We start from the raw sequence: 57,216 nt of genomic DNA, 5'->3' as shown, positions 1-57,216 counted from the left end.
GCTCCTGAGGGGGATGAGGGCCCGGACGGTGAACCCGCCCCCGGGCCGGGCGCCGGCGGTCAGCTCACCGTTCAGCATCTGGACGCGGCGGCGCAGCCCGTCCAGCCCTCGCCCCCCGGACGGCACGGCGGGACCTTCCACCAGAGCGGACCCGTCGGTGGTCACCTCGATGTCGATGTGGCCGGCGCGGTGGTGGACCGTGACCCTGGTGGGCCGGCCGGTCGCGTGCTTGATGGCGTTCGTGAGGGCTTCCTGAACCACCCGATACGCGGCCAGCTCGACGTCGACGGGCTGAGCCAGGCGCTCGCCGTGCTCGGTCAGTTCGACGGGCTGGCCGGAGACGCGGGCCTGTTCGACCAGGTCGGCGATACCGCCGAGGCCCGGCGTACGCGCCGTGAGCGCGTCGTCGCCGGTCGCCTCCAGCACATCGAGCAGATGCCGAAGCTCCGTCAGCGCCCGCCGGCCGGTGTCGCTGATGGCGGCCAGCCCTTGCCCTGCGCGTTCCGGTGCGGCGCCGACCAGGAACTGCGCGGCGTCGGCCTGCACCACGATGGCGGTCACGTGATGGGTGACCACGTCGTGCAGCTCACGGGCGATGCGGGCGCGTTCGTCGGCGCCGGCCGCCAGCGCGCCGAGCCGCCGCCGTTCGGCCTCCTCGGCCCGCCACCGGCGCATCCCGGCTCCGGCCATCCAGATCACGACCAGAACCAGGTAGAAGGCGACGAAGTCCGGGATCCGGTTGGGGGATCCCAGCCGGCTCAGGACGATCGCGAGTGCGGCGTAGCCGGCGCTCACCGCCGCCGCGAGCGTGCGACGGTGCCGGGACTGTTGGGCTCCGGCCGTATACAGGGCCAGGTAGAAGCCGACGCTGGCGAACGTCGGCGGACAGCAGAGCGCCTGATGAACGGCGAAGGCGGCGCCGATGACGGCCAGGCATGCCGCCGGGTGACGGCTGCGGAACGCCAGCGGCGCCGATTGCGCCACGGTCAGCACCACCGCCAAGGCGTCGGCCGGTCGCTTCGGCAGGTCACTGAGCTGGGCTCCGATGACGGACAGCGTCGGTACGAAGGCCAGCGCAGTGAGCGTCGCCGCGAGCGCGCCGTCCTTGACCAAGGACGGCTGGGCTCTCCACCAGGCCGGCCATGAGCGGACGGCCAGGGGAACGCGCGCGAACACCGGGGTAGTCTAACGGCCCGCTGCCCGTACCCGCGGTACTCAGGACCTGGCCGACGGCGATGCCGATGACGGACGGGCGCACCTGCAAGGCGGTCACCGGGATCCTGTTGGCCCCTCTTTTGGAATCATCGACACCGACCGGCGATGATCTCGACGAGGAATGAGTCACCATGACCGACCCCCTACGCGACGGCGACCCGGCTCGCATCGGCTCCTACCGGCTGCACGCAAGGCTCGGTGGGGGCGGGATGGGAGAGGTGTTCCTGGGCCGCTCCCCGGGCGGGCGCCTGGTCGCCGTCAAAGTGGTGCGCCCGGAGCTGGCCGGCAACGGCGACTTCCGGCGCCGCTTCACCTCCGAGGTGGACGCCGCCCGCAAGGTCGGCGGGTTCTACACCGCCCAGGTCGTGGACGCCGACACCGACGCCGTCCGGCCGTGGCTGGCCACCGCCTACATCCCCGGCCCCTCCCTGCACCAAGCCGTCGACGAGCACGGGCCGCTCCCGGTGGAGTCGGCCGCGGTGCTCGGCGCCGGGCTGGCCGAAGGACTCGCCGCCGTGCACGCCTGCGGGATGGTGCACCGCGACCTCAAACCCGGCAACGTCATCCTTGCTGAGGACGGGCCCCGCCTGATCGACTTCGGCATCGCCCGCGCCCTGGACGCCACCAGCCACACCCAGACCTCCACCGTGCTGGGCACCGCCGCGTTCATGTCCCCCGAACAGGCCATGGGCCGGGAGGTCGGGCCGCCCTCGGACGTGTTCTCGCTCGGCTGCGTGCTCGCCTTCACCGTGACCGGCCGCAGCCCCTTCGGGACGGGGCCCGTCCACGCGGTCGTCTTCCGCGTGGTGCACGCCGAGCCCGATCTTCAGGGAGTGCCAGCCCCTCTGGCCGCTCTGGTGGCGGCCTGCCTGGCCAAGGACCCCGCCGCCCGGCCCGGCCTGGAGCAGGTGCTGACCCGGCTCACCGCGCTCGCTTCGCCCGACCAGGGGCGGTGGCTGCCTGAGGCGCTCACCCAGGTCATCGCCGACCGCCGGACCCTGGCGCTGACGGCCCTTCACGACCCGGCCACCGCGACCGACGGTGGCGGCCCCCGAGCGATGGCGCCACCACCGTTCGGCCACGCGAATCCGCCGGGGGCGCCCCAGCCCTTGCTGGTCAACGAACGCCGCCATATGCGCGGCCGTGACCCCCTGCACTCCGCCACCGGCTACCAGATCGCCGCCTATGTGCTGCTTGCCCTCTTCACCCTGATCTCCGTGAGCACAGCGGTGTACCAGCTCGATTTCGCCGACGACGCGAGACGGTGGCACCCGGTGGAGAGCTACGACGAAACTGAGACGGTCGGCCAGATCATGCTGGCGGCCCAGGTCGTCTCCGGCGTGGGATTGACGACGTCCTGGCTGCTCTGGTTCTTCCGGATACGGGTCGTCGCCGAACGGCTCGCGCCCGGCCGGCTGCGCTACCGCCCCTCCATGGCCGTATTCGGCTGGTTCATCCCGATCGGCAACCTGTGGCTGCCCAAGCAGATCGCCGACGACATCTGGCACGCCTCCAGCCCCCCCGGACGCGGCGGCACGACAGCCCCGGCCGGTCTGCTGCACACATGGTGGGCCCTGTGGCTGGTCACTTTCCTGACCTGGCCCCTGTTCTGGATCGAGTGGACGACACTCCTCACCAAGGACTACGACTCCGAGACGTACGAGGACACCCTTGGCCTGAGGTACGAATTCACGTGGGCGACCTGGGCCAGCGTGGCCGTGCACGTGCTGGTCGTACCGACGGCGATCGTCACCGTCCTGTTCGTGCGGCGACTGGGCGCCATGCAGGCGGCCAGACTCGACACCTGACGACCGAACGGCCGGTCCTGATGCCCCCGGGTGTGGCCGGGGGCGGAAGGCGGTCAGTGGCGCCGGCGGAGTTCTTCGTTGATGCGCAGCGCCTCGGCGAGCTGGTCTTCCAGGATAATGATGCGGCAGGCCGCTTCCAGCTGGGTGCCGGCGTCGACGAGTTCGCGGGCACGGGCGGCCAGGCGCAGCTGGTAGCGGGAGAAACGGCGGTGCCCGCCCTCGCTGCGTAGCGGCTCGATCAGCTTGGCGGCGCCGAGGCTGCGCAGGAACGCCGGGGTGACGCCGAGGAGCTCGGCGGCCCGGCCCATGCTGTAGGCGGGATAGTCCTCGTCATCGAGCCGCTGCCCGAGACTGCCGGCCGCTTCGACCTCCTGAACCGGGTGATCGCCGGTGGGGCTGGGCCGCTCCCGCCTGGACGCGGTGACCGTTGCCTGAGGTGTTTGATCCATTCAACCTTCCCGAATGCGAACAGGGGCCCCGGCGCCATGATGCGCCGGGGCCCAGAGGTTTAACACCATCGACCGGCCCTGCCTGCGTGCTGCAGGGCGGTTCACTTATGCCGCACCAGCCGCCCGATGCGGGGGTGCGGGGATCGCGTAAGCGTGACCGTAGACCACCGTCCTGTTCGTGGAGCTGCGGTACCCGTGCGGCGACATGCGGCCGGCGACGGGCGATCCTGATGGCGTTCAACACTCCTTTCCGGTTATCCGTACCTCGGCGCCCCGATCGCTGGCGCCGACTTTCCGTAATCGGCAGCGCGTCCACCGCCCCGGCCCCTCTTGCTCAACCACACTGGCCGCGGCAGTCCGACCTTCTGCCCTACCTCGTTCTGTACTGCTGTCCACGTTCGTCCGGGCAGCCCCATCGTGGTGCTCGTGCTGCCCTCGTGGATTCGTTCCTTGCGATGTCAGGAACTCTAGCTCCCCTTGGCGCGAATGTCTACAGTGGCGACTACAGATTTTCTTTCGCTCAGAGGTAAGCGCCTGCCTCGCGCTAGTCAAGGAACGTGTATTCCTCTCGATGCTCCTCGAAATCGACGAATTCGACGACGACCATGGTGATGTTGTCCGGACCGCCGTGCTCCACGGCAAGGGCTTCGAGGCGATCGGCCACTTCCGCCGATCCGCCGGGGCCGCTCAGAACGTCCATCAGGAGCGGGTGAGGGACCGCCGCGCCGAGTCCGCCGGTGCACAGCAGGATCCGGTCACCGGCGTGCAGGCGGAAAGTCACCAGGTCAGGGGCGCGTTCGTGGGGTCGTCCATCAAGGAGGTTCGGGATGCGCTCCGGTGAATTCGGCGCGTCGGGGGCCTCGGCCGTGCCGTGGGCACGACTCGCGGTCGTCCAGATGAGTTCAGCGGCTCCGCCGGCGGTTCGTCGCGTGAAGTACGCCTGCGTATCGCCTGCGTTCGTGAAGACCGCCATGGTCCCGGACCACGCCATGGCAACCAGGTCGGCGCCCATGCCCGCCAGTTCGGGTTGCGCTTCGATCTTTCGCTGGATGGACTCGTTCGCGGATCTGAGCGCATGTCCGAGAACGGTTGTCAGGTCTGAGGGATCGATTTCGCGGTCGTACTTCCGCAGGGTTTCGGTCACGAGGTGGCTGGCAACGTCGCCGGCGACTCGTTCCCTGCGGCCGTCGGCGACCGCGAACACATAGGGACCTGTGTAGATGTCGTCCACGATGTGTCGGCGCGCGGACCCGAGACAGGTGCGGGAGGCCGCGTTCCAGGTGAGGTTCACCATTTTCGTCTGCCTGCCGGTTCGGGGCGGGGGTTGTCGGCTTGATCAGTCTGCCATCGTGTACATCTGGCCTGAGGCGGGTTCAGGCGTGCTCGACGGTGTAGCCGCTGGCCTGGAGGGTGAACAGGCGGGCGTATTCTCCGCCGGCGGCCATGAGGGCGGTGTGGGTGCCCTGTTCGGCGATTCTGCCCTCTGCCAGCACCACGATGAGGTCGGCGTCCTTGACCGCGCTCAGCCGGTGGGAGATGAGCAGGCTGGTGCGGCCGGCTCGATGCTCGCGCAACCGGTGGTGGATGGCGTGCTCGGCCTCCGCGTCGAGTCCGGCGCTCGGCTCGTCCAGGACGAGCAGGTCGCGGTCGCCCCTGATCAACGCTCTGGCCAGGGCGAGCCGCTGCCACTGGCCGCCGGACAGCACGACGCCGGAGGTCTCGGCCGCGTCGAGGAAGCGGTTGCTGAGCAACGTGTCGTAGCCGTGCGGCAGGGCGTCCAGCGCCGTGTCCACCCCGGCCAGCCGGGCCGCCGTCCTGACCTGCTCGGGCGAGGCGCCGAGTGAGCCGAGTGAGATGTTCTCCGCCGCCGTGAAGTCGTAGGCCACGTAGTCCTGGAAGACCGCGGTCAGCCGGGAGCGCAGCTCGGCGGGGTCGGCGTCGCGGAGGTCCGTCCCGTCCCAGCGGACCGCGCCGCGCGACGGGTCGTAGAACCGGCACAGCAGTTTGACCAGCGTCGACTTGCCGGCGCCGTTGAGCCCCACGAGCGCGACGCAGGCGCCGTGCGGGATGGTGAGATCCACTCCGCGCAACACCCACGGTCGCCCCTCGCCGTAGCGGAACCAGACGTCCCGCATCTCGATCCCGGAGCGGAGGGCGGGCAGCGGGCGGGGCGGGCGGCGTACGGGAAGGTCCGGGGCGGCGGAGACGACGGCGCGGTAGTGTCCGAAGACCAGCAGCGCCTGGTGCAGCCGGGCGAGCTGGGTGACCCCGCCCGACAGCGCGCCCTGCACCCCGGCGACGGCGGCGGCGAAGACGGCCACGTCGCCCACGCCGAGACGGCCGCCGGCGATCGCCCAGATCAGTCCGGCGCCGCCGATGGCGGCGCCGAGCAGGGCGAGCAGCCCGTGTCCCGCCAGCGCGCGCCGTTCCAGGGCCTCCTCCTGGCGGTTGACCGCGCGGATCTCGCCCAGGAGACGGTCGCGCAGGTACGCGCCCAGCCCGAACAGCCGCACCTCCTTGGCCGGCTCGACCTCGGTGAGCAGGCCGGCGTAGAAGATCTGGCGGCGCATCGCGGGGCTGATCTGCCATTCGAGACCCACCTTGCGCCTGCTCAGCGACAGTTGCACGCCCAGCGACGGCAGCGCCGACAGCAGGACGATCGCCGTCATGACCGGGCTCAACGCCATGAGCGCGGCGACGAACCCGGCCAGCGTGACCAGCCCGCGCACCAGCGACAGGCTGGGGGCCAGGATCTGGTTGGCCGCGCCGGTCCCGGCCTGCTCGGCCAGCCTGAGCCGGTCGCGGAAGCTGGGGTTCTCGAACGGGCCGAGGCCGACGAACGCGTTGACCGAGGTGAACAGGCGCTCGCGGGTCAGCAGGCCCAGGCCGCGGCGCAGCCGTCCGTCGGTGTGTTCGGTGAGATGCGGCAGCAGCGCGGCGACCAGGCCGACCACGCCGAGCATGATCGTCGGCATCAGTACGGCCCGGCCGCCCGCCAGGCCGTCCAGGATGAGCTTCGTGCACCAGGCGGCGGCCACCGGCGTCGTGCCGCCGGCGAGGACGGCCAGCACCGAGCAGACGGCGGCGACCGGGGCGGCCCGCCAGGCCGGCCCCCACACCGTCACGGCCCGCCCGGCCAGCCGTAACACACCGGGCGAGACGTCGTGGGTCATGCGGTGACGGGAGCGCCGAGCCCGGCCACGGTGACCGCGCGCGACCTGACCCGGCCGGAGTCGTCGAGCAGGTAGAAGGCGGGGAAGGCGGAGTTGGGGAAGGCCAGGCAGACCGGCCCGTTGGCGGGCTCGGCGATCACGGTGGCGCTGCCGCGCAGCGCGTCCGCGTAGCTCTCCCCGCCGGGGCCGGACACGACGGCGAGCACCTGCGAGGGGGAGTAGCCCGCGTTGGCGACGAGCTGGAGGAACGGCGGCAGTTGCCCGGGGCAGGCCTGGCACTCGGTGTCGAAGAAGCCGATCACCGAGGGCCGCCCGATCCCGCGCACGTCGGGGACGGTCGAGCCCACCGGCAGCAACGGCGGCCCCGAGGGGGCGGCGTGCTGCTCGGCGTGGCGCACCCTGCGGATCACCGCGAACGTCAGCACCAGGTTGAGCGCGCTCATGACGCCCACGATGACCAGGGCTGCGATGACGTACGGCATCAGAGGTTCCTCTCCAGGAGAAGGTCGGCGAGGTCGTCGAAGAGCACCAGCACGGCGGCGAGCACCGCGGCGGCGACCAGCGCCAGCGCCACCCCGGCGGGTTCGACGCGCCCGCCCGGCGTCACCCAGCCGGTGACCGCGACCGCGATCAGCAGCAGGTTGCGCACGATCTGGGCGCGGCTCAGCGGAGCGGCGGTGACGCCGAAGCACCGGCAGGCGGCGGCGGAGCCGCGGCGCAGGGCCAGCAGAATCGCGGCGGCGAAGGCCGCGAGCAGTGCGGCGGCCAGCCCGAACCCGGCGCGCTCGCCCAGGACGAGCAGCGCCACGGCGGCGCTCTCGCCGGCCAGCACGGCCACCGCGACCGGCGCGGCGGGCAGCCCGGGAGCCAGACCGGGGACGGAGGACACGAAGGCGCGCCAGCCGGTGGCCTTGCCCGCCAGCGCGGCCAGGAAGACCAGGCAGAGCACGGCCCTGCAGCCCAGCTCTATGTACGGCATGGCGCTCCTTCGCGGGTGGTGCCGCCCACGACCCCCAGCGAAGGGGTCGTGGGCGGGGTGTGGAGGGTCAGCAGCACTCGTAGCAGGACACGTAGGTCGTGCAGTCCGGCCGCACGCAGGTCCACGCGGTGTGGTCGAGCCAGTGGTAGCACCAGCACTCGTAGGGGCACCCCCTGGCGTCCGCGGTGCTGGCGGGCAGCAGGGCGCCGAGCATCCGGTCGCCCAACGCCTTGAGTGTGCGAGTCATCCGACCTCCTGGGTGAGAGGGGCTGTATTCGCCTGATCATCACCATCGGGTCAGGGGAGGGGCAATCCTTTCGGACCGCCACCGAAATGCGACAAATCAGGCGCTGTATTCGAGGAGTTCGTGGCCCAGCGAGGTGAGCACGTGCCGCACGGCCCGGCCTTCGCGGTAGGTGTTCACGAGCCCCGCCAGCCGCAACGCCGTCACGTGCTCGGACACCGTGGACGCGCTCACCGCCAGCGACCTGGCCAGCTCGCCGGTCGCCGAGCCGCCGCCGATCGAGCGCAGCACCCTGGCGCGGGCCTGCCCGACGACCTGGGCCAGGGCGTCCACCGACGCGGGACGCCGGGCGCCCTCGTCGCCGGCCGGATAGGCGATGACCGCCCTGCTGCCGCCGCGGGGCGGCGACAGTGCGAGGAAGCAGCGGCTGGCGCACATCAGCGGCGAGAACGCCACGCCCCCGTCGCCGAGCTCCACCGGCGACGGGCACAGGTCCGAGGTGTCGATCTGCAGGGCGCAGCCGTACCAGCTCAGCCTGGGGGTGAGCCTGGGCAGCGTACGGCCGAATCCCCGCACGCAGATCAGCTCGGAGTAGCGGTTCACGTGGGCGTTCAGGCGGTGGCGGATCGCGTCCCACTCGGGGGCCACGCAGCTGACGTAGAAGGCGCGGAGCGCGTCGGCGACGTCACCGAGACCGGGCTGGACGTCGAGCTCGTCGTTGAGCGTGCCCGCGCCGGGCGGCAGCGGCAGGTCGGCCCAGAGGAAGCCGGACACGCTGTGCGGTGCGTGGTGGACACGCCGGACGAACGGCATGGCTCTGGCGGGCGTCCTGCGCGCCAGATCCCGCCACGGCGATCCGGGTACGGCGAAGCCGGGATGATGCAGGCACAGGGCGGCGAACAGGGTGTGGTGCAGCGGGGAGATGGTGAAGGTGGTCGCGGCCAGTCCTGCGGCGGAAAAGACCAGACGCATATCCCAGCCCCGTTGTCAGGAAATGTCCGGACATAATGGAGTATGGGGCTGTTAAGACGTACTAACAAGGGTGCGTAGGACGACCCCCAGAACCCGATCGGCCGGGACGAGGCCCCACAACCGCGAGTCCGCGCTGATCTCCCCGTCCCCCAGCACCACGAGCTTTCCGGGCGGCACCGTGGCGGGCAGCCCGGGGCACTGCGGCGGCACCGGTTCGCCCGGCAGCGCCGCGACCCGCTTGACCACCCAGTCGGCGGCCGCGACCTCGGGCAGCGGCCCGTCCCGCCACCGCATTCCCGGCCCGATCGCTTCGAGCACCACGATCTGCCCGCGCCGGACCGCCTTCCCGCGCAGCACCAGCAACCGGTCGCCGGGCCGCAACGCCGGCACCATGCTCTCCCCCCGTACGGTCACCACCGCCAGCCGGCGCCTGGCGACGAACGCGACCACGGCCACGACCAGCAGGGCGGCGGATCCGGCGAACACGGCGATCATCGGCATGGCGCGAGCGTAAACGTCCGGCCTGGGGGGCTCAAGAACTCGTCCGGTCGGACGGGAGGGGCTGAAGTCCTGTCTAGGCGAACGCCGTCACCCGGCGAGAGCGACGTTCGGACGGCGTGGGGCGCCCGTTCCTCGGGGGCGAACACTCATGGTTCGGTCTACGGCGTCGAGGAACACCTCGTTCCTTCGGCGCGGAGGCTGGAAAGGCTGGCATCGCGGTGGTGATCCGTCTAGTCGGGGGAGCGCAGGAGCATTGCCTCCACCTCGGAACCGGCGTCGGCCGTGCAGACGTACGTGGGCCTTCCGGTCGCCGGGTCGACGGCGTACAGGGTCGCACGCTTGCCGCACTTCGAGCACCAGGCGTCCGGCCCGCCGCCGAGTTCGGCCAGGCCGACCTTGATCTCTGGGATAACAAAAGCCATGCGGGCAGCGTAGGTCGGCATGGTCAGGACGTCCGTGGTGACAGGGCGTCATGCGGAATCCATGCCCGCAGATTGTTCGACACGGGAGGTGCCGGGCCTGGTGGTGGGGAAGGGCCGCGTCCTGGCCAGTGCCGCCCCCGCGATCGCCGCCACCCGGACCAGCGCGTCCGTGGCCACCGCGGGCCGGCCGACGCCCCCGATCACCGTCCGGGCCCGCGAGAGCTCCCGCGCGACCGGCCTCACGTGCCGGAGGCCGGTCAACGGTGGGTTCTCGTCAGAGGTAGGTGCCGTACAGGTCTACGGTGGGCCAGGTGGTCACCGCGTTGGCGGCCTTGTGGAGGGCCGGGTCGATGTCGGCGTAGCTCAGGCCCGAGGCGTCGTCGCGCTGGTTGAAGAGCGCGGCCCAGGTGAGCCCGTCATACCGCCGCACCAGCAGGGTGTAGGTGCCGGGGAGGCTGCCGGTGTGCCAGGTGTTGCGGCCGCCGGTGACGTTGCGGACCGACCAGCCGCAGCCGTACCACCAGCCGTCGCCGTTGACGCCGGTCTCGGGTTGGGCGAAGGCCCGGGAGATCGACGTCGAGGTGAGCACGGAGCCGGCGGCGTCGAAGATCCCGGCGAAGCGCACCAGATCGACCGCCGTTCCCAGCCAGCCGCCGTGCGCGTCCATGTTCTCCAGGTTGAACGAACCGTACGGAGCCGGGACGGACGTGCCGGAGGCGTCGAACACCGTCTTTCCCGTGTACTTCGAGACGTACGGCACCTCGCCGGTGACGGCGCCCGCCTTGAGCGTGCGCCCGAGCCTCATCCGGGTGATCCCGCGTGGCCCGAGGATCTTCTGCTGCACGTACGTGCCGTACGGCATGCCGCTGACCTTCTCGATGATCCGGCCGAGCAGCAGGTAGTCGTAGTTGGCGTAGGCGTACGTGCTGCCGGGGTCGTGGTCCAGGGCGAGGCCGCTGGCGTACCGCATGATGTCGGCCTGGCGGACGGGCAGCGCCGCGCCGAGCGCCCTGGAGACCGCCAGGTCGCTGAACATGGGGTCGGCGGTGATGGACGAGTCCCAGCCGCCCAGGTGCTGCAGCAACCTGAGAACGGTCACGTCCTTCAGCCGGGGATCCACCGTCTTGCCGGACGGCGGCGTCAGGGGGAGCAGGTCGGGCAGCCGGTCGGTGAGCTTGAGCTTGCCGTCCTGCACCAGTTTGAGGACGGCCGCGCCGGTGATGGGCTTGCTCAGGCTGGCGATCCGGAACAGCGAGGTCGGCTGGGTCTTCAGGCTGGTGCTGGTCGTCCAGGTGTAGCCGCGGGCCAGGACGAGCTTGCCCTTGCGGGTGACGGCGAGCGATCCGCAGGAGAGGTTACGGGCCTGCATGAAAGCCTTCATGGTGCTGTCGAAACTGCCCAGCCCGGCTCCCAGGGTTCCGGTCGTCTTCCACGTCCCGGCGGCGGCGTCCGCCCTGCCCGGCTGACCGGCGACGAGCCCGGCGCCGGCCAATCCGAGCCCGGCCAGGCCCATCGTCCGGCCGAAATCGCGTCGGGTCAGCCTGTCAGGCATCTGTCTTCCTCCTTGATCGAACAAAACACCACCGGGCAAACTACCTCAAACATCGCCGCTGGTGGCGCAGACCGCCCGAGCCGGGCGTGGTAGGGCAGTCCCTACCATCCGGACACCGGGCGGCATGATCGATTTCGGTGCTCGGCAGCCACAGGATGGGCACATCACCTCGTCCAAGGGAGTTGCCGAGAACATGCGTAGGTATCTTGCCGCAGCTGCGGCCGCCGTCGTCCTGCTGGGCGCCGCGTCCCCGGCGCTGGCCGCCGCCAAGCCGTCGTCGCCCACCTTGCAGCAGCAGCTTGACCGGTTGACCCAGCAGGACGGGCTGGCGGGTGCGCTGGTGTCGGTGCGTGAGCCCGGCGGCCGGGTCGGGACGTGGACGTCCGGCGTCGCCGAGCGCGGCTCTGACCGGCCGATGGTCGGCGCGGACGCGCACTTCCGCATCGCCAGCGTGACCAAGTCGGTTGTCGCGGCCACCGTGGTGCGCCTGGCGGACCAGGGCAAGATCGATCTGGACGCCCAGGCGGAGCAGTACGCGCCCGGTCTGCTCGACGGCAGGCCGATCACCGTGCGGCAACTGCTGACGCACACCAGCGGCCTGCCCGAGTACCTGCCGCTGATCGACCCGGCCCGCCTCGGCGCCGACGCCGACGCCTACTTCCTGCGCCTCGCCCTGGACGCCGAGCCCACCGGCGAACCCGGCGAGAAGTGGGCCTACTCCAACACGAACTACCTGGTGGCCGGCATGCTCATCCAGAAGGTCACCGGCAAGGACTTCCGGACGGTCACCCGCCAGGGCGTCCTGAAGAACCTGCGGCACACCTACTGGCCGCGTCAGAACGAGCTGGACATCCGTGGCAAGCACGCCCACACCTACGGTGTGAACCCGTTCGACCCGAAGAGCCAGGGCAAGGTGGTCGACACGACCTTGGAGCCCGGCTACCTCTTCGGCGCCTCGGGCGGCCTGATCTCCACCCCCGACGACCTGAACCGCTTCTGGCAGTCCCTGCCCGCCTCCACGATCAAGACCATGCTCGCCCGGACCGTCCCCGCCAACGACCCGCCGAAGGCCGACTACGGTCTGGGCGTCTACTCCTACCCGTTCGCCTGCGGCCCGGCCTGGATGCACGACGGCGGCCTGCCCGGCACCCGCGTCCTCAGCGGCCGCGACCGCTCGGGCCGCGCCGTCACCCTCTACGTGACCGGCACCCCGAAGAGCGACGCGCACATCTTCGAAGCCTTCGGCACCGCCCTGTGCGGCAGATGACCCAGGCCCGCCGGGGGAGCTGTCCCGGGCGGGAGCCCGATTCGGGCCGGCTGCTCGCGCCACCGGCGTCAACGGCGCAGCAGCAGGCGCAGCAGGCGTAGCGCCCGGGAGCGGCGGGCCGAGTCGGCCGAGAACATGTAGATCATGGCGGGGAGCGTCACCAGCGCGGCGCTCGTCACGACCAGTGCGGCGAGGTGGGGCAGCATCATGGAGCTTCCCTTCGTGAGTTCGCATCGCCTCGGCCGGTGCCGAGGGCGCGATTTCAGGATGGGGCGCGCCGAAGTGCCGTTGACGATCTGTGCCAAGGTCTTACGCGATCCGATGAACCCGTACATCGGCTGACAGAAACTGACGGTTCCCGGCCCGGATGGCGATGTGCACGGATCCGTCACGGGTGGGTTTGGCTCTCCGGGATTCTGGAATCCTGACATCACCATGTCTCCGCAAGCCCCCCTGCCGGAGGATCCCCTGGCCGTTCTGCGCGAACGCCTGCGGGACCTGCATCTCCACGCAGGCCAGCCCAGCAGCCGGGCTCTGGCCAGGCAGACGGGCGCGATGAGCCACTCCACCGCGCACGGGGTGATCCGCTGCGTCAGCCTGCCTCGATGGGGCAACCTGGAGCTCGTGGTGGAGGCGTTGCGGGGCGACGTCACGGAGTTCAAGGCCCTGTGGATCGCCGCCCACGACCTGCGTTCGCAGCGCGGTCGCCCGCTGGATCCCGAGACCGGGCCCACAGCCCGGACGGAGGACGCCCAAGGGCCGGCCTCCGATCCACCGCATGAGCTGTACCGGCCGGTGGACGGGGCGAATGCGGAAGGTCACTCCGGCGCCGTCTGGTCGGTGGCCTTCCATCCGGACGGGCGCATCCTGGCCAGCGGCGGCGGCGACGGGACCGTGCGGCTGTGGGACACGGTGACGGGCAGGCCGTGGCGGGAGCCTCTGCTGGGCCACACGGGTGCGGTCGTGGCGGTGGCCTTCCATCCCGACGGGGATCTGGTGGCCAGTGGTGGCAGCGACAAGACGGTACGCCTGTGGACGATCGACGGGCTGCGACCGGTGGGTGAACCGTTGCACGGCCATGCCGGCACTGTCTGGTCGGTGGCCTTCCATCCGAACGGGCACGTCCTGGCCAGCGGCGGCATCGACGGCACCGTGAGATTGTGGGACATCACCACGGGAAGGCCGGTGCGGGGGCCGCTCATCGACCATGACGGCGCCGGCTGGGCCCTCGCCTTCGACCTCGACGGACGCCTGCTGGCCAACGGCGGGGACGACGGCATGGTCCGGTTGTGGAACACGACGTCCGGGCAGCCGGTCAGTGAGCCGTTGGCAGGTCACAGCGGCGCGGTCGTGACGGTGGCCTTCCACCCGGACGGGCACGTCCTGGCCAGCGGCGGCGACGACGAAACGGTGCGGTTGTGGGATCCCGCGTCGGGACGCGCCACGGCCGACCCCTTCGTCGGCCACATCGGCCCGGTCCGGTCGGTGGCCTTCCATCCGGGAGCGGACCTGGTGGCCAGTGCCGGCGATGACGGGTTGGTCCGGTTGTGGCAGCTCGCTTCCGGAGAACAGGTGGGGCGGCCTCTCGACGGCCACACCGGTCCCGTCCGGGCCATCGCCTTCCACCCGCACGGGCATCTGCTCGCCACCGCGGGCGCCGACAGGAAGGTGCGGTTGTGGGAGAGCACTCAGCCGCCCGACCACCAAGTGCTGTACCGGCGCATCGACAACCTGCGCGCCCGCTTGCGCGGGTCGAATCCATAGAGGCGGTCGCCGGGCGAACGCGTCGGGATCCGTACCGAGGTGGTGATCATACGTTTCTGATCCTGGCGGCGAGGAATCGCATGTCCAGCATGCTCTGGGAGAAGGCGACGCCGGTGAGCTTCTTCGCCAGCGCGAACGATCGCTGGAACGTGGCGTGGAGGTCCGGGCCTTCCCACTCGTGGTAGGGATGCAGGTCCTGTCCAGAGTTGGACGAGCACCGTCCAGCCCGCCGTCTCAAGTGCGCCCACGTAGTCGCTGCGCAGGTTGTCGGCGTCGATGCACTCCATCGTTCGTTCCTGGAGACCGTCGAAGGTCACCTGCTCGATGTCGCCGGGCCCTGCGCCGAGGCGGGTCAGCGCTTCGCGAGGGGTGAGGGACCGGGCGAAGGACACACACGAGACGTCATGGAACGGGCCGTACGTGGCCAGCCAGTCGAAGTCCTTGTACGCGTCTCGCACTACAGCGCTCCCGTGATCAGTTGCCGGACATCATCGCAATGATCTCCGAGAGGCGCGGACGACCGGTCGGCGCTGGGAGCGGGCACCGAAAGAGCCGTTGCTGATGACAGGTGGCGGCAACGGTGCGACTGTGAAGGCAGGGCGACCTGCTGGAGGAGATCGTGGAACACCCCGAGCTGACCACGGACATGGTTCTCGCCGCCGTCCGGGATCATGGATTCGCGGCCTATGACGTCCTGGTCAAGGACTTCCCGTCGGACGTGGTGGTCGCGGAGTTCACGAAGGCGGCCAGGTCGGGCTTCACCACCTTCGGCGTAGGGGTGCACCTTGCGTCGTTGACGGACAAGGGGCGGGAGCGTCTCGGGTAGGCACAGTCTGCGGAGTTCTGCGGGGCGCCGGATGCCGGGGTGACGGCACAACGGACCGGGGCGGTCGGGGCGGAGTGATCGTCCAACGTGGCGTGGTGACGGCGCTCGCGGGCGCCGCCACCACAGCCGTTGGCTCTGGTATGGATCAGGTGCTTCGTGCCAGTGGCTCCTGGCTGGTTTCCGGGGTGATCGCGACGTTGCCGCCGGAGAGGACCGCGACGACCGGCCCCGGCGGCAGGTGCGCCTGGTGGGTGAGGTAGGCGGCGGTGGCCACCGCGCCGCTGGGTTCGGCGCGTTCCCCCAGCTTCCGGTGGAGCAGGCCGGCGGCGGCGTCGATGGCGTCCTCGGTCACGGTCACCATGTCGTCCACGTGCCGCCGGATGTGCTCCCAGGCCAGGGCGCCCAGCACCGGCGCGCGCAGGCCGTCGGCCCGCGTGCGGTAGGTCAGCTCCACCGGCCACGCCGTGCGCGTGCCCGACCGGAAGCTGGCCGTCCCGTCGGCGGCCAGCTCGGGCTCGACGCCGATCACCCGGATCGCCGGGTCGGCGGCCTTGACGGCGACCGCGATCCCCGCCAGCAGGCCGCCGTTGCAGACGGGCACCAGGACGGTCCCCGCGTCCGGCAGGTCCAGGCAGATCTCGGTCCCGGCGCTGCCGTGCCCGGCGATGACGTCGAACGCGTCGGAGCCGATCACCGTCGCGCCGAACCGGTCGGCCAGTGCCAGGCACGCCTCCTCCCGCAGCGCGGGCGGGACGATCACCACCTCCGCGCCGAGCCGGCGCGCGGCGCTGACCTTCAGCTCGGGCGCCGTGTCCGGCAGGACGACGGTCGCCCGCACTCCGTGTTCGGCGGCGGCGTAGGCGATGGCCTGGGCGTGGTTGCCCGACGACTGCGCCACCACGTGCCGGACGCCGCGCCCGGCCAGCCGGCCCACGGCGTTGGCCGCGCCGCGCACCTTGAAGGAGCGGGTGGGCTGCCGGTTCTCCGGCTTGACCCAGAGCCGTTCGCCGGGCAGCCGCAGCAGCGGCGTGCGCCGGACGTACGGCGCGATGCGGTCACCGGCCGCCCGGACGTCGGCCGCGGTGACCAGCCGCGCGCCCGCCGCCCCCTCCGTTTCCATGGGCTCAGCACTCTCGCTCATGCGCTCAGCACCCTCTCCTGGATGGCGTCCAGGTCGGCCGCGGCCTCCGAGGGCGGGGCGGCGTCCGGGACGAGGTCCTCCAGGTGGTGCAGCGGCCGGTGCCGGAGCCCCAGCAGCCCCCACAGCACCAGGAACACGCCGCTGGCCAGCAGCACCACCCCGGCGCCCCCGCCGGGGCCGGTGGCGAACCGTCCGGCCCAGTCCGCCAGCGGGCCGGCGGAGAGGAAGCCGATCGGCTGCATGGCCGTGGCGATCATGATGTTCACCGCGAGCACCCGCCCCTGCAGCTCCGGCCCCACCTTGACCTGGATGATCGACAGCCAGTGCGCGTTGCCGATGCTCATGCACGCCAGCCGGACGAACAACCCGGCCGCGACCAGCCACACGACCGGCCACACGCCCATCAGCACCACGCCGATCCCGGAGCCGACGACGAAACCGATCATGCCGGTCGCCCGCCGCCGGGTGCCGCCCCACACCAGCACCACGCCGGTGCCCACGGCCGCGCCGACGCCGCCGACGGCGGTCACCGCGCCGAGGTCGGCCGAGTCGCCGATGGCCAGCACGACCGGGGTGACCAGCACCCACATCAGCGCGGTGCAGAAGTTCACCACCGCGAAGTAGAGCGCCATCACCATCAGCGGCCGCCGCCGGCGCAGGAACCGCCACCCGCCGGTGAGCGCCGCCGTGAACGTCTCCTCGCGCCGGTGGAACAGCCGGTCGGGGAAGCGCACCAGCAGCAGCGTCAGCACCCCGACCGCGAACGTGGCCACGTCCACGGCCACCACCGCCGACAGCCCGAACAGGCCGATCAGCGCGCCGCCCGCGAGCGGCGCGACCACGTTGCCCGCGCCGAAGCCCACGTTGGCCAGCGCGTTGGCCTGCGGCAGGTACGGCTTGGGCACCAGCTGCGCGATAGCCGCCAGCCAGGCGGGCTGCTGGAACGCCGACACGACCGAGGTCACGCCCACGATGAGGCAGACGTTCCAGAACTCCAGCCGATCGGTGGTCAGCAGCAGCACCAGCGCCACCATGGCGATCCCGGACAGCGCGTCGCAGGCCAGCATGATCTTGCGCCGGTCCACCCGGTCGGCCAGCGCGCCGCCCAGCGGGGTGAGCAGCACGGCCGGGATCTGCGCCAGCATCGTGATCAGCGCCAGATCCAGGATCTCGCCGCTGCGCTGGTAGGCCCACACGCCGAGCGCGAACGAGCTCAGCGCCGTGCCCAGCGCCGAGACGATCTGCCCGCCCGCGACGGTGTAGAAGGACCCCAGTCTGGTGCGTTCGGGCGGGCGCACCGGATCGGGCAGCGTTCCGGCCGCCCAGCGGGTCAGGTGCGCCAGCACGACGGCGGCCAGCGGCTCGGCCTGGTGGCGCAGGAAGTAGTGGCCGGCCCTGGGCAGCACGGCCCGCTCCACCCGCGGCGCGAACGCCGCCCACTCGGTGTAGCGCTCCTCGTGCAGCTCGGTGGCGCGGTCGCGTTCCCCGACCAGACTCAGGATCGGGGCGCGCAGCGGCGTGCCCTCGCCGGCCAGCTCCTGGCCGAACCACTCCTGCGCCTGGTCGGCGTCGTGCCGCATGGCCCGTACGGCGGTGCGTTTGGCGGCCTCGTCCATGTCGTCGAGCAGCCCGCCGGAGGCGCGCAGCGCGTCGCGGAACATCCGGTCGGACACCCAGCGGTCGCCGCCGAACAGCCGCCTGACCATGCCGGGCAGCCGCGCGGCCGGGAAGCTGGCGGCGGCGATCACGCCCAGCACGGGCACGCCGTCGGCCTCCAGCTTGCGCGCGAGCGCGACGGCGGGCGCGGAGCCCACGCAGTGGCCGTAGATCGCGACCGGGCCGGACGCGGTCGCCGCCACTTCGGCGGCCAGCACGTCCACCAGCTCCGCCAGGGGCAGCGGCAGCTCGTCGGGTCTGGCGGGGTCGTGGCCGGGCAGCTCGACCGAGAGCACCTCGACCCGGTCTCCGAGTGCGGTCGCCAGCGGCTGGTAGACCGCCGCCGACCCGCCGCCGTACGGCACGCACACCAGCGTGAATTCGCCGGCTCGGCCGCCGCCCAAGCGGTGCAGCAGGCCGCCGCCGCTCTCCTGGCCGAGGAAGGCGGCCAGCTGGGCGACGGTGGGCCGGGTGAACAGGTCGATCACGCGCAGCCCGCGGCCGATCTCCTTGACCGCGCGGACCGCGGCGAAGGAATCGCCGCCGAGGGCGAAGAAGTCGTCGCCCGCGCCGACCCGCTCGACGTCGAGCACCCGGGCGAAGGCCCCGGCGACCAGCTCCTCGTTCGGCGTCGAGGGCGCCGCGTACGCGGCCTGCTCGGCCACCGGCTCGGGCAGGGCCGCCCGGTCGATCTTCCCGTTGGGGTTGAGCGGAAGCCGGTCGAGGGCGACGACGTGCGCCGGGACCATGTAGTCGGGCAGCCGCTCACGCAGCGCCGAGCGCACGGCCGCGGCCTCCACGGTCGCGGGCGTCACCCACGCGGCGAGCTGCCTGGCCTTGCCCTCGCCGACGGGCAGCACCACGGCCTCGGCGACCTGGGGCAGCGCCCGCAGCGCGGTGGTGACCTCGCCGAGCTCCACCCGGTAGCCGCGCACCTTGACCTGGTCGTCCACCCGGCCGCGGAACTCGATCTGTCCGTCGGTGGTGAGGCGCAGCAGGTCGCCGCTGCGGTAGCAGCGTCCCTGCCCGGTCAGCGGGTCGGGGAAGAAGCGTTCGGCGGTCAGCTCGGGCCGGCCGATGTAGCCGCGGGTGACCCCGGGGCCGCCGACGACCAGCTCGCCGGGCACGCCGGGCGGCACCGGCCGCATTGCGGCGTCCACCAGGTGGCCGTACACGCCGGGCAGCGGACGGCCCAGCGGCACGATGCCGGTCCGCCGGTCGGCGGGGATCTCCTCGGTGTCGCACACCAGGCAGATCATCGTGGACTCGGTGTGGCCGTAGTGGCTCTGGATCCTGAGCTCGGGCCGGGCGGCGCGGGCCCGCTCCACCAGGTCCCACGGGCACGCCTCGCCCGCCAGGATCAGCAGCCGGCGCGGCAGCACGGCGGCCAGGTCACCGCCCGAGGCCAGCAGCTCCAGGTGGCTCGGCACGCACTTGACGACGTCCACCCGGTGGTGGGTCAGGTAGTCGGCGAACGCGGCCGGGTCCATCGCGGTCTCGCGCGGTACCAGGTGCACCGTCCCGCCGGTGGTCAGCGCGCCGAACACGCAGGTCAGACCGAAGTCGGCCGCGGGCGTGGAGACCACGGCGAACGAGCCGCCGGGCACGCCGATGCGCGGCAGCATGCCGCCCAGGTAGTTCAGGACGCCGCCGTGCTCGGCGGCCACCGCCTTGGGCGTGCCGGTGGACCCCGACGTGAAGATCACGTGGTGCAGGTGCTCCGGCAGCACCTCGACCCGGGGCCGGGTGTCCGGCAGGGACGGCGGCCGGTCCAGCGTCAGCACCTGCCTGCCGTCCCCGATCAGGGGCGCGAACTCGCTCACCGTCACCACGGCGCGCACCCCGGCGGCCTCCAGCATCGCGGCGATCCGCGCCGCCGGGTACGCCGGGTCCATCGGCAGGTAGCCGCCGCCCGACTTCTGGATGCCGAACAACGCGCACGCCAGGTCCGCGCCCGGCTCCAGCAGCACGCCGACCGGCTCGTCGGCGCTCACCCCGGCTTCCAGCAGCCAGTGGGCGATCCGGTTGGCGGCCGCCTCCAGCTCCGCGTAGGTCAGGGCGCGGTCGGCCCCCACCACGGCCGGCGCGCCGGGGGTCTCGTCCACCCAGCGTTCGATCAGGTGGTGCACCGCCCCGGCGGGCGGCTCCGGCGGCGGCCCGCCGGCCAGCGCCGGGCCGGTCACCGGCTCCAGCGGCACCGCGCCCACCGGCGCGTCCAGGTCGGCGAGCAGCCCGTCGAGCAGGGCGGCGTACCAGCGGGTCAGCTTGGCCGCGGTGCCCGGTTCGAACAGGTCGGTCCGGTAGGCGAGCCCGCCGCGCAGCGGCGCGCCCGGCCCGTGGTCCACGACGTGCCAGCTCAGGTCGAACTTGGTGGTCAGCTCCGGCAGGTGGATCTCGGACGCCTCCAGGCCGGGCAGCTCCGCCCCGGCCACGCCGGGGACGTAGTTGAGCATCACCTGGAACAGCGGCGTGGCCGCCAGGTTCCGCTCCGGCCGCAGCCGGTCCACCACCCGGTCGAACGGCGTGCCCGCGTGCGCGAGCGCGCCCAGCGCGGACTCCCGCGCGCGGGCCAGCAGGTCGCGCCCGGTCGGGTCGCCGCCCACGTCGGTCCGCACGACCACGGTGTTGAGGAAGCAGCCCACCACGCCTTCGGTGTCCGGGTGGTCGCGGCCGGAGACCGGCACGCCGACCGCGATGTCCGCGCTCGCCGACAGCCGGGCCAGCAGCGCCTGCAACCCGGCCAGCAGCACGATGAACGGCGTGGACCGGTAGGCGGCGGCCACCGTCCTGATCCGCTCGCTCAGCTCCGCCGGGAGCTCCAGGTCCAGCGCGGCTCCGCCCGGGTCGGGCACCGCGGGGCGTGGCCGGTCGGTGGGCAGGTCGAGCACCGGCGGCAGGCCGTCCAGGCGCCCGGCCCACCAGTCCAGGTCGGCCGGGTCGGGGACCGGCGACACCTCGGCGTACTGCGCCGGGGGCGGGTCGAGCGGCGGGCGCAGGCCGAGGCGGGCGGCGTACAGGCCGGACAGCTCCGACAGCAGCAGCCCGCGCGTCCACGCGTCGGTGGCGATGTGGTGGAAGGTGAGGGAGAGCACGTGCTCGTCGTCGTCCCCAGGATCGCCGACGGCGAGCAGCACCGCCCGCATCGGCGGCTCCCGGTCCAGCGCGAACGGCGTCGCCAGGTGCCCGGCCAGCACGTCCTCGACCTCGGACCGGTCCACGCGCGCGGTGGTGACGGGCACCTCGGCGGCGTCCCGGACCACCATCACCGGCTCGGGGCCGGAGTCGTCGACCACGCCGCGCAGCACGTGGTGCCGTCCGGCCAGGTCACGCACCGCGTCCAGCAGCGCCTCCGCGCGCAGCGGGCCGCGCAGCCGCAGCGCCACCGGCACGTTGTAGGCGCTGCTGTCCGGTTCGAGCTGGGCCAGGAACCACAGCCTGGCCTGCACCCCGGACAGCGGCACCGGCCCGTCCGCCGGCGCGCGCCGCACGCGCGCCGCAGTGGCCGGACGGGGCAGCGCGGCGGCCAGGTCGGCCAGCACCGGGTGCTCGAACAGCAGCCGCACCGGCACCGCCGCGCCCAGCCGCTCCCGCAGCCGCCCGGCCACCCGGGTCGCCGCGAACGAGTGCCCGCCGAGGGCGAAGAAGTCGTCGTCCGCCCACACCTCGGCGAGTTCGAGCACGTCGGCCCAGACCTCGCCGACCAGGCGCTCGGCAGGTGTCCCGAGCGGCACCCGCACCGCGGGCCCCGCCTCGGGCACGGGCAGCGCCGCCCGGTCCACCTTGCCGTTCGGGGTGAGCGGCAACGCCTCCAGCACGCCGATCGCGGCCGGCACCATGTAGTCGGGCAGCCGCTCGCGCAGCGCCGAGCGCACCTGCGCCACGTCCACCGCCGCGGGCGTCACCCAGGCGGCCAGACGGCGCTCCAGGCCGTCGCCGACCGGCTGCACGTACGCCTCCGCGACCTGCGGCAGGGCCCGCAACGCCGCGGCGACCTCGCCCAGCTCGACGCGGAAGCCGCGCACCTTCACCTGGTCGTCGATCCGCCCCAGGAACTCGATCAGCCCGTCCCCGGTCACCCGGACCCGGTCGCCGGTGCGGTACCAGCCGCCGGTGAAACGCTCCGCGGTGAGGTCGGGGCGGCCCAGGTAGCCGCGGGCCACGCTCGGGCCGCCGATCCACAGCTCGCCGGGCACGCCGGGCGGCAACGTCCGTCCGGACGGGTCGGCCACCCGGCACACCACGTCGGCCAGCGGCCGGCCCAGCGGCGCCCGGCCCGGCCCCAGCTCGGCCAGGGCCTGGCCGGCGTCGCAGGCCAGCACCGACACCGTGGTCTCGGTGGGGCCGTAGTGGATCTGCACCTCCAGGTCCGGTCGCGCCGCCCGGACCCGCGCGACCAGGTCCGCCGGCACCGCCTCGCCGGCCAGGATCAGCAGCTTGGCGGGCAGGGCGGCCGTGCCGAGGAGTTCGAGCTGGCTGGGCACCATCTTGATCGCGTCCACCGGGTGCGCCGCCAGGCGGGCGGCGAACGCGGCCGGGTCGGTGGCCGTCTCGTGGTCGATCAGGTGGAGGGGGGCGCCCGTGGTCAGCGCGCACCACAGGTTCGTCATGCCCAGGTCGGCGGCGGCGGTGGAGACCAGCGCGAACGACGTCATCCCCGCGGGGACGACCTCGGCCACCGCGCCAAGGTAGTGCGTGATGTGCCGGTGCTCGACCGCGACGCCCTTCGGCCGTCCGGTCGAGCCCGAGGTGTAGATCACGTACGCCAGGTGCTCCGGCCGCACCGCCACGCCGGGACGCTCGCCGGACGCCTCCGCCGCGGCGGCGAGCTCGGCGCCGGTGAGCACGATCCGCGCTCCGGCGTCGGCCACCACCGCCTGGTTGCGCCGCTCCGGGTAGACCGGGTCGAGCGGCAGGTAGGCGGCGCCCGCCTTGAGCACGCCGAGCACGGCGACCACCAGCTCGGGCCGCCGCTCCAGCAGCACGCCGACCGGCTCCTGCGGCCGTACCCCGCTCTCCAGCAGCCAGTGGGCCACCTGGTTGGCGCGGCGGTCCAGCTCCGCGTAGCTGAGCGAGCCGACCGCGACCGCGTCGGGGCGGGCGTCGGCCATCCGCTCGACCAGCGTGTGCAGCGGCACGTCCACGGGCAGACCGGCGTCCGGGCCGCGCAGGTCGTCGCCGGCCGGCAGCCGCACCGGCGCGTCCGGGTCGGTGAGCATGCCGTCCAGCAGCTCCAGGTACCAGCCGGCCAGCCGGCGCACGGTGGCCTCGTCGAACAGGTCGGTGCGGAAGCGTAACTCGCCCGAGAAACGGGTGCCGTCGTCGCCGAGCTCCAGGTTCAGGTCGAACTTGGCGGTCGGCGCGGGCGGCGTCCCGGCCTCGACCGTCAGCCCCGGCAGCGACAGCGGCGCGCCGGTGTCGTAGACGTTGAGCATCACCTGGAACAGCGGCGTGACCGCGAGGTTCCGCTCCGGCTGCAGCCGCTCCACGACCCGCTCGAACGGCGTGCCGGCGCGCGCGAACGCGTCCAGCGCCGCCGTGCGCGCCCGTGCGAGCAGCTCGGCGCCGGTCGGGTCGCCCGCGGTGTCGCCGCGCACCACCAGCGTGTTGATGAAACAGCCGACGACCCGCTCGGCGTCGGGGTGGTGGCGGCCCGCGTGCGGCACGCCGACGGCGATGTCGTCCACGCCGGACAGGCGGCTCAGCAACGCCTGCAACCCGGCCAGGAACACCATGAACGGCGACGTCCCGGCCACCGCGCGCACCTTGGCCGACAACGCCTCGGGCACCTCCACCGCGACCGCCGCCCCCTCCCACGTGGGGACGGCCGGGCGCGGGCGGGCGAGCGGCAGGTCGAGCACCGGCGGCAGGCCCGCCAGGTGGGCGGCCCACCAGTCGAGGTCGGCGTCGGGCCGCCCGGCCTCCCACGCGGCCACGTCCGCGTACTGCAGGGCCGGGGGAGCGGGGGGCGGCTCCAGGCCGAGGCGGGCGGCGTACAGGTGGGCGAGATCGTCCAGCAGGACGCGTTCCGACCAGGCGTCGGTGGCGATGTGGTGCAGGGTGAGCGCGAGCACGCACTCCTCGTCGCCGAGCCGGTAGAGCGTGGCCCGCAGGGGCGGCTCGGCGTCCAGCCGGAACGGCCGCCAGGCGTGGTCGGCCAGCTCCCGCTCCAGCTCCGCCGGGCCGGCGTTCACCATGTCGACCACGGGCACCGGCACGGCGGCGACGGGCCGCACGCGTCCGTCCTCGATGACGCCGCGCAGGATCCAGTGCCGCTCGGCCAGGTCCGCCACCGCGCCGGTGAGGGCGGCGACGTCCACCGGGCCGCGCAGCCGCAGCGTCAGCGGCACGTTGTAGGCGGGCGTGCCCGGTTCGAGCTGGGCCAGGAACCACAGCCGCTCCTGCGCCGGCGACAGCGGCATGTCCGCGGCCGACGTCGCCGGGATCCGGGGGACGGCGGCCTGCTCCTTCTGCTTCAGAGCGGCGGCGAGCCTGGAGCGGACGAGTTCGGCGATCCGGTCCTCACGTACCTCGGTCATCCCTCGTCCCCCTCCATCAGGTCGGCGGCCAGCAGTTCCTCCAGCGCGGCGGCGAAATCGGCCAGCACCGGCCGGTCGAACACCAACCGCACGGGCACGGTGACCTGCAACATCTCGCGCAGGCGGGCGGCCACCCTGGTCGCGGCGAACGAGGCTCCGCCGAGGGCGAAGAAGTCGTCGCCGGCCCAGACCTCGGGCCGTTCGAGCACCTCGGCCCAGACGGCGGCCACCAGGAGCTCGGCCTCGGTGGCCGGCTCGACCCGCGCCGGGGCCGGGCCGGTGTCCGGCTCGGGCAGCGCGTGGCGGTCCACCTTGCCGCTGGGCAGCGTGGGCAGGGCCGGCAGCGCGACCCAGCGGCGCGGCACCATGTGGCCGGGCAGCCGGGACCGGGCGTGCCGCTCGACCGCGGCCAGGTCCGCCGTCTCCGGCGCGACGTAGCCGACCAGGTGGGCCTGCGCGTCCGTGCCCGCCACGGTCACCGCGGCCTCGGCGACCTCGCGCAGCACGGCCTCGACCTCGCCCAGCTCGATCCGGTAACCGCGGACCTTCACCTGGTGGTCGCGGCGGCCGTGGAACTCCAGCGTCCCGTCCGGCCGCCGGCGCGCCAGGTCGCCGGTGCGGTAGCAGCGGCCGTCCGGCGTGAACGGATCGGCCACGAAGGCGGCCGCGGTGAGGTCCGGACGGCCCCGGTACCCGCGGGCCACCCCGGCGCCGCCCAGCAGCAGCTCGCCGACCGCGCCCGGCGGCACCAGCCGCAGCCGCGCGTCGACCACGTACGCCCGCTCGCCCGGCATCGGCGACCCGATCGGCACCCGGTCGCCCTCGTGCGCGCGCACCCGGTGCAGCATGGAGGTGACGGTGGTCTCGGTGGGCCCGTAGGCGTTCCACAACTCGCCGACGCGCAGCAGGATCTGCTCGGCCAGCGCCGGGTCCAGAGCCTCCCCGCCGGCGACGGCGCGCAGCGCGGGGTCACCCGCCCAGCCCGCCGCGATCAGCATCCGGTACGCGGTCGGCACCAGGTCGATCACCGTGGCCGCGCTCGTGGTGATCAGCTCCGCCAGCGCGTGCCCGTCGGTGGCCGTGGCCCTGTCCACCACCACCGACGTGCCGCCGGCGGCCAGGACGCTCCACAGCTCGGAGGCGGAGACGTCGAAGCTCAGCGGCGCGACCGCGGGCTGCACGTCGGCCGGGCCGAGGCGGAGCGTCGAGATCATCCCGGCCACGAGGGCGGCCAGGGCGCCGTGGGTGACCTCGACCCCCTTGGGGGCGCCGGTGGAGCCGGAGGTGTAGGTGACGTACGCCAGGTCCTCGGCGCGCACCTCGGGAAGGTCCGCGCGGGAGCCCGTCGCGAGCCGGTCCACGTCGAGCGTCACCGGCCCGTCCTCGCCGGGCGCCGTCTCCAGGGGCGTCCCGCCGCGGGTGAGGACCACGCGGGCGCCGGCGTCCGCGGCCAGCAGGCGCAGCCGCTCGGCCGGGTGTTCCGGGTCCAGCGGCAGGTACGCCGCCCCCGCCCGCCACACGCCCAGCAGCGCCGCGGGCAACATCTCGTCCCGCGGCACGTGCACGCCGACCACGTCGCCGCGCGACACCCCGTGCGCCAGCAGCCCGGCCGCGATCCGGTCGGCGCGGTCGTTCAGCTCGGCGTGGCTCAGGGCGACGCCGTCCGGGCCGACCACCGCCGTGCCCGCCGCGCCACCCGCGTTCGCCGCGAGCGACAGCGGCACCGGGGGCAGGTCGTCCGGCAGCAGGGGGCCGGCCGCGCGGGCCAGCAGCGTGGCGCGTTCGTCCGGGGTGACCGGCTCGAACGTGGCGATCGCCAGGTCCGGCTCGGCCACCACGCGCCGCAGCAGCCACAGCAGCCGGTCCAGGTACGCCCCGGCCGCCTCCCGGCCGAGCAGCGCGACCGCGTACTCCAGGTGCAGCTCGGCGCCGGCGGCCGTGCGGTTGACGAGCACGCTGAACTCGTGCACCGCCGCGCCCGGGCCGACCTCGGTCAGCAGTTCCAGGCATCCGGCGCGCACCGGCACCTCGGCGTGCTGCATGGCCAGCAGCACCGGGGCGCGGGGCACGTCCGCGGGCGGGACCTCCTGGTGTACCAGCGCCCGCGTGGCGGCCTGCCCGGCCTGCCGGACCAGGTCGCGGAAGGTCGGCGCGGCGTCCGGCCGCAGCCGCACCGGCACCGTGTCGATCAGCGGCCCGACGACCCGGGCCAGCTCCGGCCGGGCGCGCCGCGCCGCGACCATGCCGACCAGCGTGTCCGGCTCCCCGGCGGCCAGGGCGAGCGCGGCCAGGTACACGGCGTACGGGGTCGCGCCGCACGCGCGGGCCAGCGCGGCCACGCCGTCCGTGAACTCCTCGGTGAGCGGCCTGATCACCCGGCATGTCGTCAGGTCGCCGGGCGGCGGCCCCGCCACCGGCGCCCCCGCCAGCTCGTCGCGCCAGAACGCGCGCAGCCGCGCGAGGTCGGGCCGGTCCTCCTGCTCGCGCACCGCCACGTCGCCGAGCTGCACCGCCGGCTCGGGGACGGTCTCGCCCGCCAGCTCGGCGGCCAGCTCGTCCATCAGCACGCCGGTCGAACCGCCGTCGAAGGCGATGTGGTCCGTCACGAGCACCAGCTCGGCCACGCCCTCTCCGACGGGGCACAGGCTCGCGCGCAGCAACGGCACCTCGGTCGTCACGTCGAACACGTGCTCCACCGCCGCCCGGGCCACCTTGACCGGGTCCGCGCCCGCCGGATGCTCGACCAGGGGAACGGCGACGGGCGGGTGCACGACCGCGTACGGGACGCCGTCCTCGCCGACGGAGATCGTGCTGCGCAGGGCCTCGTGCCGGCGCAGGACCGCGTCCAGCGCCCGGCGCAGCGGCGCGCTCCCGCTCAGGTCGCGCACGCGCAGCCGGATCGACACGGTGGTGACCGGGCTGTGCGGGTGGAGCTGGCGCAACGTCCAGAACTCGCGTTGCGCGGCGGTGAGCGGGTGCCGGGTCCGGCCGGTCCGCCGCACCGGAGCCGATCCCGGCTCGCGCAGGCGCGCCGCCAGCCCGGCCGCGGTCGGCTCGGTCAGGAACGTCGCCAGCGGCACGGTGTGCCCGAGCCGCCGGGACAGCTCGGTCACCACCCGGGCGGCGGCCAGCGAGTGCCCGCCCAGGTCGGCGAACCGGTCGTGCACGCCCACCTCCGGCAGGCCCAGCACGTCCGCGATCACCTCGGCCACCTGGCGCTCGTCGTCCGTCCGGGGCGCGACCGGCGCCGCGGACCCCGTCCGGGCGGCGCCCAGCTTGGGCAGGGCCGCGCGGTCCACCTTGCCGGTGGGAGCGATCGGCAGGTCGCCGGTCACGCCGATCCTGGCCGGGACCAGGTGGTCGGGCAGCCGGTCACGCAGCCAGTCGCGCAGCTCGGGCTCGGTCACGCCGGAGGCGGCCACGTGCGCGACGAGGTAGGCGATGCCGTCGTCGTCGGTGTGCGCCAGGACGACGGCGCGGCGCACCGCGGGATGGCGGTCCAGCGCCGACTCGACCTCGCCCAGCTCCACCCGGTAGCCGCGGATCTTGACCTGGTCGTCGGCGCGGCCCACGTAGCGCAGCTCGCCGTCCACCCGCCGGACCAGGTCGCCGGTGCGGTAGACGCGGGTGCCGTCCGGGTCGGTGCCGAACGCCTGCGAGTCGTGGCCCAGGTAGCCGCGGGTCACGTTCGGGCCGCCGATCCACAACTCGCCGACCTCTCCATCGGGGACCGGGTTGCCGGCGGCGTCGCGCACGCTGAGCAGCGCGTTCGCCATCGGCCCGCCCAGCGGCGGGTCGCCCTGGTGGTCGCGGCTCACCTCGAACAGGGTGGAGCCGGTGGTGCACTCGGTGGGGCCGTACATGTTGAGCACGCGGCGCACACCGGGGTTGGCGTACACGCGCGCGACCAGCGCGGCGGTCAGCCGCTCGCCGCCGGACAGCACCATGCGCACGCCGTCCGGCAGCGGCTCGCGCAGCAGCACCGACAGCGCGGACGGGACGCCGAAGACCGTGCGCACCTCGTCGCGGGCCGGCAGCGTCGGCAGCGCCAGCACGTTGTCCGCCATGATCACGGTCCCGCCGGCGAAGAGCGGCGTGAAGATCTGGGTGATCGAGGCGTCGAAGCAGATGGAGGAGCCGGCGAGCATGCCGCTCAGCTCCTCGGCGGTGTAGGCGGACGCCTCCCAGCGCACCAGGTTCAGGGTGTTGCGGTGCTCCACGACCACGCCCTTGGGACGGCCGGTGGAGCCGGAGGTGTAGATCACGTACGCGGCGTCGCCCGGCTCGCCGGGCACCTGCGGCCCGTGCGCGGCGGGCGTCACGTCGTCGACGAGCACGGTGTCCGCGCCGGTCGGCGCCGCGGTCTCGCGCCGCGCCGCCGAGGTGACCACCGCGGTCATGGCGGCGTCCTCGGCCATGAAACGTAAGCGCTCGGCCGGGTAGGCCGGGTCCAGCGGCACGTAGGCCGCGCCCGCCTTGAGCACCCCGATCAGCGCGGGCACCAGCCACTCGTCGCGGTCGAGGCAGATGCCCACCAGGTCGCCGCGTCCCACACCTCGCGCGGCCAGGGCGTTGGCGATCCCGTTGGCCCTGCGGTCGAGCTCGGCGTAGGTCATCCGGCTCGTGCCCGCGACGACGGCGAGGCGATCGGGTGTCCGCCGGCACTGCGCCTCCAGGGCCTCGTGGAGGCGTCCCGGCGAGTCGGTGGGAGGGCGGTTCGCGCCCGTCACATCCGTAGTCATGTGTCCTCTTTCCAGCAAAGGTCAAACGTGCCCGGGTGGGCGGTATGGAACAGCCCGTTCCTCGGGACGGCACGCGGGCCCGGGCGAGGTCGTCGCTGGGCGCGTGGGGTCGTGCGGCGTCGTGCGGGCGGTTCAGTGTCGCGCGGTCGGCGGGTGCGGCGGGGGGCATTCGCGGCAAATGTCATGTTCTGCGGTTACGTGCTCCTTTCGCCCATGGTCGTCCGCGCAACAGCATCGGTGACCCGGCTTGCCGCTGACTTGGAACCTGCCATGATCTTGCTTGCAGGAGGGCGCGTCATCGGCCGGTGGGCGCGGGACGGCTCGGCGGGCGGTCAGCGACGTCCCGGCGCCCGGCGTCGGCCGGAGCGCGCGAACCTCCTGGACCGGCGACAGGCAGACCCCGGGCTCCGGATATGGGCGAGGAGTGCGGCCTTCTCGCCACTGCTCCGGAACGCCACACCGACATGATCCTCTTCGCCGGGTCGGTCCCGCAATCGGGGGCGAAAGGCAGGAAAGAGGGCGAAATGTAAGGGTCCCGTTGACATCCGGAGAAGGGTTCTCGTCAACCCCGCGCAACAGAAGGCGCGGACGGGCAAGCACATCCGTCGCGGGACCTCACGGGACGGTGAGGTCGGGAGCCGCGACGGGAAAGGCCCTGGGGTGTTGGCGCAGAGGAGGGCTAGGAAAAAGAAGGCCCCCGCCGGGGTCGGGCCCCGGCGGGGGACGGGCGACGTCACGGACGTCGTGGCGTGCGTACTCAGGGACGGCGTGACGGACGCCGTGGCGTGCTCAGGGGCGGCGTCACGGACGCCGTGGCGTGCGTGGTCAAGGACGGTGTGGCCGCCCGCACGCGGCGCCGCGGCGTCCGGGCCCTGTTCCTGCCCGTGATGGCCAGGCCGCCGACGCGGCCGACGGGCAGGAGAGGACGGACGTCACGCGGCGGCGACGGGTCGTGATCAGCCGGTGTACCGCGGCTTGACGGCGACCGGCTCCCTCGGCCCCGCCGTCTGCTCCACCGTGGGCCGGCCTTCGGCGGGCACCGGGGAGGGCGCCGCGGAGGGGCCCGCGGCGGGCACCGCGGCGGGCACTGCGGCCGGCACTGCGGCGGGCTTCGCGGGCTCGGCCGAGGCCGTCCCCGAGAGCCCGGCGAGGCCCGCCGCGAGCGCCAGCGCCGCGACGCCGCCGACCAGCATGGTTCTGATCTTCATAGGGTTCCTCTCATCCTTCGAACAGGGCCTCAGCCCTTGACGACGACCGGAGTGCCGATCGCCAGGTTCTTCGCCATCCAGGTGATGTCGTCGTTGCTGACCCGGACGCAGCCGTGGCTGGCCCGCGTGCCGATGGCGGACGGCTTGTTCGTCCCGTGGATCGCCAGCTGGCCGGGGCCGCCGGCGAAGCTCTTCAGCACCGGTGAGAAGCCGCTCAGCCCGAAGGCGTACGCGCCGTAGGCGCCGCCGTCGCCGGTGGGCCTCACCAGCTCGGTGAAGAAGTAGCGGCCCGGCGGCGTCGGCGTCCCGGCCTCGCCGGTCGCGACCTTGCCCGTCCTGACCGGCCGGTCGCCGTCGTAGACGGTGAAGCGGAACGCCCCGCGGTCGATCTCCACGCGGTGGGAGGTCTCCGCGAGCGTCACGTCGGCGGCCTTGATCCAGCCCTTGCTGCCGTTGGGCCGGATCGGCAGCAGCACCTGGAGCCAGTCGCCCTCGTCGCGTTCCACCAGGAAGACGCGCGTCGCGCCGTAGTCGTTGGGACTGGTGATCGTCCTCTGGGCCGCGCCCTGTCTGTCCCGGTAGATCGTGATCCGGGCCCCCTTGACGCTCGCGATCTTCGATCCGGCGCCGCCCAGCGGCTCGGTGCTCGCCGCGGTGCTCGCAGGGGTGCTCGCCGTGGTGCGCGCGGGGTCGGGTCGTACGGCACTGTCTGCGCTGCCCGCGCAGCCCGCCAGCAGGAGGGCGAGTGCCGTCGCCGCGGCCGTACGAAGCAGGTTGGTTCTCACCCGGCGCAGCCTGGCGGCAGAATGTGTGGAACCTGTTTGCCTGTCATGCGGATCCCGTATGCACTCGCGCAGTGCGCATAACCTCGGGCCATGTGCGCGTACGTGCTGGTCGCCGAGGACGACCCCAAGCAGGCCGAACTGCTCAGGCGCTACCTGGAGCGCGAGGGCCACGAGGTCCGCGTCGTGCACGACGGACGTTCGGCGATCGACGAGGCCCGGCAGGGAGACCCCGCCCTCGTGCTGCTCGACGTGATGATGCCGAAGGTCGACGGCCTGGACGTCTGCCGGGTGCTGCGCGCCGAGTCCGACCTGCCGATCCTGATGCTGACCGCCCGGTCCACCGAGGACGACCTGCTGCTCGGGCTCGACCTCGGCGCCGACGACTACATGACCAAGCCGTACAGCCCGCGCGAGCTGATGGCCCGCGTGCGCACGCTGCTGCGCCGCACCGGCAGGGCGCCGGAGACCGGCCGGCTGTTCCGGGCGGGCGACCTGGTCGTCGACCCGGTCAGGCACACCGTCACCGTGGCGGGCACGCCGGTCGACTGCACGCTCGCGGAGTTCCGGATCGTCGAGACGCTGGCCGCCGAGCCGGAACGGGTGTTCACCAGGAAGCAGCTGCTGGAGCGCGTCCACGGCTTCGACCGGTTCATCACCGAGCGCACGGTCGACGTGCACGTGATGAACCTGCGCAAGAAGATCGAGCCCGACCCGCGCCGCCCGTCCCGGCTGCTGACCGTGTACGGCGTCGGCTACAAGCTGACCCAGGCATGAGGTCGCTGTTCGTCCGGCTGCTCACCAGCTCGGCCGTCGTGGCGGTCTGCTCGATCACGGCGACGGCGTGGCTGGCCGCCAACAGCACCTCCGGCGCGATCCAGCGCGAGCAGGGCCAGACGCTGGCCAGCGACGCCCAGATCAACAACAGCCTGCTCGGTTACGCCTCCCGCCATCCCGACTGGTCCGGCGTCGCCGCCACCGTACGCGACCTCGCCGCCGCCAACAGCCGCCGCGTCGCGCTGACCACGGAGAAGGGCGCCCTCATCGCGGACTCGGCGGCCGCCGGGACCCCGCTGCCCGCCCGGGTGTCGGCCGTCGTCGATCCGCTGGCCGTGGACGTGACCCTGGTGCCGGGGGCGGCCGAGGACCGCATCGATCCGCGCGCGGTGGGCCCCTTCCTGCTGCCCGACCGTGACCGGGCCCGGCTGGGGAAGGCCGCCGACGCCTACGCCGCCTGCATGAGACGTACCGGGCAGCCCGTCCGGACGAGCGTCTCGCACACCGGCCGGCCCTCCGTGACGACGACCGGCGAGGGCGTCCCGCAGGAGCCGAGCCCGGCCCCGGCGGTGACGGCCCCCTGCGACGCGGTCACCTTCAACACGCCGACGCGCACCGAAAGGGCCGCGTTGAAGCAGCTCAACCTGCTGGTCGGCAGATGCCTGAAGGGCAAGGGCGCGGAACGCGGCTCGGTCGGACTCGACCTCACCTGGGTTCCCAAGGAGAAGCGGCCGGCGTCCTCGGAGGCCGAGCCCGGCCAGACGATCTCGTCCTGCATCGTCGCCGCCCGTAAGGAACAGCTCGACCCCTACGTCGCCCCCGCCGCCTACCTGTACATCGGATCCCCGGCCGAGGCCACCGGCCCGCGCATCCCGCTGCCCTCGATCGCCGGCGCCGCCCTCCTCGTGCTCGTGCTGACCGTCGGCGTCAGCGTCATGGCGGCCAGGCGCCTGGTCGGCCCGGTCAACGCGCTCACCCACGCCGCCCGGCGGATGCGCGACGGTGACAGCTCCGCCCGCGTCCAGGTCAGGACGACCGGCGAGATCAGCGAGCTGGCCACGGCGTTCAACGAGATGTCCGAGCACCTCCAGCGCATGGAGGAGCAGCGCAAGGCCATGGTCAGCGACGTCTCCCACGAGCTGCGCACCCCGCTGAGCAACCTCAGGGGCTGGCTGGAGGCGGCACAGGACGGCGTCGCCGAGCTGGACCCCGCGCTGATCGCCTCCCTGGTCGAGGAGCTCCTGCTGCTGCAGCACATCGTGGACGACCTCCAGGACCTCGCCCTCGCCGACGCGGGCAAGCTGCGCCTGCACCTCGAACCCGTGCACCTCGGCGACCTCCTCGACCAGGTGGCCACCGCCCACCGAGGCCGCGCCGAGGCCGCCGGGCTCACCCTGACCGCCGGCGGCACCGGCGCGCCCACCCTGACCGCCGACCCCGTACGACTCCGCCAGGCCGTCGGCAACCTCGTCACCAACTCCCTGCGCTACACGCCGGCCGGCGGGCACATCACGCTGGCCGCCCGCCAGGACGGCGACCACGTGGTCATCGAGGTGACCGACACGGGGATCGGCATCCGCGCCGAGCACCTGCCGCACGTCTTCGACCGGTTCTGGCGGGCGGAGAAGTCCCGCAACCGCCGCACCGGCGGCAGCGGCCTCGGCCTCGCGATCGTCCGCGACCTGGCCGAGGCGCACGGCGGCACCGCCACGGCCGCCAGCACCCCGGGCGTCCGCACCACCTTCTCCTTGCGCCTTCCGGCACGACCGTGATCCTGTGAGGACACGTCCTAGGGTGACGGGGATGACGGGATCGGCGGTGGGCGTGCGCACGCAGGAGCAGATGCGGCAGCGGAACCTGAGCGAGGTGCTGCGGCGCGTCCACAACGAGGGGGCGGTGTCACGCGCCGCGCTCGGCCGCCGGATGGGCCTCAACCGCAGCACCATCATGGACCTGACCGCCGAACTCGCCGCGGTCGGGCTCGTCCGCGAGGGCGTGCCGGCCGGGCGGGGGCGGGCGGGGCGGCCGTCCATCGTCGTCATGCCCGAGCAGGGCACGGTGTACGGGCTGGCGTTCGACGTCGCCGTGGACCGGCTGGTCGCGGCCCGCGTCGGGCTGGGCGGTCGGGTCCTCGACCGCAGGGAGGCCGTCCGCGCCCGCGCCGGGGTCGACCTGGAGGACGTCGTCGGGGTCCTGGCCGCGTTCGGCCGCGAGCTGGTCGCCGGGGCCGGGCCGGGCTCGTTGTGCGTGGGGGTGGGCGCCTCGTACTGCGGGCTGATCAGGCGGACCGACGGCACCGTGCGTTACGGGCCGCACCTCGGCTGGGTGGACCAGGCGTTCGGCGCGGAACTCGGCGCCGGGCTCGGCCTCGGGCTGCCCGTCGAGGTGGGCAACGAGGCGCACATGGGGGCGATCGCCGAGCACGTGCGCGGCGCGGGACGAGACGCCGACAACCTCGTCTACCTGCACGGGGACGTCGGCGTCGGCGGCGGGATCATCGTCGGCGGCGAACTCCTGGACGGCGACACGGGCTACGGCTGCGAACTCGGGCACATGCTGGTCAACCCGTTCGACGGCCGGCCCTGCCTGTGCGGGTCGCGCGGCTGCCTGGAGGCCGAGGTGGGGGAGGAGGCGCTGCTCGACTACGCGGGACGGTCCGGCGACCTCGTCGGCCGCGACGGCATCCGGTCCGTCGTCGCCCTCGCCCGCGCCGGTGACGCCAGGGCGCGGGACGCCCTCGACCGCGTCGGCGACTGGCTCGGCGTCGGCGTCGTCAACCTCATCAACCTGTTCAACCCGGCGCTCGTGGTCTTCGGCGGGATGCTGCGCGACGTCTATCCGGGCGCCGAGTCGCGCGTCCGTGCCCGGATCGACGCGCACGTGCTGCCGGTGTCGCGGGAACGGGTCCGCCTGGCCGTGACGGCCCTGGGCGACGACACCACGCTCGCCGGAGCCGCCGAACTCGCCTTCGCCGGCCTCCTGGACAACCCCCTCACCACCTTGGCGGCCCTTCGCTGAGACGGCCGTCCGGCGTCCGTCGATCGCGGCGGGCGCACGCGCCCCCGGTTCGATCCGCGGGCCCGGGGGGCGTGCGTCTCACGGGGTCAGGCGTAGAGGAAGTAGTAGCTGTACTTGCTCTCCCACTGGCATGAATAGTCGTCCCACCAGTTCTGGTCGACGCCCTGGGTGCCGATCCGCTCGCACTCCGCGTGCTCCCTGAAGACGCCCGCCAGTTTCTCGGCGTGCGCCGGGGCGGCGCCGATCGTCAGCGACACTCCAAGGACCATGACGGCCGAGACGAGAACAGCGCGTGCCTTTCGCATTCGTCCTCCTGCGACTGGGGAGATCATGTCGGTGGACATTATCACTCACGGCTCCGGTGGGATTGTCGCGGCGGAATCACCGGCCGCCGGGTCATGAAACTTTCATCGGCGTGAAAGACGCCGTGGGGGTGTATCCGACCGGCTGTGCATGCCATGGATGATCTGGGGCCGTCTCCGTGCCTTACGGCCCCAAAGTGCGATTTATGCCGCTTTCCCGTTCTTAGGGAAACGAAACTTCGAAAACTTTGACCATTGTCGCGTAGGTGTCATATCGTCTCCCCGCCCATATCGATGTGAGCCGCGACACTCGAACAGGACGTTGTTCTCACAGGCGCTACAGGTCGGCGTGCTCATCACGGCCGCCCTGCCATCGAACGAGACACGGACGGCCACCCGGGGAAGCGGCGACCATCCGACCAACCGGAGTCGCACCATGCAAGCTCGAATCCGCACGGCCGCCGTCGGCTTGGCGATGACCGTGCTGGCCGCCGTCGGTGTGCCGGCGGCCTTCGCGCCGCCGGCACACGCGACGCAGACGATCACCGACATCGCCTACGCGCCCGCGCAACCGGCCGGCAGCAGAGGGCATCTGCTGGATCTCTACCTGCCCGCCACCGGCATCACGCCCCGGCCCCTGATCATCTGGCACACCGGTTCGGCGTGGAGCAGCGACGACGGCAAAGCCGGCGCGGACGCCATCGCCGCGATCTTCAACCCGCTGGGCTTCGCGGTGGCCGGCGTCAGCGTCCGCTCCAGCGCCCAGGCGATCTTCCCGGCCCAGGTGCACGACATCAAGGCGGCGATCCGCTGGCTGCGCGCGAACGCCGCCACGTACCAGCTCGATCCCAACCGATTCGCGATCATGGGCGACTCCTCGGGCGGCTGGCTGACGGAGATGGCCACGCTGTCCGGCGGCGTGTCGGCGCTGGAGGGCGCCATCGGCACGACCGGCGTCTCCAGCGCCGTCCAGACGGGGCTCGCCTTCTACAGCCCGACCGACTTCCTGCAGATGAACGCGCAGAACCTGCCGACCGGCGGGCTGGACCACAACTCTCCCGCCTCGCCGGAGTCCCTGCTGGTCGGCTGTCCCATCCAGACCTGCCCGGCCACGGTGGCCCAGGCCAACCCGATGACGTACGTCGACGCCAACGACCCGCCGCTGATGTTCCTGCACGGCCAGGCCGACTTCCTGGTGCCGCACGGCCAGAGCGTGCTGCTCTACAACAAGATCAAGGCCCAGTGCGGGTCGGCCACCTTCGTCTCGGTGCCCGGCGCCGACCACATGATGCCGCAGGTCATGGACCCCGCCCACTACGGCACGCAGACCGTCCGCACCACCAAGAACTGCGGCGAGACCGTCGGCACCGGCACCCTCGACCCCACCTGGCCCAACTTCACGACCTTCCTGCGCGGCGGGCTCAAGATGGGCACCTCCTGCGAGGTCACCTACGCCACCGAGGTCTGGAACGGCGCCTTCAACGGCAGCCTGACCATCAGGAACACCGGCACGACCCCCATCTACGGCTGGACCGCCACGTGGGCCTGGTCGGGCAACCAGCTGATCACCAACGCCTGGAACGCCACGGTGACCCAGACCGGCACGCAGGTGACCGCCCGCGACGCCGGCACCAACACCTACATCGGCCCCGGCTCCAGCCAGAGCCTCGGCTTCTCGGCGTCCGTCACCGGGACGAACGACATTCCCGCCCAGTTCAAGCTCAACAACCTGGTCTGCACGAGAGTGCCCGCCTGAGACGACCCGGGTTCCGCCGCCGTGGATTCCCGAATTTTATTCGGCGAATCCGCGGCGGGGAGCTGAATAGCGGCTTTCCCTTATTGCGCCACGTTCCGTCGAACCTCGGTCACGGAAGGTCGCGGATCACCTTATTGCGTTATTCGACGGGCCGCCCCTATCCTTACCCGGGACGGCCCGCCGGCTCATTTACCGTCGTATTCACCGACCGGCCGGGGGCCATGTGACTCCTCGGAAATAAATCGGATAAGCGCTTTTCCCTGTCGCGGGCCGTTGTCCGGGATTCGTCGATGAGTTAGGGGGCGTGTGCGTACACCCAACATGTTCGTCAGGAGCCTGGGCGTTTACGTGCCTGACAGCGTGAGCGTCGAGCAGGCCGTCCGCGAAGGCTGGTACCCGGCCGCGGACGCCGAGAGGTACCGGCAGCTCGGCGCGGCGGTGGCCGGCGACATGCCTGCGCCGGAGATGGCGCGGCTCGCGGTCCTGGACGCCTACGAGCGGTGGGGCGAGTCCTCCCCGCGCGATCTGGACCTGCTGCTCTACCCGTCGGTCTGGCACCAGGGCCCCAACGGCTGGCAGCCCCAGCACTACCTGCAGATGCACCTCCTCGGCGGCGGCGTGCCGGCGCACGAGATCCGCAGCGGCTGCGTCGGGATGATCAGCTCGCTGGAGCTGGCGGCGAGCTACCTCCAGGCCGCCGCGGACCGGGAGACGGCCATGGTGGTCTCCGCCGACAACCACGGCACTCCGCTGGTGGACCGCTGGCGGATGACCCCCGGGGCGCTGATCGGCGACGCCGCGGCCGCGCTCGTCCTCGGCAAGGACTACGGCATGGCCGAGCTGCTGTCGGTGAACATGACGGTGATCCCCGAGGCCGACGCGGTCAACGACGGCGCCTACCCGCTCTTCCCCCCGGACGCCACCGTCGGCAGGGGGCTGAGCTTCGGCGACCGGCACGAGGAGTTCCGGCAGCGGCTGCTCAAGGCGCAGGGCACCGGCATCCACCTGACGATCCAGAAGACGATGATGCAGCAGGTCGAGCAGACCCTGGACGAGGCCGGCATCGGCTTCGCCGACATCACCCGGGTGGCCTTCCCGCACGGCCGCCGCGAGGACCTGGACGGGCAGATGTCCTGGCTGGGCATCGACGAGGGCCAGACGACCTGGGACTACGGCCGGCGCGTCGGCCACTGCGGCGCGGTCGACCAGTTCATCGCCTTCGAGCACCTGCTCGCGACCGGCGGGCTCGTGCCCGGCGACCACCTGCTCATGGTCGGCTTCGGCTCCGGCACGTCGGTCGCCGCGGCGGCGTTCCGGATCCTGTCCACCGCTCCCGTCACGAGAGGAGCACGCGCGTGAGCGACGACCTCACCCGGCGCCTGGTCGACTTCGTCCAGGACAACCTCGTCCTGGACGGCGACGACGTCAAGGTCGACGAGACGACCCCGCTCCTGGTGTCGGGTCTCCTGGACTCCCTGCGCACGGCGCGGCTGCTGAACTTCCTCAGGAAGGACGTCGGCGTCCGGGTCACCGCCGCCATGCTCGACCCCGAGAACTTCAGGGACGTCGCGACCATCGTGACGATGGTCAGAGAACTCCAATCCGCTTAGCCGGGACGAGGACGGAAGTCATGCGGTACGCGGACACCTACATCGGCGGCGTGGGAACCTACCTGCCCAGGACCGTCGTCAGCGTCGAGAAGGCCGTCGCCAAGGGCTGGTACCCGGCGGAGGACGCCGAGCTGCACAACCTGGCGGGGACGGTGGTCGCCGGCGACGTGCCGGCTCCGGAGATGGCCCTGCACGCGGCGCGCAGCGCGATCAAGCGCAGCGGCCGGGCGCCGGGCGACCTCGATCTCCTCCTGTACGCCTCGACCTGGCACCAGGGCCCGGACGGCTGGCCCCCGCACTCCTACCTGCAACGTCATCTCGTCGGCGGAGACGTCCTGGCCACCGAGATCCGGCAGGGCTGCAACGGCATGTTCATCGCCCTGGAACTGGCGGCCGGTCACCTGGCCGCCGCGCCCGGCAGGCAGGCCGCCCTGCTGGTCGCCGCCGACAACTACGGCACCCCGCTGATGGACCGGTGGCGGATGGGCCCCGGCTACATCGGCGGGGACGCCGCCGCCGCGCTCGTCCTCACCAAGGACCGCGGGTTCGCCCGCCTGGCGTCGGTCTGCACGACGACGGTGGCCGCGGCCGAGGAGCTGCACCGGGGCAGCGAACCGCTGTTCCCGCCGGGCGTCACGGTCGGGCGCCGGATGAGCTTCGCGGCCCGCAACGAGCAGTTCCGGCAGCAGGTCATGCCCAAGGGCGAGGCCGGCGCGGCGTTGTTCAACATCCAGCGGGCGCTGATGGAGATCGTCGAGCGCGTGCTGGACGAGAGCGGGATCGAGGCCCGCGACCTGACCCGCGTGGCGTTCATGAACTACTCCGAGGAGATCGTCGAACAGCGGTGCATGGCCGTGGTCGATCTGCCCATGTCCCGCTCCACCTGGGACTACGGCCGCACCATCGGCCACTGCGGGGCCGGCGACCAGGTGCTCTCCCTCGACCACCTGCTCACGACCGGGCAGCTGGGCCCCGGCGACCACCTGCTCATGCTCGGCACCGGGCCAGGGGTGACCGTCTCCGGGGCCGTGCTCGAAATCCTCGAAACTCCTCATTGGGCCTGACATCGAAGGGAAACGAACGCAGATGGTCGACACTCCGCGCGGAGCCCGGGTGGAACCAGTCGCGGTGGTCGGGATCGGATGCCGTCTCCCCGGCGACGTCCACTCACCGGACGAGTTCTGGGACCTGCTGTGCGCCGGCCGCAACACGACCGGGCCGCTGCCCGCCGAACGCTGGCGCAGCTACGAGACCCGGAGCCCCGAACACGCCGCCGCGCTGCGCGACGCCGTACGGCACGGCAGCTTCCTGAGCGACATCGAGGGCTTCGACGCGGAGTTCTTCGGCCTGTCGCCGCGCGAGGCCGAGCTGATGGACCCGCAGCAGCGCATCCTCATGGAGACCGCGTGGGAGGCCCTGGAGCACGCCGGGCTGCCGCCGCACGAGCTGGCCGGGACCGACGCCGGGGTGTTCGTCGGCGTCTGCACAGCCGACTACGGCGGCCGGCTGCTGGAGGACCTGCCCCAGATCGAGGCATGGACCGGGATCGGCGCCGCGACCTGCGCCGTGGCCAACCGCATCTCCTACTCCCTCGACCTGCGCGGCCCCAGCATGGCGATCGACACCGCCTGCTCGGCGTCGCTGGTCGCGCTGCACCTGGCCGCGCAGAGCCTGCGGCTCGGCGAGAGCGACGTCGCCCTCGCCGGCGGCGTCAACCTGCTGGTCACCCCCGGCCAGACGCTCACGCTCGGCACCGCCGGAGCCCTGGCGCCCGACGGGCGGTCGAAGTCGTTCGACGCGGCGGCCGACGGCTACGGCCGCGGCGAGGGCTGCGGCGTGGTCGTGCTCAAGCGCCTGTCCGACGCGCAACGCGACGGTGACCGCGTGCTCGCGCTGGTCATCGGCAGCGCCGTGAACCAGGACGGGCACACCAACGGCATCATGGCGCCGTGCGGCGAGGCCCAGGAGCACGTGATGGCCCGGGCCTGCAGGCAGGCGGGCGTCGCGCCGTCCACCGTCGACTACGTCGAGGCGCACGGCACCGGCACCCGGCTCGGCGACCCGCTGGAGGCGGGCGCGCTGTCCTCGGTGTACGGCGCGGGGCGGCCCGCCGGCGACCCGTGCCTGATCGGCTCGGTCAAGTCCAACATCGGCCACCTCGAAGGCGCCGCCGGCATCGCCGGCGTCATCAAGGCGGTGCTCGCCCTCGACCGCGGGGAGATCCCGCCGAGCGTGCTGTCCGCCCTCAACCCGGCCGTCCCGTGGGAGTCCTCGGGGCTGCGCGTGGTGACGCGGCGATCGTCCTGGCCGGAGCGCGACCACCCGCGCCGGGCGGGCGTCTCCAGCTTCGGGTACGGGGGCACGGTCGCGCACATCGTGCTCGAACAGGCCCCGCCGGCCCGGCACGCGCCCGCACAGGAGGAGACGCCTCCCCGCGCGGAGCGGCTGTTCCCGCTGTCGGCCGCGTCGGAGCAGGCCCTGCGGCAGTACGCGGGCCGGCTCGCCGATCACCTCGGGACGGGCGTCGACCCGGCGTCGGCGGGGCACACGCTGGCGCTGCGGCGCACCCATCTGGCCCGCCGCGCCGTCGTCATCGGGACGGACGGCGACGAGCTGGCGGCCCACCTGCGCAGGCTCGCCGACGACGTGCCGGCCGAGGCGGTGCTCACCGGGGACGTGCTGCCCGACCTCGGCCCCGGGCCGGTCTGGGTGTTCTCCGGCCAGGGCTGCCAGTGGCGCGGCATGGGGCGGGAGCTGCTGGCCGTGCCGGACTTCGCGTCCCTGGTCGACGAGGTGGAGCCGATCTTCGCCGAGGAGATCGGCTTCTCGCCGCGGCAGGTCCTGGCCGACGGCGACCTCGACACGATCGACCGCGTGCAGACCATGATCTTCGTGATGCAGCTGGGCCTCGCCCGGCTCTGGAACGCGTACGGGGTCGCGCCGCGGGCCGTCATCGGCCACTCCGTCGGCGAGATCGCGGCGGCGGTGACGGCCGGCGCGATGTCCGTCGCCGACGGCGCCCGCCTGATCTGCCGCCGCTCGCGGCTGCTGCGGCAGGCCGAGGGCAAGGGGGCCATGGCGATGGTCGGCCTGTCCTTCGAGGAGGCGGCCGAGCGGCTGGCCGGGCGGACCGACCTGGTGGCCGCGATCTCGTCGTCGCCGGGGTCCACCGTGCTGTCCGGCGACGTCGCCGCGGTCGAGGCGGTGGTCGAGGACTGGCCGGCCGAGGGCATCGTGGTGCGGCGGGTGGCCTCGGACGTCGCCTTCCACAGCCCGCACATGGAACCGCTGGCCGTCGAGCTGGCCGCCGCCGTCGCCGATCTGTCGTTCGGCCCGCCGCGCATCCCCATGTACACGACCGCGCTGGCCGACCCCCGGGCGACGCCCGTGCCGGACGGGGCGTACTGGGCGGCGAACCTCCGTGACCCCGTGCGGCTGACCGCGGCGACGACGGCCGCGGCGCAGGACGGCTACCGCGTGTTCCTGGAGATCTCCCCCCACCCGGTGGTCGCGCACTCCGTCACCGAGACGCTGTCGGAGAACGGGTTCGAGGACGTGTTCGTCGGCACCTCGCTGCGCAGGAACCAGCCGGAGCTGCCCGGCTTCCTGGCCGCGGTGGGCACGGCCCACTGTCACGGCGTCGAGGTGGACTGGAACCGGCTGCAGCCGTACGGCGGCCTCACCGACCTGCCGCCGTACGCCTGGCAGCACCGCCGCCACTGGCGCGAGGACTCCGGCGACGACGGCAACCGCGGGCACGACGTGCGCTCCCACACCCTGCTCGGCGCCGGGACCCGCCTCGCCGGCAGCCGGACCCGCGTGTGGCGGACCGGCCTGGAGGACGCCAACCGGCCCTACCCGGGCAGCCACACCCTCAACGGGATCGAGATCGTGCCCGCCGCCGTGCTGGTCAACACGTTCCTGCACGCCGCCGAGGACGAGGACGTCACGCTCACCGGCGTGGAGATGACGCATCCGCTGATGACCGCGGAACGCCGGCAGGTCCAGGTCGTGCACGAACCTCCGGCGATACGGCTCGCGGCCCGTACGCCGGCCGCTCCCGGCGAGCCCGAACCGGCCTGGCTGGTGCACGTCACCGCCGACGTGGCCGCTCCTGGCCAGGTCAAGCCCGACGTGCTGCCCGACGCCGGCGCTCTGACCCCGATCGACCCCACGTTCGTGCACCGGCGGCTGGCCGCCGTCGGCGTGCCCTCGACGGGCTTCGACTGGACGATCGAGACGCTGCTGGGCGGCGACGGCGCGCTGCGCGCCACCGTCCGCACCGGGGACGCCGAGAGCTGGGCCCCGGCGCTGGACGCGGCGATGTCCGTGGCGCCCTGCGTGTTCCCCGGCGACCCGGTGCTGCGCATGGTCGTGCGCATCGACGAGGTCGTGCTGACCGGCGCCCCACCCGCGACGGTGGTCATCGACGCGGCCGTGGACCGGGCCGCCGACGACACCGTGCGGGCGCTGCTGGCCGACCCGGACGGCCGGGTGGTGGGACATCTCACGGGGCTGCGCTACCCGGTGATCGACGCGCCCGTCCCGGCCGAGGAGGAGCTGGGCGGGCCCGCGGAGTCGTTCGCCGGGCTGACGGCGGCGGATCTGCGCGAGCGTGTCCTGCCCGAGGTGCGCGCGGAGATCGCGGCCGTCATGCGGCTGGCCCCCGAGGACCTGGCGGTCCGCCGTCCCCTGGTCGAGCAGGGGCTGGACTCGGTGATGACGGTCATGGTCCGGCGGCGGCTGGACAAGCGCTTCGGCTGCCGTCTTCCCGCGACCCTGCTGTGGCAGCAGCCCACCATCGCCGCGATCGCGGACCGGCTGGTGGAACTGCTCGCGGCGGCCAGGCCGGAGGCGGCGGCGGAGGCCGTACCGGAGGGCATGCCCGCGATCGGCGGGTGAGAGCCGCCGCGGGCGGCCCGGCGGAGGATCTCCCCGGGCCGCCCGCGGCGTTCGGTCAGGAGCCCGCCGGCCGGCCGAGCCGGCGGAGCTGGTGGTCGAGGACGGCGGTCGCCTCGGCGATGCCCAGTTCCCCGACCAGCACCCCGTCGGCCAGCCCGCGCGCGAGCGCGAGCAGCACGTGCGCCTCGGCGCCCGCCTCGACGCCGGGGTCCGCGGCGGTGGCGGCCACGAGCGCGGCGATCTCGCGGTGCACCGCGTCGCCGCCCGCGCGGTACAGCTCGCGCACGTCGGGATCGTCGACGGCCCTGGCCAGGAACGCGTGCCCGGCCAGCAGCAGCACGGGAGCGCGCGAGCCCAGCTCGACGACGGCGAGCAGCGTGCGCCGCAGCGTGTCGGCCGGCCCGGCGGCCTCCCGCAGGGCCGCCCGGAGATGGCCTTCGATCTCCTGCCTGAGCAGCTGCGCGCTGGCGCGCATCAGGTCGGCCTTCGCCGCGAAATAGTGCTGCACGAGCCCCTTGGAGACGCCGGCCTCCTGGGCGACCCCTCCGATGCTCACGCCGGCCAGGCCGTCGCGAGCGCACAGCCTGAGCGCGGCATGGGCGATCTCGGCCCGCCGCGCCGCGTGGTCCACCTGCTTCGGCACGGCCTCCCCCTCTTCGCGATACGAGTGTATCGTGACGTTGTTGCGATACGATCGTATCGCAAAGGGCGAACGAAGGATCCCGCACATGAACGATCTTGTGGAACCCAACATCGGAGCCGCGTTCCGCGCACGACGGCTCGGCCACTTCCGCGACGCCCCCGCCTTCGCGCGCTACCGCGGCGCCTACGACGACGCCATGGCCCGGCTCCCCGAACCCGGCCAGACCCACGACGTGGTGACCGGCTTCGGAACCGTCCGCGTCTACCGTTTCGGCGGCGGCGACGGTGTGCCGCTGCTGCTGCTGCCGGGGCGCACCTCGGCCACCCCGATGTGGGAGGCGAACCTGGCCGGCCTCGTCGCCCGGCGGCCGGTCTACGCCGTCGACCTGCTCGGCGAGCCCGGCCTGTCGGTGCAGACCCGGGCGTTCACGAGCGCGGAGGACCAGGCGACCTGGCTGGCCGAACTGCTGGACCGGCTCGGCCTCGCCCGGGTCCACCTCCTCGGGGTGTCCATCGGCGGGTGGAGCGCCTTCTATCTGGCCCTGCGCGTGCCGGAGCGGATCGCCTCGGTGAGCGTGCTCGACCCCGCCAACCTGTTCGGCCGGATCACCTGGAAGGTCGTCGTCTTCTCGCTGGGCTCGGTGGTGCCGTTCTTCCCCGAGTCGTGGCGCAGGAAGCTGCTGAGCTGGATCTCCGGCGGGGCCGACGCCTCGGCCGACGAGCCCGTCGCCAACCTCATCTCGGCCGGGATGCGGGACTTCACCGCGTTCCTGCCGCCGCCTGCGTACCCCACGGACGACCAGGTGGCCGGGCTGGACGTGCCGGTGCTCGCGCTGATCGCCGGGCGCAGCATCATCCACAACCCGCGCAAGGCCGCCCTGCGGGCCCGCCGCCTGCTCGCCCGGGGCGTCGTCGAGTTGTGGCCGGACGCCTCCCACGCACTCAACGGCGAGTTCCCCGACCGCGTCAACACCCGGGTCCTCGCCTTCGCCGACGAGGTCGACCGCGCTGACGACACTGCCGGCGACACGCCCTGACCCCACGAGCAGCCTCTCAGTCGGACTGCTCGCGGATCTCCCTGGTGGCCGAGCGGTAGGCGCGGGCGACCCCGGCGAGGAGGCCCAGCATCAGCGGCACCTGCTCCTGCGTGAACTGCCCGCGGATCTGCTCCAGGTGCCGCTCGGAGGTGACGCGGGTGGCGTGGTACTCGGCCATGCCACCCTCCAGCAGCTCCACCGTGACCATGCGCCGGTCGCGTTCGCCGCGTACCCGCCGCACGTAGCCGGCCTTCTCCAGACGGTCGATGAGCCGGGTCGCGGACGCGGACGGGAGCCCCAGCTCCTCCGAGATCGCCCCCACCGGGAGAGGGCCGCGCATCTCCAGCAGGATGAGCGCGGCCACGTCCACATGGTGCACGCCGAGCCGGTCGGCGATGGCCTCGATGTGCAGCATGACCGCGATCAGGAACTCGCGGTAGACGTCCGCTTCTGGGTGGTTGTCGGTCACTCGCCCCAATGTACTTCACAGCGATGTATCTTTGAATCGAAGTAACTTCGTTTTGGAGATAAAATGGATGTTGTTGTCATCGGCGCCGGCGTGGGCGGCCTGGCCGTCGCGCGCAGCCTGCTCGCCGCCGGCCACCAGGTGCGGATCTACGAACAGGCCACCGCCCTGCGCACGGGCGGCGCCGGGCTGAGCATCTTCAGCAACGGCGCCGCGGTGCTGCACGACCTCGGTGTCACCCTTGACGGCGTCGGCGGCCGGTTCGACCGGATCGACGCGCTGACCGCGGACGGCCGGCTGCGGCTCACCTCCGACATGGCCCACGCGGCCGCGCTCTACGGTTTCCCCAACAAGTCGGTCTCCCGCCGTCTCCTGCTGGAACGGCTGGCCGACGGGCTGCCCGGCGACCTGATCCGCTACGGCACGGCCTGCCGGACCGTGACCCAGGACGGCGACCGGGTGACCGCGACCTTCGAGGACGGCTCGACGGCCACCGGCGACCTGCTGATCGGCGCCGACGGCCACCACTCGGTCGTCCGGCGCGAGTTGTGGGGCGACGTCCCCATCCGGACGGCCACGTTCGGCACCTGGCAGGCGTTGAGCCGGATCGACATCGACCTCGCCCGCACCCACCTGCACCTCATGATCACCGGTAAGGAAGGCGCCTGCGGGATCATCCCCGCCGGTGACGGCAAGCTCCAATGGTGGTTCGACGTGCGCTGGGCCCCTGGCGAGCCGCGCCCGGCCGCGCCCCTGGCCGAGCTGCGGCGCCGCTTCGGCCGCTGGGCGTCGCCCGTCCCCGAGCTGCTCGCCCAGGCGTCGGAGGCCGACCTCGACTTCTTCGGCCACCACTGGCAGAAGGTGCGCCGGGAGTGGGGCAAGGGCCGCGTCACCCTGCTCGGCGACGCCGCCCACCTCATGCCCCCCACCCTCGGACAGGGCGCCAACCAGACCCTGGAGGACGTGTGGGTGCTCGGCCGCGAGCTGGCCAAGGGCGGCGACCCGGCGCAACGGCTGCGCGCCTACGAAAGGGCCCGCTACCCGCACGTCAACCTGGTGTCCAGGCTGGCCCGGCGCAGCCCGGCCAACTGGCGCATCCCCCCGTTCGTCGGCCGGATGGTCTCCGAGACGTCCCAGAGCGGGTTGCTCGCGCGCTTCAGCAACCGCCTCACCGCCGCCCTGGCCCACTGAGCGCGGGCACGCCGGGTCGCGGGTTCCGGCGCCGGTGGTAGGCGTAGGTGACGGCGGCGAGCAGCGGCCCCCACAGCAGGAGCGGAAGATAGCAGACGGCGAAGATCGCGGCCTCCCAGCCGCCCGCCCGGCTGGGGAAGTCCGGCGGGATCGGCTCGCCGCGCATGGTCACCCCGGCGAGCTGGGTCACGAAGGCCGCGGTCCACAGGACCGTCAGGAGCACGGCGCCCGACGCCGCCGGAACGACGGCGGCCGGCGTCGGCACCCTGCGGCCAGGCAACCCGGGGACCCAGCGGGGAAACCGCTCACCCCACGCGGCCACCAGCCCGACGGCGGTGAACGCCGCCAGCTCCGACACGATCGACAGGCACACGACGTACAGCCGTTCACCGAGCCCGATCCCGCGGTCGAACGCCGCGGGCAACCGCCAGAGGCTGGACGGCAGCACGGTGAACGGCACGGCGTAGGCGGCGATCCGCGCCCAGCGGGGCACCCCGGCCACCGGCGCGTGGGCGGCCCGCCACGCCGTGCGCAGCCGCCCGCCGGTCACCGGCGATCCCGCGGTCGCGGCGGCCACGGGGAGCGGCGCCGCGGCGCCGCGCGAACGATCAGTTCTCGTCATGGCGCTCACGCTAGGAACGACCGGGCCGCCCTGCCTCCCCCCGGCGGGGGAGTGCGGCCCCGGCGGCGTCGGCTAACGTCGGTCCACGTGAAACGCCCTCTCGCCCAGGCCGCGCGGGCCGGGGTCTACCAGCTCCTGGGCGCCGCGCTGCTGGCTCCGGTCGCCGCCGGGCTCGGCCTGCCGATCCTGGCCGAGCTGACGCCGGGCCGCCTGCTGGCGCTGTGGGCGGCGTGCCTGCCCGCCTCGGTGCTGCTCGCGCTGCTGCCGCTGACCCGCCGCCTGGAGGTGATCGCGCTGTCGGACCTGCTCGACGTGGACGTGCCCGAACGCGGTGACCGCCTCTACCTGGTGGCCCTGACCAGCCTGCACCTGTACGTCGGCGGGACGCTCAGCGCGGCCGTCCTGGCGTTGTCCCCCGGGCTGCTGCCGCGGGCCTGGCAGGCGGCGCCCGGCCAGGTGGCCGAGGTGCTGCTGCTCACCGCCGTCGTGCTGGCCGCGATGGTCGCCGCCGGGCTCGGCCAGCGCTGGGTCGCGCGGCGGCTGCTGCGTTCCGAGCCGTCCCGGCTGATCGACGAACTGGACCGCCGCCAGTCGCTCGCCCTGGAGCTGCACGACTCCGTCGGCCACGCACTCAGCGTCGTCCTGGTGCAGGCCATGGCGACCGAGGCGGCGCTGCGTCGCGCCGCCCCCGAGCTCGCCGCCCAGTCGCTCGGCCACCTGACGACCACCGCCCGCAACGCCCAGCAGGAGCTCGACGTGCTGCTCGGCGTGCTCGACGACGGCGCGGCCGGCCGGACGCCCACCCTGGAGGCGCTCGGCACGCTCACCCGCGGCCTCGACGTCCGGGTCAGCGTCGGCCACCTCGGCAAGGTGTCGCCCGCGACCTCGCGGGCCGCGTTCGCGATCGCCAGGGAGGCGCTCACCAACGCCCTGCGGTACGGGCACGGCCCGGTCACGCTCGCCGTCGCCGCCGCCGCCGAACTGACCCTGACCATGGACAACGCGACCCTGAGCAGGCCGGGGGAGCCCGGGCGCGGCCTGACCGGCATGCGCATGCGGGCCCGGCTCGCCGGCGGGACGTGCACCTGGGAGGAGGTGGGCGGAACGTGGCGCGTCCGGGCGAGCCTGCCGCTGTGATCCGGGTCGTCCTGGCCGACGACGAGCAGCTCATCCGCTCGGGCTGGGCGACCATGCTCTCCCTGCACGACGACATCGAGGTGACGGCCGAGGCCGCCGACGGACGAGCGGCGGTCACGGCCGGCGCCGGCGCGGACGTCGTGCTGATGGACATCCGCATGCCGGTCATGGACGGCCTGGCCGCGACCCGGGAGCTGGCCCGCCGCTCGCCGAGCACGCGCGTCGTCATGGTCACCACGTTCGAGAGCGACCAGCTCGTCTGGGGCGCCCTGCGCGCGGGAGCCGCCGGCTACGTGCTCAAACGCTCGCCCGCCGGCGAGCTGGTGGAGGCGGTCCGCCTGGTGCACCGGCGCGACGCGGTGCTCTTCCCCGACGCGCTGCGCCGCATCGCCGCGCCGCACGTGGGCAGCGCCCGCCGGCGCCTGCCCGTCGAGCCGACGCCGCGCGAGCTGGACGTCCTGCGGCACATCGCGCTCGGGCGGAGCAACGCGGAGATCGCCGCCGCGCTGCACGTCACCAGGGAGACGGTCAAGACGCACGTCGGCAACCTCCTGGACAAGCTCGGCGCCCGCGACCGCACCCAGGCGGCGGTGCTCGCCTACGAGCTCGGCCTCGTCGGCCCGGTCGGGGAATGATCCCTCTCAGGAGGGAGGTGGGGTACCGCATCCCGCTCAAGAGCGAGACGCGACTTCGCCCGCTCCGGCGATGTCCGGCAGGCCGCGGAAAACCAGGATTGGGGAGGTCATCACCGCTAAGGAGTCAACGAGATGAACCCCCGCATCGCCTTCGTCGCCGCCCCCGTGCTCACCTTCGCCTACGGCGTCCTGCGCATCCTGGACGGCCTGGACGGCAGCCGCGGTCCCGGCCCGGCCTGGACGACCGGGCACCTGGCCTTCATCGGCGCCCTGGCGTTCTTCGCCGTGACCTTCCACGAGATGCGCAGGCTGGCCGGCCGCGGCCGGCTGGCGACAGGGCTGGCCGTAGCCGGATATGTCGGCATCGCCACGCTGATCGCCCAGTTCTCCATCGACATCGTCGTGGGGTTCCGCTCGGCCGACCACGCCGCGATGGGCGTGCTCTTCGACCAGGTCCAGTCGGTTCCCGGGGTGCAGCAGGTGGTCTACGACTTCGGGCCGATGTTGTTCTTCGTCGCCCAGATCGGCCTGGTCCTCCAGCTCGCCGTCCAGCGCCGCGTCAAGGCGTGGACGCCCGTCCTGGTGGTCGCCGACGTCATGGTGCCGTTCGTGGAGAAGGACCTCATGCCGCTGGGCGCCGCCTGCCTGCTGGTCTCCTTCCTGGCGATGGCCCAGGTGTCGCGGGCGTCCCGGGCGGCCGACGGCCGGCACCGCGTGGCCGAGCCCGCCGTACCGGCCGCCGTGTGACGCCTGGGGGTGCGCCCGCCGGCGCACGACGGGCATATAGTTCAAGAGCTGAAACAGTGTGGGCAGCGGGGGAGTCGTGGCGGAGCTGGAGATCGATTGGCCGGATCCCGAGGGCCAGGAGATCGTGGAACGCCTGTTCGCCGCAGACGCCGCCCTGCGGGCGCACTTCGACGAGACGGCCGCCGCGGTCGGTCTCACCGTGCCGCAGGCCCACACCCTGCTCCAGCTCGGGCAACCGCTGCGCATGGGCCAGATAGCCGGCCAGCTGCACTGCGAGCCCTCCCACGTGACCGGCATCGCGGACGCGCTCGAACAGTGCGGTTTCCTGCGCCGGGAGCCTGACCCGGCCGACCGGAGGGCCAAGCGGCTCGTTCTCACCGAGTCCGGCCAGGAGCTCCGCGGCCGCCTGCTGGCCCGCCTCTTCGAGCGGGCGCCGATCATCTCGGTGCTCGACGACGACCAGCGCACCGCGCTGCTGTCGCTGCTCCGTCTGGCCCAGTCGGCCACCGGCCCCCGCCGCTGACCTCCGGGCGATCGCCCACCCGCCTCCTCCTCCTCCTCCTCCTCGCCGTCGCTGCGCCGACCCCTAGGTGCGTCGCGCAGAAAACTTCTGGTAGAACATACTTCAGTCACTGAAGTATTGAATGTTCTATCGCGAGGAGCTCGCGTTCATGTTCATCGCCATCGTCGTGCTGTCCCTCCTGCTGGCTCTCGCCTTCGCCGGCGCCGGCTTCCCCAAGCTCACCGGCAAGGACGCTATGGCGGCCCAGCTGGGCAAGCTCGGGGTGTCGGCCGGGCTCATGCGGGTCATCGGCGCGCTGGAGATCCTCGGAGCCGTGGGACTGGTCGCCGGGCTGTGGGTCGAAGTCCTCGGGGTCGCGGCCGCGGCCGGCCTCGCGCTCCTCATGGCCGGCGCCGTCGCCACCCACCTCAGGGCTCGCGACGCCGCCAAGGACACCCTGCCGTCGCTGCTGCTGATGATCCTCAGCGCCGCCGCCTTCGCGCTCGGCCTGGCCGCCCTCTGACGTGGAGCCCCGGGCCTCACCGTCCGGGGGCGGCGACGGGCAGGGTGAGGATCATGGTGAGACCGCCCCCGGGGGTCTCGTCGGGCACGAGCGTGCCGCCCATGGCCTCGGCGAGCCCGCGGGACAGGGCGAGCCCGAGCCCGACGCCGGAGTGGTTGTCGCGATCGCCGAGCCGCTGGAACGGCTGGAAGACGCGGTCGTGCGCCTCCGGCGGGATGCCGGGGCCGCGATCCATCACCCGGATCTCGACGTGGTCGCCGTGCCCGCTGGCGGTGACCAGCACGGTCTGGCCGGGCGGGCTGAAGCGCACGGCGTTGGACATGAGGTTGACCAGGACGCGTTCCAGCAACGCGGGATCGGCCAGCACGTCGGGCAGCTCGACGGAGACGTCGCCTTCGACGCGGTCCCGCAGCGGGCCGAGATCGTCGATGGCGCGCGGCACGATCTCTTCGAGCGCCAGCGGCTGCGCGCTCACCCCGAGCACGCCGGCCTGCAGGCGGCTCATGTCCAGCAGGTTCGCCACCAGCCGGTCCAGCTTGTCCAGCGACTCCTTCGCGGTGGCGAGCAGCTCGGACCGGTCCTGTTCCGACCAGGCGACCTCGGTGCTGCCCAGGCTCTCGACGGCGGCCTTGGCGGAGGCGAGCGGCGTGCGCAGGTCGTGGCTGACGGCGGCCAGCAGCGCGGTGCGCATCCGGTCGGCCTCGGCGAGCGGGCGGGCGAGCTCGGCCTCCTGCTGCAGGCGTTCCTGGCGCAGCGCGACGGCGGTCTCGGCGGCGAACGCCTCCAGCACCGTGCGGTCGGCGGCCTCCAGCGGCTCGCCCCTGGCGGCCAGGACCAGTTCCTCGTCGATGACGACGTCGGTGTCGGACCGTCCCGGGCAGGTGGCGGGGGCGCCGCCGGAGGTCGCGACGATCCGCCAGGCGTCCGGGTCGGAGTGCTGGTCGGGCGCGCGCGCGGCCTCGGGCCGCCGTTCCAGCAGGGTGACGGAGGTCAGGCCGAAGGTCTCGCGCATGCGTTCCAGCAGCGAGGACACCGCGGCCTCGCCGCGCAGCACGTGACCGGCCATGGTGGACAGTAGCTCGGCGTCGGCGCCGGCCCGCGCGGCCTCCCTCGTCCGGCGGGCGGCGATGTCCACGATCGTGCTCACCGCCGCCGCCACCAGCACGAACACGACCAGCGCGAACAGGTTCTCCGGGGCGGCGATGGTGAACTCGCCGACCGGCGCGGTGAAGAACCAGTTGAGCAGCAGCGAACCGCCGACGGCCGCGGTGATGGCCGGCCACATGCCGCCCACCAGGGCCACCCCGACGGTCAGGCAGAGGAAGAACAGGATCTCGCTGGGCAGCGACAACATGTCGCGGAACGGCGCCAGCGCGGCCGTCAGCAGCGGCATCCCGGCCACCGACAGCGCCCAGCCGCTCGCCCGCCGGGTGCGGGTGAGCGCGGCCCGCGTGCGGGCGGGCCGGCGGCGTCCCTGCTTGGCCTCCTCGTGCGTGATCATGTGGACGTCGATCGAGCCGGACCGGGCGGTGGTCTCCACGCCGACGCCCCGGGAGAAGATCTGCGCGAACCGCCCCCTGCGCGAGGCGCCGAGGACGAGCTGGGTGGCGTTGACGCCGCGCGCGAAGTCGAGCAGCGCCCGCGGGACGTCGTCGCCGACCACCTGGTGGTAGCTGCCGCCCATGTCCTCCACCAGCGTGCGCTGGCGGGCCAGGCTGGCCGGGTCGGCGCCGGCCAGCCCGTCGGCGCTGGTGACGTGCACCGCGAGCAGGTCGGCGCCCTTGGTGCGGGCGGCGATGCGGGCGGCCCGGCGGACCAGCGTGTCGCCCTCGGGGCCGCCGGTCAGGGCGACCACCACCCGCTCGCGGGTCTCCCAGGTGGTGGCGATGCCGTGGTCGGCGCGGTAGCGGTCGAGCTGGTCGTCCACTTTGCCGGCCACCCACAGCAGCGCGAGTTCGCGCAGCGCGGTGAGGTTGCCGACGCGGAAGTAGTTGGACATGGCGGCGCTGACCTTCTCCGGCGCGTACACGTTGCCGTGCGCCATGCGGCGGCGCAGCGCCTCCGGCGACATGTCCACCAGCTCGATCTGGTCGGCGCGGCGCACCACCTCGTCGGGCACGGTCTCGCGCTGCGGCACGCCGGTGATCTCCTGGACGACGTCGTTGACCGACTCCAGGTGCTGGATGTTCACCGTGGAGACGACGTCGATGCCGGCGTCCAGGATCTCGTCCACGTCCTGCCAGCGCTTGACGTTCTTCGAGCCGGGCACGTTGGTGTGGGCCAGCTCGTCGATCAGCGCCACCTTCGGCCGGCGGGCGATGACGGCGTCCACGTCCAGCTCGGTGAAGGTGGCCCCGCGGTGGACGACGGTCCGGCGCGGGATGATCTCCAGGCCCTCCAGGAGGGCGGCGGTGCGGGGACGGCCGTGCGTCTCGACCAGGCCCACGACCACGTCCCGGCCGCGTTCCCGCGCGCGGCGGCCCTCGCCGAGCATCGCGTACGTCTTGCCGACCCCGGGCGCCGCCCCGAGGTAGACCCGAAGGCGGCCCCTGCTCATGAGCGGTCGAGCGCCAGGTTGAGTTCGAGCACGTTGACGGCCGGTTCGCCCATGAAGCCGACGGCCCGGCCGGTGGTGTGCTCCTTGATGAGCCGCTCGACCTCGGCCTGGCCGAGGCCGCGCTCCCTGGCCACGCGCCGCGCCTGGAGCTCGGCGTAGGCGACGGAGATGTGCGGGTCGAGCCCGGAGCCACTGGCGGTGACCGCGTCGGCCGGGACCTTCGCCTCGGCCTCCCCCCGGACCGGGACGGTGCGCCCGGCCGCGTAGTCCTCACCCGGCTCGGCACACTCCACCCGCCTGCCCTGATAGGTCGCGACGAACGGGGTGGCCGGGCACGCCTGGTTGACGCTGACGGCCCGGTCGGGGAAGACCTTGAGCACCGCGCCGACCCCGTCCGGAGTGCAGTACGGGCGGGCGCCGCTGACGCCCTCCAGCTCGCCGGCCGCCCTGGAACGGGCGCAGACCTGGGTGAGCAGCGACTGCCGGCCCTCCTCGCCGGCGACCGGCAGCGTGTCCACGACGTCCTCGGGGCCGAGGTTGCTCGCGCCGGACGAGGTCGGGTCGTAGCCGTCGCCCGCCGCCGACGGACGGGACTGGAAGTACTTCCTGACCGGCTTGCCGTCGGCGTCGGTGAAGGACTGGCCGATGAGCGCGCTGCCCACGGCCCTGCCGTCCTTCTCGACGAGCGAGCCGTTGGCGCGCCCGTTGAACAGGGCCTGGGCGACCCCGGTGGTGACCAGCGGGTAGACGATGCCGAGCAGCGCGGTCAGGACGGCGACGGCGCGCAGGGCGGCGAGGTGCTGGCGGACCCAGCTTGGCAGGCGTTCCATTTATGACATCCCCGGAAGGAACTGGATCAGCAGGTCGATGAGCTTGATGCCGATGAAGGGGGCGACGATGCCGCCCAGGCCGTAGACGTACAGGTTGCGCGAGAGCAGCTTGGACGCGCTGGACGGCCGGTACCGGACGCCTCTGAGCGCCAGCGGGATCAGCGCGACGATGACCAGCGCGTTGAAGATCACCGCGGCCAGGATGGCGGACTGGGGGCTGGACAGGCGCATGACGTTGAGCGCGTCCAGGCCCGGGTAGACGGCCGCGAACATGGCCGGGATGATCGCGAAGTACTTCGCGATGTCGTTGGCGATCGAGAACGTGGTCAGCGCGCCCCGCGTGATCAGCAACTGCTTGCCGATCTCGACGATCTCGATGAGCTTGGTCGGGTTGGAGTCCAGGTCGACCATGTTCCCGGCCTCCTTGGCGGCCGAGGTGCCGGTGTTCATGGCCACGCCGACGTCCGACTGGGCCAGGGCGGGGGCGTCGTTGGTGCCGTCGCCGGTCATCGCGACCAGGCGGCCGCCCTCCTGCTCCTTCCTGATCAGGGCCAGCTTGTCCTCGGGGGTGGCCTCGGCGAGGAAGTCGTCCACACCGGCCTCGTCGGCGATGGCCTTGGCGGTGAGCGGGTTGTCGCCGGTGATCATGACGGTGCGGATGCCCATGCGGCGCATCTCGTCGAAGCGTTCGCGCATGCCCTGCTTGACGACGTCCTTGAGGTGGATGACGCCGAGCACGCGGCCCCGCTCGGCCACGACCAGCGGGGTGCCGCCGGAGGCGGAGATGCCGTCCACGATGTGGCCGACGTCGTCGGTGGGGTGGCCGCCGTTGTCGCGCACCCACTTCATGACCGCGGTGGCCGCGCCCTTGCGGACCTCGCGGCCGTCCAGGTTGACGCCGGACATGCGGGTCTGGGCGGTGAACTGCACCCATTCGGCGCCGTGGATCTCGCGCTCGCGCAGGCCGTACCGCTCCTTGGCGAACACCACGACCGAGCGGCCCTCGGGGGTCTCGTCGGCGAGGCTGGAGAGCTGGGCGGCCTCGGCGAGCTCCCGCTCGCCGACCCCGTCCACCGGCACGAACTCGGCCGCCTGCCGGTTGCCCAGCGTGATCGTGCCGGTCTTGTCCAGCAGCAGCGTGGACACGTCACCGGCCGCCTCGACCGCGCGGCCGGACATGGCCAGGACGTTGCGCTGCACCAGACGGTCCATGCCGGCGATGCCGATGGCCGACAGCAGCGCCCCGATCGTGGTGGGGATCAGGCAGACCAGCAGCGAGACCAGCACGATGCCGGTGACGCCGTTCGCGTCGAGCGCGAGCGAGTCGGGGACGCCGGGGTTGATCTGCTTGGAGTAGACGGCCAGCGGCTGCATGGTGACGGTGGCGACCAGGAAGACGATCGTCAGGGCGGCCAGCAGGATGTTGAGCGCGATCTCGTTGGGCGTCTTCTGCCGGTTGGCGCCCTCGACCAGGGCGATCATGCGGTCGACGAAGCTCTCGCCGGGCTTCTGGGTGATCCTGACGACGATCCGGTCGGAGAGCACCTTCGTGCCGCCGGTCACCGCCGAGCGGTCGCCGCCCGACTCGCGGATGACGGGCGCGGACTCGCCGGTGATGGCCGACTCGTCCACCGAGGCGATGCCCTCGACCACGTCGCCGTCGCCGGGGATGACCTCGCCGGCCTCGACCACCACCAGGTCGCCCTGCCGCAGCTCGGGCGCGCCGACCGTGTCCCACCCGCCTTCCGCGTCGCCGCGCAGGCGGCGGGCCCTGGTGTCGGTCTTGGCCTTGCGCAGCGTCGCCGCCTGCGCCTTGCCGCGCCCTTCCGCGACGGCCTCGGCCAGGTTGGCGAAGATCACGGTCAGCCACAGCCACACGACGGTCGCCCAGGCGAAGAACGACGGATCGACGATCGCCAGGACGGTGGTGAACACCGCGCCGACCTCGACGATCAGCATGACGGGGTTGCGCCACAGCGTGGCCGGGTTCAGCTTCCTGACCGCGTCGGGAAGGGACCTGACGAGCTGCCGGGGATCCAGCAGGCCGCCGCCCACGCGGCCGTCCCGCCGTGCGGGGGAGGGTTTGTCCAGTACGGGGGTTGACATGTCAGGACAGTCCTTCTGCGATCGGGCCGAGCGCGAGTGCCGGGAGGAAGGTGAGGGCGACGAGGATCACCGTCACGCCGACGACCAGGCCGACGAACTGCGGCCGGTGCGTGGGCAGCGTGCCGGCGCCCTCGGGGACGGGCGACTGCGCCGCCAGCGAACCGGCCAGCGCCAGCACCAGGATGATCGGCAGGAACCGGCCGAAGGCCATGCACAGGCCGAGCGCCACGTCGTACCAGGGGGTGTTGACGGTGAGGCCGGCGAAGGCCGAGCCGTTGTTGTTGGAGGCGCTGGTGAAGGCGTACAGGACCTCCGACAGGCCGTGCGGGCCGCCGTTCAGCATGCTCGCGCGCCGCTCCGCCGAGCCCATCGCGAACGCGGTGCCGACCAGCACCAGGGCGGGGGTGACCAGGAAGTACAGGGAGGCGAGCTTGATCTCCCGGGCGCCGATGCGCTTGCCCAGGTACTCGGGGGTGCGGCCGACCATCAGGCCCGCCACGAACACCGTGATCACGGCGAGGATCAGCATGCCGTACAGGCCCGAGCCGACGCCGCCGGGCGCGACCTCGCCGAGCATCATGTTGACCATCGTCATCATGCCGCCGAACGGCGTGTAGGA

47 protein-coding genes and 1 pseudogene (2 of these 48 running past the window's edge) are annotated in these 57,216 nt (G+C 73.1%); 20 read left to right on the top strand and 28 right to left on the bottom strand.

Translation table 11 applies throughout. The annotated features are described in order from the left end of the window. A protein-coding gene (locus ACIBK9_RS28370) for a sensor histidine kinase (protein ID WP_397161971.1) crosses the window boundary here: on the bottom strand, positions 1-1,176 show its 5' portion. Its footprint begins 9 nt before the window's first position; the window shows 1,176 of its 1,185 coding nt (coding positions 1-1,176); its start codon is at positions 1,174-1,176; its stop codon lies off the left edge, out of view. A gap of 170 nt (positions 1,177-1,346) precedes the next feature. Between ACIBK9_RS28370 and ACIBK9_RS28365 the strand changes: the two genes are divergently transcribed. Further along, a complete protein-coding gene (locus ACIBK9_RS28365) occupies positions 1,347-3,023 on the top strand; it encodes a DUF4328 domain-containing protein (RefSeq protein WP_397161970.1) in 1,677 nt (558 codons plus the stop codon). A 53-nt stretch (positions 3,024-3,076) separates the two neighbouring features. Here ACIBK9_RS28365 and ACIBK9_RS28360 read toward each other — a convergent pair whose 3' ends face one another. The 11 genes from ACIBK9_RS28360 to ACIBK9_RS28310 form a co-directional block, all read right to left on the bottom strand. After that, positions 3,077-3,472 carry a MerR family transcriptional regulator gene (locus tag ACIBK9_RS28360; RefSeq protein WP_397161969.1) on the bottom strand — a complete coding sequence of 132 codons (396 nt, stop codon included), beginning with the start codon at positions 3,470-3,472 and terminating at the stop codon, positions 3,077-3,079. A 544-nt stretch (positions 3,473-4,016) separates the two neighbouring features. Next, positions 4,017-4,766: a PP2C family protein-serine/threonine phosphatase gene (locus ACIBK9_RS28355; RefSeq protein ID WP_397161968.1), complete on the bottom strand. Its 750-nt coding sequence runs from the start codon at positions 4,764-4,766 to the stop codon at positions 4,017-4,019. A gap of 79 nt (positions 4,767-4,845) precedes the next feature. Continuing rightward, entirely contained in the window at positions 4,846-6,645 is a 1,800-nt protein-coding gene (locus tag ACIBK9_RS28350; RefSeq protein ID WP_397161967.1) for an ABC transporter ATP-binding protein, read from the bottom strand. Beyond that, entirely contained in the window at positions 6,642-7,127 is a 486-nt protein-coding gene (locus ACIBK9_RS28345; protein ID WP_352356185.1) for a hypothetical protein, read from the bottom strand. The genes ACIBK9_RS28350 and ACIBK9_RS28345 overlap by 4 nt, the downstream gene beginning before the upstream one ends. Further along, positions 7,127-7,624 carry a MauE/DoxX family redox-associated membrane protein gene (locus ACIBK9_RS28340; RefSeq protein WP_397161966.1) on the bottom strand — a complete coding sequence of 166 codons (498 nt, stop codon included), beginning with the start codon at positions 7,622-7,624 and terminating at the stop codon, positions 7,127-7,129. Before ACIBK9_RS28340 ends, ACIBK9_RS28345 begins: the two co-directional genes overlap by 1 nt. A gap of 67 nt (positions 7,625-7,691) precedes the next feature. Further along, complete coding sequence (locus ACIBK9_RS28335; RefSeq protein ID WP_125645566.1) at positions 7,692-7,871, bottom strand: hypothetical protein; 180 nt, start codon at positions 7,869-7,871, stop codon at positions 7,692-7,694. 96 nt (positions 7,872-7,967) lie between these two features. After that, complete coding sequence (locus ACIBK9_RS28330; RefSeq protein ID WP_387682737.1) at positions 7,968-8,840, bottom strand: ArsR/SmtB family transcription factor; 873 nt, start codon at positions 8,838-8,840, stop codon at positions 7,968-7,970. Between the two features lie 51 nt (positions 8,841-8,891). Next, positions 8,892-9,341: a S26 family signal peptidase gene (locus ACIBK9_RS28325; RefSeq protein ID WP_397161965.1), complete on the bottom strand. Its 450-nt coding sequence runs from the start codon at positions 9,339-9,341 to the stop codon at positions 8,892-8,894. A 230-nt stretch (positions 9,342-9,571) separates the two neighbouring features. Next, positions 9,572-9,763 (bottom strand): hypothetical protein, encoded by a 192-nt coding sequence (locus ACIBK9_RS28320; protein ID WP_352356176.1) that lies wholly within the window; start codon positions 9,761-9,763, stop codon positions 9,572-9,574. Between the two features lie 48 nt (positions 9,764-9,811). Further along, the gene (locus ACIBK9_RS28315) at positions 9,812-10,006 is read right to left on the bottom strand and encodes a hypothetical protein (RefSeq protein ID WP_397161964.1); all 195 of its coding nucleotides are present in this window, start codon (positions 10,004-10,006) and stop codon (positions 9,812-9,814) included. Between the two features lie 31 nt (positions 10,007-10,037). After that, complete coding sequence (locus tag ACIBK9_RS28310) at positions 10,038-11,315, bottom strand: serine hydrolase domain-containing protein (protein ID WP_397161963.1); 1,278 nt, start codon at positions 11,313-11,315, stop codon at positions 10,038-10,040. Positions 11,316-11,508: 193 nt separating this feature from the next. Here ACIBK9_RS28310 and ACIBK9_RS28305 point away from each other — a divergent pair, with 193 nt between their 5' ends. After that, positions 11,509-12,582: a serine hydrolase domain-containing protein gene (locus ACIBK9_RS28305; protein WP_397161962.1), complete on the top strand. Its 1,074-nt coding sequence runs from the start codon at positions 11,509-11,511 to the stop codon at positions 12,580-12,582. A 68-nt stretch (positions 12,583-12,650) separates the two neighbouring features. Here the strand turns inward: ACIBK9_RS28305 and ACIBK9_RS28300 are convergent, their stop codons facing one another. Beyond that, positions 12,651-12,791, bottom strand: a complete 141-nt coding sequence (locus tag ACIBK9_RS28300) for a hypothetical protein (protein ID WP_352356170.1) — start codon at positions 12,789-12,791, stop codon at positions 12,651-12,653. 226 nt (positions 12,792-13,017) lie between these two features. Here ACIBK9_RS28300 and ACIBK9_RS28295 point away from each other — a divergent pair, with 226 nt between their 5' ends. Continuing rightward, on the top strand, positions 13,018-14,346 hold the full coding sequence (locus tag ACIBK9_RS28295) for a WD40 repeat domain-containing protein (RefSeq protein ID WP_397161961.1): 1,329 nt from the start codon (positions 13,018-13,020) through the stop codon (positions 14,344-14,346). 46 nt (positions 14,347-14,392) lie between these two features. On the opposite strand, the gene ACIBK9_RS28290 is transcribed toward ACIBK9_RS28295, so the two are convergent. Together ACIBK9_RS28290 and ACIBK9_RS28285 are read right to left on the bottom strand one after the other, a co-directional pair. Further along, positions 14,393-14,584, bottom strand: coding sequence for a hypothetical protein (locus tag ACIBK9_RS28290; RefSeq protein WP_397162091.1), 192 nt, complete (start codon positions 14,582-14,584; stop codon positions 14,393-14,395). 25 nt (positions 14,585-14,609) lie between these two features. Next, positions 14,610-14,738, bottom strand: a pseudogene (locus ACIBK9_RS28285) (hypothetical protein); the annotation flags it as partial. Positions 14,739-14,965: 227 nt separating this feature from the next. Between ACIBK9_RS28285 and ACIBK9_RS28280 the strand changes: the two are divergent. Beyond that, complete coding sequence (locus ACIBK9_RS28280) at positions 14,966-15,172, top strand: hypothetical protein (protein ID WP_352327996.1); 207 nt, start codon at positions 14,966-14,968, stop codon at positions 15,170-15,172. Between the two features lie 145 nt (positions 15,173-15,317). On the opposite strand, the gene ACIBK9_RS28275 is transcribed toward ACIBK9_RS28280, so the two are convergent. The 3 genes from ACIBK9_RS28275 to ACIBK9_RS28265 are packed head-to-tail and all read right to left on the bottom strand — an operon-like array spanning position 15,318 to position 29,247. Continuing rightward, positions 15,318-16,313: a threonine/serine dehydratase gene (locus tag ACIBK9_RS28275; protein WP_397161960.1), complete on the bottom strand. Its 996-nt coding sequence runs from the start codon at positions 16,311-16,313 to the stop codon at positions 15,318-15,320. After that, the gene (locus ACIBK9_RS28270; RefSeq protein ID WP_397161959.1) at positions 16,310-24,505 is read right to left on the bottom strand and encodes an amino acid adenylation domain-containing protein; all 8,196 of its coding nucleotides are present in this window, start codon (positions 24,503-24,505) and stop codon (positions 16,310-16,312) included. Before ACIBK9_RS28270 ends, ACIBK9_RS28275 begins: the two co-directional genes overlap by 4 nt. Next, positions 24,502-29,247, bottom strand: coding sequence for an amino acid adenylation domain-containing protein (locus tag ACIBK9_RS28265; RefSeq protein ID WP_397161958.1), 4,746 nt, complete (start codon positions 29,245-29,247; stop codon positions 24,502-24,504). Before ACIBK9_RS28265 ends, ACIBK9_RS28270 begins: the two co-directional genes overlap by 4 nt. 749 nt (positions 29,248-29,996) lie before the next feature. Here ACIBK9_RS28265 and ACIBK9_RS28260 point away from each other — a divergent pair. Beyond that, the gene (locus ACIBK9_RS28260) at positions 29,997-30,203 is read left to right on the top strand and encodes a hypothetical protein (RefSeq protein WP_397161957.1); all 207 of its coding nucleotides are present in this window, start codon (positions 29,997-29,999) and stop codon (positions 30,201-30,203) included. Here the strand turns inward: ACIBK9_RS28260 and ACIBK9_RS28255 are convergent, their stop codons facing one another. Together ACIBK9_RS28255 and ACIBK9_RS28250 are read right to left on the bottom strand one after the other, a co-directional pair. Next, positions 30,204-30,455, bottom strand: a complete 252-nt coding sequence (locus tag ACIBK9_RS28255; protein ID WP_397161956.1) for a hypothetical protein — start codon at positions 30,453-30,455, stop codon at positions 30,204-30,206. 29 nt (positions 30,456-30,484) lie between these two features. Then, positions 30,485-31,240, bottom strand: coding sequence for a L,D-transpeptidase (locus ACIBK9_RS28250; protein WP_397161955.1), 756 nt, complete (start codon positions 31,238-31,240; stop codon positions 30,485-30,487). Between the two features lie 90 nt (positions 31,241-31,330). Between ACIBK9_RS28250 and ACIBK9_RS28245 the strand changes: the two genes are divergently transcribed. The 3 genes from ACIBK9_RS28245 to ACIBK9_RS28235 are packed head-to-tail and all read left to right on the top strand — an operon-like array spanning position 31,331 to position 35,032. Continuing rightward, entirely contained in the window at positions 31,331-32,014 is a 684-nt protein-coding gene (locus ACIBK9_RS28245) for a response regulator transcription factor (RefSeq protein ID WP_358301322.1), read from the top strand. Continuing rightward, the gene (locus ACIBK9_RS28240; RefSeq protein WP_397161954.1) at positions 32,011-33,786 is read left to right on the top strand and encodes a sensor histidine kinase; all 1,776 of its coding nucleotides are present in this window, start codon (positions 32,011-32,013) and stop codon (positions 33,784-33,786) included. The genes ACIBK9_RS28245 and ACIBK9_RS28240 overlap by 4 nt, the downstream gene beginning before the upstream one ends. A 31-nt stretch (positions 33,787-33,817) precedes the next feature. Continuing rightward, on the top strand, positions 33,818-35,032 hold the full coding sequence (locus ACIBK9_RS28235) for an ROK family protein (RefSeq protein WP_397161953.1): 1,215 nt from the start codon (positions 33,818-33,820) through the stop codon (positions 35,030-35,032). 86 nt (positions 35,033-35,118) lie between these two features. Here the strand turns inward: ACIBK9_RS28235 and ACIBK9_RS28230 are convergent, their stop codons facing one another. Beyond that, positions 35,119-35,337, bottom strand: a complete 219-nt coding sequence (locus ACIBK9_RS28230; protein ID WP_397161952.1) for a hypothetical protein — start codon at positions 35,335-35,337, stop codon at positions 35,119-35,121. 433 nt (positions 35,338-35,770) lie between these two features. Between ACIBK9_RS28230 and ACIBK9_RS28225 the strand changes: the two genes are divergently transcribed. The 5 genes from ACIBK9_RS28225 to ACIBK9_RS28205 all read left to right on the top strand — a co-directional run bounded on the left by ACIBK9_RS28225 (position 35,771) and on the right by ACIBK9_RS28205 (position 43,602). Continuing rightward, positions 35,771-37,090 carry a cellulose binding domain-containing protein gene (locus ACIBK9_RS28225; RefSeq protein WP_387678386.1) on the top strand — a complete coding sequence of 440 codons (1,320 nt, stop codon included), beginning with the start codon at positions 35,771-35,773 and terminating at the stop codon, positions 37,088-37,090. Between the two features lie 348 nt (positions 37,091-37,438). After that, on the top strand, positions 37,439-38,449 hold the full coding sequence (locus ACIBK9_RS28220) for a ketoacyl-ACP synthase III family protein (protein ID WP_397161951.1): 1,011 nt from the start codon (positions 37,439-37,441) through the stop codon (positions 38,447-38,449). Next, complete coding sequence (locus ACIBK9_RS28215; RefSeq protein ID WP_397161950.1) at positions 38,446-38,700, top strand: hypothetical protein; 255 nt, start codon at positions 38,446-38,448, stop codon at positions 38,698-38,700. The genes ACIBK9_RS28220 and ACIBK9_RS28215 overlap by 4 nt, the downstream gene beginning before the upstream one ends. A 20-nt stretch (positions 38,701-38,720) precedes the next feature. After that, positions 38,721-39,764: a ketoacyl-ACP synthase III family protein gene (locus ACIBK9_RS28210; protein WP_397161949.1), complete on the top strand. Its 1,044-nt coding sequence runs from the start codon at positions 38,721-38,723 to the stop codon at positions 39,762-39,764. Positions 39,765-39,813: 49 nt separating this feature from the next. Beyond that, positions 39,814-43,602 carry a type I polyketide synthase gene (locus ACIBK9_RS28205; RefSeq protein WP_397161948.1) on the top strand — a complete coding sequence of 1,263 codons (3,789 nt, stop codon included), beginning with the start codon at positions 39,814-39,816 and terminating at the stop codon, positions 43,600-43,602. A gap of 55 nt (positions 43,603-43,657) precedes the next feature. Here the strand turns inward: ACIBK9_RS28205 and ACIBK9_RS28200 are convergent, their stop codons facing one another. Next, the gene (locus ACIBK9_RS28200; RefSeq protein ID WP_397161947.1) at positions 43,658-44,245 is read right to left on the bottom strand and encodes a TetR/AcrR family transcriptional regulator; all 588 of its coding nucleotides are present in this window, start codon (positions 44,243-44,245) and stop codon (positions 43,658-43,660) included. Between the two features lie 85 nt (positions 44,246-44,330). Between ACIBK9_RS28200 and ACIBK9_RS28195 the strand changes: the two genes are divergently transcribed. After that, a complete protein-coding gene (locus tag ACIBK9_RS28195) occupies positions 44,331-45,281 on the top strand; it encodes an alpha/beta fold hydrolase (RefSeq protein ID WP_397161946.1) in 951 nt (316 codons plus the stop codon). Between the two features lie 16 nt (positions 45,282-45,297). Here the strand turns inward: ACIBK9_RS28195 and ACIBK9_RS28190 are convergent, their stop codons facing one another. Beyond that, positions 45,298-45,750: a MarR family winged helix-turn-helix transcriptional regulator gene (locus ACIBK9_RS28190; RefSeq protein ID WP_397161945.1), complete on the bottom strand. Its 453-nt coding sequence runs from the start codon at positions 45,748-45,750 to the stop codon at positions 45,298-45,300. A gap of 63 nt (positions 45,751-45,813) precedes the next feature. Here ACIBK9_RS28190 and ACIBK9_RS28185 point away from each other — a divergent pair, with 63 nt between their 5' ends. After that, positions 45,814-46,938: an FAD-dependent oxidoreductase gene (locus ACIBK9_RS28185; protein WP_397161944.1), complete on the top strand. Its 1,125-nt coding sequence runs from the start codon at positions 45,814-45,816 to the stop codon at positions 46,936-46,938. Here ACIBK9_RS28185 and ACIBK9_RS28180 read toward each other — a convergent pair. Further along, positions 46,916-47,560 carry a hypothetical protein gene (locus ACIBK9_RS28180; RefSeq protein ID WP_397161943.1) on the bottom strand — a complete coding sequence of 215 codons (645 nt, stop codon included), beginning with the start codon at positions 47,558-47,560 and terminating at the stop codon, positions 46,916-46,918. The genes ACIBK9_RS28185 and ACIBK9_RS28180 overlap by 23 nt on opposite strands. Before the next feature lie 87 nt (positions 47,561-47,647). Between ACIBK9_RS28180 and ACIBK9_RS28175 the strand changes: the two genes are divergently transcribed. The 5 genes from ACIBK9_RS28175 to ACIBK9_RS28155 all read left to right on the top strand — a co-directional run bounded on the left by ACIBK9_RS28175 (position 47,648) and on the right by ACIBK9_RS28155 (position 51,104). After that, entirely contained in the window at positions 47,648-48,697 is a 1,050-nt protein-coding gene (locus ACIBK9_RS28175) for a sensor histidine kinase (protein WP_397161942.1), read from the top strand. After that, on the top strand, positions 48,694-49,332 hold the full coding sequence (locus tag ACIBK9_RS28170; RefSeq protein WP_397161941.1) for a response regulator: 639 nt from the start codon (positions 48,694-48,696) through the stop codon (positions 49,330-49,332). Before ACIBK9_RS28175 ends, ACIBK9_RS28170 begins: the two co-directional genes overlap by 4 nt. 132 nt (positions 49,333-49,464) lie before the next feature. Next, the gene (locus ACIBK9_RS28165; protein WP_397161940.1) at positions 49,465-50,079 is read left to right on the top strand and encodes a hypothetical protein; all 615 of its coding nucleotides are present in this window, start codon (positions 49,465-49,467) and stop codon (positions 50,077-50,079) included. Positions 50,080-50,155: 76 nt separating this feature from the next. Further along, the gene (locus ACIBK9_RS28160; RefSeq protein ID WP_397161939.1) at positions 50,156-50,602 is read left to right on the top strand and encodes a MarR family winged helix-turn-helix transcriptional regulator; all 447 of its coding nucleotides are present in this window, start codon (positions 50,156-50,158) and stop codon (positions 50,600-50,602) included. Positions 50,603-50,723: 121 nt separating this feature from the next. Beyond that, positions 50,724-51,104, top strand: coding sequence for a DoxX family protein (locus ACIBK9_RS28155; protein WP_397161938.1), 381 nt, complete (start codon positions 50,724-50,726; stop codon positions 51,102-51,104). A gap of 16 nt (positions 51,105-51,120) precedes the next feature. On the opposite strand, the gene ACIBK9_RS28150 is transcribed toward ACIBK9_RS28155, so the two are convergent. The 4 genes in view from ACIBK9_RS28150 to kdpA are tightly spaced (at most 1 nt apart) and all read right to left on the bottom strand, a layout consistent with a single transcriptional unit that may run on beyond the window. Beyond that, positions 51,121-53,661 (bottom strand): ATP-binding protein, encoded by a 2,541-nt coding sequence (locus tag ACIBK9_RS28150; protein ID WP_397161937.1) that lies wholly within the window; start codon positions 53,659-53,661, stop codon positions 51,121-51,123. After that, positions 53,658-54,491: a potassium-transporting ATPase subunit C gene (locus ACIBK9_RS28145; protein ID WP_397161936.1), complete on the bottom strand. Its 834-nt coding sequence runs from the start codon at positions 54,489-54,491 to the stop codon at positions 53,658-53,660. The genes ACIBK9_RS28150 and ACIBK9_RS28145 overlap by 4 nt, the downstream gene beginning before the upstream one ends. Beyond that, complete coding sequence (gene kdpB / locus ACIBK9_RS28140) at positions 54,492-56,597, bottom strand: potassium-transporting ATPase subunit KdpB (RefSeq protein ID WP_397161935.1); 2,106 nt, start codon at positions 56,595-56,597, stop codon at positions 54,492-54,494. A gap of 1 nt (position 56,598) precedes the next feature. After that, on the bottom strand, positions 56,599-57,216 hold the 3' end of the coding sequence (kdpA, locus tag ACIBK9_RS28135) for a potassium-transporting ATPase subunit KdpA (protein WP_397161934.1). It continues 1,044 nt past the right edge of the window; only the last 618 of its 1,662 coding nucleotides appear in the window; its start codon lies beyond the right edge, outside the window; the stop codon is at positions 56,599-56,601.

The organism is Nonomuraea sp. NPDC050227, assembly GCF_044459705.1.
Taxonomy (GTDB): Bacteria; Actinomycetota; Actinomycetes; order Streptosporangiales; family Streptosporangiaceae; genus Nonomuraea.
Note: the sequence above shows the minus strand (reverse complement) of the source record. Positions and strands in the feature narration are given on the sequence as shown.

Coding starts and splice junctions, on each gene's coding strand:
- ACIBK9_RS28210 (WP_397161949.1), top strand. CDS start 38,721: ATGCGGTACGCGGACACCTACATCGGCGGCGTGGGAACCTACCTGCCC.
- ACIBK9_RS28225 (WP_387678386.1), top strand. CDS start 35,771: ATGCAAGCTCGAATCCGCACGGCCGCCGTCGGCTTGGCGATGACCGTG.
- ACIBK9_RS28330 (WP_387682737.1), bottom strand. CDS start 8,840: ATGCGTCTGGTCTTTTCCGCCGCAGGACTGGCCGCGACCACCTTCACC.
- ACIBK9_RS28360 (WP_397161969.1), bottom strand. CDS start 3,472: ATGGATCAAACACCTCAGGCAACGGTCACCGCGTCCAGGCGGGAGCGG.
- ACIBK9_RS28235 (WP_397161953.1), top strand. CDS start 33,818: ATGACGGGATCGGCGGTGGGCGTGCGCACGCAGGAGCAGATGCGGCAG.
- ACIBK9_RS28335 (WP_125645566.1), bottom strand. CDS start 7,871: ATGACTCGCACACTCAAGGCGTTGGGCGACCGGATGCTCGGCGCCCTG.
- ACIBK9_RS28320 (WP_352356176.1), bottom strand. CDS start 9,763: ATGGCTTTTGTTATCCCAGAGATCAAGGTCGGCCTGGCCGAACTCGGC.
- ACIBK9_RS28345 (WP_352356185.1), bottom strand. CDS start 7,127: ATGCCGTACGTCATCGCAGCCCTGGTCATCGTGGGCGTCATGAGCGCG.
- ACIBK9_RS28155 (WP_397161938.1), top strand. CDS start 50,724: ATGTTCTATCGCGAGGAGCTCGCGTTCATGTTCATCGCCATCGTCGTG.
- ACIBK9_RS28240 (WP_397161954.1), top strand. CDS start 32,011: ATGAGGTCGCTGTTCGTCCGGCTGCTCACCAGCTCGGCCGTCGTGGCG.
- ACIBK9_RS28150 (WP_397161937.1), bottom strand. CDS start 53,661: ATGAGCAGGGGCCGCCTTCGGGTCTACCTCGGGGCGGCGCCCGGGGTC.
- ACIBK9_RS28310 (WP_397161963.1), bottom strand. CDS start 11,315: ATGCCTGACAGGCTGACCCGACGCGATTTCGGCCGGACGATGGGCCTG.
- ACIBK9_RS28365 (WP_397161970.1), top strand. CDS start 1,347: ATGACCGACCCCCTACGCGACGGCGACCCGGCTCGCATCGGCTCCTAC.
- ACIBK9_RS28265 (WP_397161958.1), bottom strand. CDS start 29,247: ATGACTACGGATGTGACGGGCGCGAACCGCCCTCCCACCGACTCGCCG.
- ACIBK9_RS28325 (WP_397161965.1), bottom strand. CDS start 9,341: ATGCCGATGATCGCCGTGTTCGCCGGATCCGCCGCCCTGCTGGTCGTG.
- ACIBK9_RS28165 (WP_397161940.1), top strand. CDS start 49,465: ATGAACCCCCGCATCGCCTTCGTCGCCGCCCCCGTGCTCACCTTCGCC.
- ACIBK9_RS28195 (WP_397161946.1), top strand. CDS start 44,331: ATGAACGATCTTGTGGAACCCAACATCGGAGCCGCGTTCCGCGCACGA.
- ACIBK9_RS28185 (WP_397161944.1), top strand. CDS start 45,814: ATGGATGTTGTTGTCATCGGCGCCGGCGTGGGCGGCCTGGCCGTCGCG.
- ACIBK9_RS28355 (WP_397161968.1), bottom strand. CDS start 4,766: ATGGTGAACCTCACCTGGAACGCGGCCTCCCGCACCTGTCTCGGGTCC.
- ACIBK9_RS28295 (WP_397161961.1), top strand. CDS start 13,018: ATGTCTCCGCAAGCCCCCCTGCCGGAGGATCCCCTGGCCGTTCTGCGC.
- ACIBK9_RS28305 (WP_397161962.1), top strand. CDS start 11,509: ATGCGTAGGTATCTTGCCGCAGCTGCGGCCGCCGTCGTCCTGCTGGGC.
- ACIBK9_RS28180 (WP_397161943.1), bottom strand. CDS start 47,560: ATGACGAGAACTGATCGTTCGCGCGGCGCCGCGGCGCCGCTCCCCGTG.
- ACIBK9_RS28245 (WP_358301322.1), top strand. CDS start 31,331: ATGTGCGCGTACGTGCTGGTCGCCGAGGACGACCCCAAGCAGGCCGAA.
- ACIBK9_RS28300 (WP_352356170.1), bottom strand. CDS start 12,791: ATGATGCTGCCCCACCTCGCCGCACTGGTCGTGACGAGCGCCGCGCTG.
- kdpB (WP_397161935.1), bottom strand. CDS start 56,597: ATGTCAACCCCCGTACTGGACAAACCCTCCCCCGCACGGCGGGACGGC.
- ACIBK9_RS28255 (WP_397161956.1), bottom strand. CDS start 30,455: ATGAAGATCAGAACCATGCTGGTCGGCGGCGTCGCGGCGCTGGCGCTC.
- ACIBK9_RS28145 (WP_397161936.1), bottom strand. CDS start 54,491: ATGGAACGCCTGCCAAGCTGGGTCCGCCAGCACCTCGCCGCCCTGCGC.
- ACIBK9_RS28270 (WP_397161959.1), bottom strand. CDS start 24,505: ATGACCGAGGTACGTGAGGACCGGATCGCCGAACTCGTCCGCTCCAGG.
- ACIBK9_RS28275 (WP_397161960.1), bottom strand. CDS start 16,313: ATGAGCGAGAGTGCTGAGCCCATGGAAACGGAGGGGGCGGCGGGCGCG.
- ACIBK9_RS28340 (WP_397161966.1), bottom strand. CDS start 7,624: ATGCCGTACATAGAGCTGGGCTGCAGGGCCGTGCTCTGCCTGGTCTTC.
- ACIBK9_RS28350 (WP_397161967.1), bottom strand. CDS start 6,645: ATGACCCACGACGTCTCGCCCGGTGTGTTACGGCTGGCCGGGCGGGCC.
- ACIBK9_RS28230 (WP_397161952.1), bottom strand. CDS start 35,337: ATGCGAAAGGCACGCGCTGTTCTCGTCTCGGCCGTCATGGTCCTTGGA.